A 57,671-nucleotide genomic window follows, 5' to 3' on the forward strand; every position below is an offset into this window, starting at 1 on the left:
GCTCGCCAGCCAGCGCGCCGCGATCGAGGCCGAAACGGCATGATCGACGATCTGGAAGGCGAAGCCGAATCGAGCGCCACGATCTGGGCCGCCTTCGGCGACCTGATGTCGGTGTTGCTCGGCGCGTTCGTGCTGATCCTGGTCGGCGTGATCGGCATGCAGCTGCAGCTGTCGAGCCGGCTGGACGAAGAGGTCAAGCAGCGGCAGGCCGAAGCACAGCGTCGCCAGACGCTGGAACAGGCCCTGGCCGGACCGCTCGCCGCCGGACGCGTGACCCTGGTCGATGGCCGCATCGGCATCCGCGGCAGCGTGTTGTTTGCGCTGAACTCCGACCAGTTGCAGCCGGAAGGCCGCGAACTGCTGAAGAGCCTCGCCGGCCCGCTGTCCGGTTATTTGAAGTCGCGCGACGAGATCCTGATGGTCAGCGGCTTCACCGACGACCGCCAGGTGCGCGATGGCAACCGGCAGTTCGCCGACAACTGGGAACTGTCGGCCGAGCGCGCGCTCACCGTCACGCGCGCCTTGATTGCCGAAGGCGTGCCCGCGTCATCGGTGTTCGCCGCCGCCTTTGGCGCGGAACAACCGGTGAGCACCAACGCGAACGACGAAGGCCGCGCCAAGAATCGCCGCGTGGAAATGGCGCCGATGCCGCGGCCGTCGAACGCCAACGTGGCCACGCATGAGCCTTGATGTGACATCGGTCCGCGCCACGCTCGCCGCGTGGCGCGAACAAGGCGCAGACCGGGTCGATCCCATGCGCTTTCATCGGATGGAAGCGCTGGCGACGCGTGCGGCCCATCATGAGGGCGAGGCGAGGCGCATCCTGGATGCTCGCCTGGCTCAGTTGATCCAGACGTATGCGCGTGACCTGGACAACGCGGCCTCCAACGCAAATATCGCCCAGGCGGGCACGCCAAGCTCACTGGGTGATCTGCTCATCCACATCGAAGCCGGCGTGGCAGCGCGCATGCAGCACGCGCCCACGCGCGATGCGCTGCCCAGCGCCAGCTATCCCACGCTGGACCTGCTCGATCAGTTCAAGAAGCTCTGGTCCACGCTGCGCACCGGCAGCCAAATGCGGCAATCGCTGGAACAGGTCCCGGAGAATGCCGGCCCCTTGAATTCCGGCGCGCTCGTGCATCGCTCGATGGCGCTCATGCGCGAACTGTCGCCAGGCTATCTCGAACAATTCCTCGCGTACGCGGACAGCTTGTCGTGGATCGAACAGATCAACGCAAATGCGCCGACTTCGAGTGATGCCGCGCGTGCGCCAAGCACGCGCAAGCGCGCCAAGGCGAAGCCTCGCGCAAGCTGATCGTCAGTCACCAGCGCAAGCACAAGTGACGCATGGCTGTATCAGCAACGCTTATCGACAGATACGCGTAAGGCAGCGTTTTTCAGGGCACCAAACGACGATTTGCATCGCGCGCCATGCGCTTCGTGGTCGATGCGCGACGAAACTATTTTCGTCGTAGCTGACGACAAACCATCGAATGCAATCTCTTGCGACGATGTGTTTCGACGCATCTCAAAGCGCAGTTTCTTTCACGGCGTATTGCGTTTAGACGTCTGCTCGCTGGCGATGCCACAGCGTATAAATATTTCCCACAGGGGCCACACATCACACGCGACGCATGCGCTCGCCAGGGCTGGGGGTCCACTATGAGTGAAAGCAAAAAGCCGGTTATCGAGATGGATTGGGATGCGTTTGATCCATGGCGCATCCAACCACTGAAGCACAGTTTGACCGAGCATCCACTGCTGCAAACCGAGCAGCTGGTGGAACTGGGCAAGCGCTGCCGTGGCACCAAGCGCTGGTATGCGTTCAACAGCGATGTCACCGCCGGCACCGACTTCGACGACGCCGCCAGCCTGTTTCCCACCGCCAAGTCGGCGGTCGATTCGCTGCGCGATATCAGCGCGGCCAAGGCGTGGGTGCTGCTGCGCCATATCCAGGCGGACCCGCTCTATCGCGAGCTGGTCGATGCCGTGATCAATCCGATCCAGCCCCAGATCGAGCGCAAGGACCCGGGTCTTTACTACCGGGCAGGCTGGATCTTCTCCGCCTCGCCCAATACGGCCACGCCTTTCCACATCGATCGCAGCCACGTGCTGCTGTTGCAGGTGCGCGGCACCAAGACCGTCTACGTGTGGGACGCCGACGATACCGCCGTGTGCAGCGACCGGGCGCGCGATTGCTTCCATATGCGCCACGACCTGAGCCGCACGCTGTGGAGCGAGGAATTCCGCCAGCGTGCGCACGTGTTCCGCCTGGGACCCGGCACCGGCGTGTATATGCCGCTGACCAGTCCGCATATGGTGGAGACCAGCGACGAATCGTCCACCACCATCAGCTTCACCTACAACACCGACGCCACACGCCGGAACGCCAAGGTGCATGTGATGCGGGAGATGCTTTATCGCCTCGGCATGACGCCGCCGGACTACGGCAGGAACCATGTATTTGATCGGGCGGCCTACGCTGCCGCATCCGCCATCGTGGTGTGCCGCGGACCGGGAGGTCATCCACCGGCCTGCCCTTCCCTGCTGCACAAGAGCGAGTACGCCGTCGCGGATTGAGCGGGCCGCAACCTCCGCTATAGGCCAGAAAGCAGAGGTCAATTTCGGCGCAAAACCGCAAGTTCCTGCTGAACGAGGCGAGGCTGATATTCGCCGGGTCAGATGCGCCTGGAAAACAGCAGTTCTTCGGGCCGCAACTCCGTAATTTTACGCGGCCCGGACCACGGCCCACTGCGGGTCGTGGCCGCCAGTGCAAAAGGCCCGCTTAGTGTTTCAACGCTGCATCACCGGCGGCCGCCAGGCGGATACGAGGCAAGCGGCCAGACCCAGCAGGCTGAGCCAGACGAACCAGTCGCCCCACCGGCTGTAGAGCGTGTGTGTTTCACGCAGTGGCAGGTCGCCGACCAGTTCGGCATCGTGCTGTTCGCTGGACGCTTCGGCGACCACGCGGCCGCGGTCGTCGCTCAAGGTGAGGCGGCCGGAACGCGGAGCGCGTGCCACGGCGAAACCGCTTTCCACGCCGCGCATGATGGCCATGCGGCCGTGCAGCCAGCCATCGATGCTGAAATCCCACGCAGGCACCAGCAGCAATTGTGCGTTGCGCGCCGCATAGGCGCGGCCAATGTCGTGGAAGTCCATGTCCTTGCAGACCGCCAGGCCGATGCGCGGTGCGCCGGCAAGCATGGTGTAGTTGCCGCCCGGCGTGTACTGCCGCTCGAGGCCAGGTATCAGGTGATGCTTGCTGTACGTGGCGGGCGAGCTGGCTGCCGGTTGCAGCACGGTCAGCATGTTGCGTTCGACCTGCGCATCACCCTTGAAGTCGATGCCCGTCGCCACGGTGATGCCGCGCTGCGTCGCTACCTGCGCCAGCGCGGGAACGCTGGCGTCGGGCGTAGCGAAGGACGTTTCGGGTATCAGCACGAGGCGCGCGCCCTGGTCCGCCAGACGATTCAGGGCGTCGACATAGCGCGCCTGCAGCGCCTGACCATCGGCCTCCGCAAGGGCGGGGCGGATCGGCTTCTCCAGCGATACCAGGCCAATACGCATGGTGGACACGGCTGGCGCCTGCAACCGCCAGCCGCCATAGGCAAGCGACACGGCGAGCACGACTGCGGTCGGCACCGCCACAATCAAGCGGCCACGAGTCGCAGCCTGCGGCGTCAACAGCACCGCGATGGCGGTGGGCACCAGCAACACCAGGAAACTGATACCCCATAGACCCGCGACAGCCGCCACCTGGAGGATAGGCAAGGCATCCATCTGGGTGTAGCCGATGCTGCCGAACGTACCGTGCGGCGAAAGCAGGCTGCTGATGTATTCGATGGCGACCCAGGCCGTGGGCACCGCCAGCGCCGCCCACACGCTGCGGCCGCGCAGCAGCAGCCGGCGGAACAGCAGCACGTACACAGCCAAGGCAATGCCCGGCATGGCGATCGCATACGCAATGAACGGTATCGGCAGGCCGATGTAGTGGTGCAGGTAATCCCACTGGTTGAAACCACCGATCGCATACGCAGTGAAGGCAACGAGTGCCGCCATCGGCGCACGCACCCTGGGCGCGAGCCACAACACCGGCAGCGGCGCCAGCCAGGTGAACCACCACAACGTGTGCACACCCGTGCCGAACCACCAGCACACGGCAGCCAGCGCCGTCGCGCCCAGCCAGGTCAGCACAGCGGAAACATCAAGCCTTGAGTCCATGGATCAACCTCTCCATCGATTGCAGATAGAAAGCGCGAAACGCCGCCTCGTCGAAACTGAAACGACCGGCGCGATAAAGGGCGACCAGGCCATGCTGCTGCGCCCAGAGAGCCATGGCGACATCGTGCGGGTCGTCCTGCTTGAGCACGCCCTTGGCCATGCCCTCGATCACGGTGTCGACCACCACGTTGAAGGTGGGCGACAACCCGGCGCGAAAATCCTCGGGGTAACGCCGCGCGTCGTCCCGGCGCACCGAGAAGGCGTGATCGAACAGGTGTGGATGCGCCAGCGCGTAATCCAGGTAAGGCCCGGCCAGCGCGAACAGCCGCTTGAGCACGTCGCGGCGCTTGCCGCGCTGCTCCTCCCACTCATGCGCGACGGCCTTGAAGCTGTCGTCGGACAGCTGTTTGAGCAGCGCATCGCGGGTGGGGAAGTGCCGATAGATCGCCATCGGCGTGATACCCACCGCCTCGGCGACGCGGCGCATGGTGACCGCGTCGGCGCCTTCGCGATCGAATAGCCGATGCGCGGCCTTGAGGATTTTCTCGGCGGTGGTCAGGCGGCTCATGTATACACTGTATACATCGCGGCCGTGACGAAGCAATGGCCCAGACGTCACGGCCCGGGCACTGGGGACTTTCAGCGTTTTGGGGGCGGCGGCCCGCCCCCGGACTCAGGAACGCAGCTTGTAGCCGGTACGGAAGATACAGGCCACCGCCACGCCGCAGAGCAGCAGGAAGCCCAAGGTCATGCTTGCGCTCAACACCACGTTGACGTCGGAGTGGCCATAGAAACTCCAGCGGAAGCCGCTGATCAGATAGACCACGGGATTGAACAACGCGACCTTCTGCCAGAACGGCGGCAGCATGCCGATGGAATAGAACGCACCGCCCAGGAAGGTGAGCGGCGTCACCACCATCAGCGGGATCACCTGCAGTTTCTGGAAGTCATCTGCCCACAGGCCAATGATGAAACCGAACAGGCTGAAGGTTACCGCCGTCAGCAGCAGGAACACGATCATCCAACCCGGGTGCAGGATGCTGTACGGCACGAAGAAGCGCGCCGTCACCAGGATCAGCAAGCCAAGCATCACCGACTTGGAAGCCGCCGCGCCCACGTAACCCAGCACGGCCTCCAGCGCCGACACCGGTGCAGAGAGCAGCTCATAGATGGTGCCCGACCACTTGGGCAGATAGATGCCGAACGAGGCGTTGGAGATGCTCTCGTTGAGCAGCGACAACATGATCAGGCCGGGGATGATGAAGGCGCCGTAGCTGGTGCCGCCGATCTCGCCCATGCGCGAACCGATCGCGGTGCCGAACACGATGAAGTACAGCGACGTCGACAACACCGGCGACACGATGCTCTGGGTCAGGGTGCGGAAGGTGCGGGCCATCTCGAAGCGGTAGATGGCGCGGATCGCGGGGAAGTTCATGGCGCACCCCGCACAAGGCTGACGAAGATGTCTTCGAGCGACGTTTCCAATGTATGCAGATCCTTGAAATCCACGCCGCGCTCGGCCAGCTTGCGCAGCAGGTCGGCGATGCCGGTGTCCTCGCTCTGGGCGTCGAAGGTGTAGATCAGCGTGGCGCCGTCGTCGGCCAGTTCCAGCCCTGAAGCGTCCAGGCCTGCAGGCAGCGCCTGCATCGGCGTCTGCAGCGTGATGGAAAGCTGCTTCTTGCCCAGCTTGCGCATCAGTACGTCTTTTTCTTCCACCAGGATCAGCTCGCCGCGGGTGATCACGCCCACCCGGTCGGCCATTTCCTCGGCCTCTTCGATGTAGTGCGTGGTGAGGATCACGGTGACGCCGGTTTCGCGCAGCCCGCGCACCATCTGCCACATGTCGTGGCGCAGCTCCACGTCGACGCCGGCGGTGGGTTCGTCCAGGAACAGGATGCTGGGCTCATGCGCCAGCGCCTTGGCGATCAGCACGCGGCGCTTCATGCCCCCGGACAGGGTCATGATCTTGGCGTCCTTCTTTTCCCATAGCGACAGCGCGCGCAGCACTTTCTCGATATGCGCGTCGTTGCGCTCGCGCCCGAACAGGCCGCGGCTGAAGCGCACCGACGCCCACACCGTTTCGAAGGCGTCGGTGGACAGCTCCTGCGGCACCAGGCCGATCTTCGTGCGCGTCACGCGATAGTCGCGCAGCACATCGTGACCATCCACGGTCACGCTGCCGCCGCTGGGCGTGACGATGCCGCAGATGATGCTGATCAGGGTGGTCTTGCCCGCGCCATTGGGGCCCAGCAAGGCGAAGATCTCGCCGCGCCGTATGTCCAGATCGACCGCCTTCAGCGCCTGGAAGCCGCCCTTATAAGTCTTGCTGATCCCTCGTATGGAAACGGCTTGCTGGGTCAGGTGGGACGAGTCGTTCATGAGGTTCCTTGATTCGAACGCAGCTCAACCATGAGGACTCCAACCTCCACATTCAATGGCCACACGGCATGAAATGTCGGCCTCACCGGCAGGAGGCGCCACGCTTCATCGGCCTTCTGCCAGCCATTCATGCAAGCGGGCGCTGGCAAAGTCGACCAAGGGCACGCTGGGCATCAGCTGGCAGGCGGCCTGCCCGATGCGCGCGCGCCTGATCAGGCCGGCCGCCTCGGCAGCCTCGCCGAGACGCGGAAAGTAGCGGCCGTTGTCGTCGCCCACGTCGGGCACTTCCAGCCAGACACGCTCGTCTGCCATCACATAGGGAAAGCCACGCAGCTTGGTCCGATGATGCGGCACGAGCGACTCGGCGTAGTGCAGGAAGGAGTTGCGGTTATGGCCCACGCCCAGCAGCAGGATATAGGCGCCCAGCGCGTACATCCGCTCGAACGGCGAGCCCTTGCCCAGCGCATAGCGCAAGGATTGGTGGCCGGTGATGTCATCGGCATGCACACCGATCGCGGCCACCGACGCCTGCGGATGACTGCCGCGTCGGCGATCGGCATGCGCGAGCAGCGCGTTGGCCACGGCGCCCATCGGCGTCGGCAAGTCCGCGTGGTAGAGCGACACCTGCTGGCGAGCCTGCTCGATCAAGGTCGCATCGCGCGGGACCGACGGCGGCGTGGGATCGGCCACCTGTGGCGTGAACGTCGGCACCACCACGGTGCCCGTCTCACCCACGCATCGGCGCAGCGCATCGATCACCGCCGCCGCACCACCATCGACTGCGCCGAACGCCGATAGCGACGCATGCACCATCACCACAGCGCCCTTGGGCAAGCCAAGCGCGGCGAATTCGCGCTCCAGGGTAGAGGCATCGATCGTGTCGACGGAGGCTTGCGTCATGGGCGGCTCGGCTGGGCAAGTATCGTGGGGAATGATCGAACATCATGCTCGACGCGCTGCCACGTGGCTCTTATCAGGCCAGCTCGTCCAGCGCATTGCCCTCACCATACGCGGATGGGCGAGGTCTTCTCCAGTGCAGGCGTCGCCCCGCGCAATCAATGCAAGGCTTCGGCGTCCATCATGGCTTGCTGGAGTTGGGCATGGGCTTCGTCCGCTTTGCGCTGGCGGTCCGCCATCTTGTCGGCGCTCTTGCCTTGCTCCCTGGCCTCCGCCAGCTCTTGCTCCCGCGCGACTACCTTCTGCTGTGCCTTGGTGACCTTCTGCTCGGCATCGCTGTGCAGCGACGCATCGGTGCAATGCGCCTTCACTTGCGTAAGAGCGGTCTGCAGCCCTTGCACGCGCGAGTCGTCGCCGTGGGCCTGCGCATAGGCGATCTCCTGCTCGATCGATTGGCGCTTGGCATCGCAACCGCCCGACTGGGCAAGCAGCATAGTGGGACACAGGCAGGCAGCAAGCAGGGCCAGCGAGGTGACGGCTTTCATGGGCGACTCCTGGAGTGATCAAGGGGACGCCAACTCAGTGGCGCTCTCTCATGGTCCATTCATCGGGTGATCGCGACGTGTTCGCCGCGCCCTGCCCGGTCCACCAGCGCTCACCCGGCGTAGACATTGAAGGCAATGGCGATGGCGGCGCGTTTCCAGGCTTTGCTGCTCTTGATAGGAGAAGCGGAGATGGTCGTGCCGCCCGCGAGCGCGGACTTTCCAAATCCCGTTCGATCGACAGCGCAGCCGTTACCGGTCCTCGATCCGCAGCAGGCGCGCGCGGCTCACGTTGCCGCGCGCGGACGCATGAAACTTCCACGTCTGTCCTGGCGCGAGATTGTGCACCTCATCCGTTGCACGCCCGATCGCATGACCTTTGGCGTCGAACAGGCGGAAGCTCACCTTGGCCGTATGCACCGGCACGCGCCCCACATTGGTCAGCGTCCCCACGACTCGATTGCGACCCGGCGTCACGTCGCGTTCGACGCGATACGGCCCCAACCGCACATGCCTCACCGGCGCGCCGGCAGCGACAGCCGACGAACACACCACACAGCCAAGCAACACCCACAACACGATCGAGCGACGTTTCATTGCAACCAGCGACAGCACAGGGAACGGAGCGCGCAAGTCTAGATTGATTCGCGTCCGCTGCGCAGTCTCTTCGATCACCGCGTGCTGTCGGGATGGTCGAAGTGGGATGACCCGGACGAGTTGCCGTCGGTGTCACGGATGCTGATAGCCGAACCGCTCCCGCAATCGCGGCGTGGCGAAATCGATGAAGGCGCGCAATTTCAAGGGCATCAGACGCTGGCCTGGATAGACCAGGCTGAGCGGCATCGGGGCCGGCTCATGGGCCTGCAGCAGGCGCACCAGCGTCCCCGCCTTCAACAGAGGATCCACCTGATCGGCCAGGACACGCACGATGCCTCCGTCCTCGACGGCGGCGATCACGGCGGCCTCTGCCGAATTGACGCTCAGTCGCGAGGACACCTTGATCAGCTGCGCTGATGGACCCTCGCCAAATTCCCACATGTCCGCCGCCGAATAGCCCACGTAGGTGATGCAATCGTGCCCCGCGAGGTCCTCGGGCTTTTGCGGAACGCCCCGTGCCTGCAGATAGCCTGGACTGGCGCACAGCACGCGGTTGATCAGTGCAATGCGCGTGGCCACGAGGTTGCTGTCGGGCAAGGCGCCAAGCCGCACCGCCAGATCCACATGCTCCTCCAGCAAATGGCTGACCTGATCGCTCAACTGGATATGCGCGCGAATCTGCGGGGCGCTGCGCAGAAACGCGACCAGCACCGGGACCACATGATTGCGCCCGATCACCACCGGCGCGCTGATGATCAACTCGCCCTGCGGCGCGCGGTATTCGCCGGCGGCGGTGCGTTCGACTTGTTCGATGTCTTCCAGGATCTGCCGGCAGGAGGCGACGTAATCGCGCCCGGCATCGGTCAGCACCAGCTTGCGGCCGCCGCGCAGCACCAGGCGGACGTTCAGATGCGCTTCCAGTTCCGACACGCGCCGACTGACGGTGGCCAGCGGCATGTGCAACTGCCGGCTGGCGGCGGAAAGGCTGCCCGCGTCTACCGCCGTCAACAGCACGGTCATGGCTTCGAGTCGGTCCACGGCCTCTCACCAGATGAAAGGGTGCCTTCCGAATTTACCGTCTAGTGCCCTGATTTGAAAGGTTCTAGCCTTTGCACCCATGCGATGAACCCTTGAAACAAACGCTCCCCTCCAAGCGACCGGCCAACCGGGGGAGTGCTGGACCTTGTCACGAAACGCATCACGGCCGGCCCGCTTCAGGCGACACCCCACTTCCCCACTTCCCGGAGTTTCTTATGAACATCAAAGACGCCACGGTGCTTGTCACCGGTGCCAATCGCGGACTCGGTCTGGTTTTCACCCGCGAGCTGCTCGCCCGCGGCGCGCGCAAGGTGTACGCCGCCGCGCGCGACCCCGCCACCATCACCGAGCCCGGCGTCCATCCCTTGCGGCTGGACGTCACCAATCCGGACGAGGTGGCCGCGGCCGCCGCGCTGGCCTCGGATGTGACGCTGGTGATCAACAATGCCGGCATTGCCCAGGCCGGCGGCTTTCTTGCCGCAGACAGCGAAGCGGTCACGCGACGCATCTTCGAAACCAACTTCTACGGCATGCTGGGCATGAGCAAAGCCTTCGCGCCGGTGCTCAAGGCCAACGGCGGCGGCGCCTTGCTCAATGTGTTGTCGGTGGTCTCGTGGGTGAGCGGCGCAATGGCCGCCTATTCGGCGAGCAAGTCCGCTGCCTGGTCACTCACCAATGCCCTGCGCCTCGAACTGGCAGGACAGAATACGCAGGTGACGGCGCTGCACATGGGCTTTGTCGATACCGATCTGGCGCGCGACTTCAACGCCCCGAAATCCACCGCCGAGGACATCGTCAAGCGCGCGCTCGACGGTCTCGAAGCGGGCGAGGATGAAGTGCTGGCCGATGAGCGCAGCGTGCAGGTGAAGCAAGGTTTGACGGCGGCGCGGCCCATTTATCTGCCGCCTCTTTCCTGACGATGGTGGTTGGTCGATGCGCAGGCGCTGTGCCTGTCCCGCATCTGCCACACCGCGGGTGGCCGCACCTTGGCGACCACATTCAAGGCTTGTTTGACGCGGGTCAAGCCGTAGCGCCCGCCCGTCGATCGCACCGCACTGATCAGCGCCGCTGCCACCCGCGAAGGACAACGGAACATCCTGGTGTTCCGTGGGTTCAAAACCGCATCGAACGATGTGCGACAGCGTGGACAAAAAAGAGGTGGGCGGTTGCCCGCCCACCTCAATGTGCGATTCCTTCGCGTCAGTGCGTACCGTTTGAAGCAACCGTGGCGTTCAGCGTCTGCACCACCGGCTGCGTGACACCTTGCAGACGATTTTTCTGCACGACGTAGCCGGCAGGAATGTTGTAGGGAGCGCCGTCGCCGTCAGCGACGCGCTGCGAAACGAAACCCTTGCCGTTGCCCAGCCAGATGTACGCATCGCCGGCGGCATCCGTCCACAGCAGATCGGCCAGACCGTCACCGTCGAAGTCTTCAATCGACGCAATCGAGTAACCCGGCGTCACGTTTCGCGTTTGACGGTCGGTGACGGTGGTCCCGTTCATCACCCACCAGGCGACCTGGCTGGTCGAGGCGTTGGACCAGATCAGGTCGGTCTTGCCGCTGCCAGCGATTTCGCCCGCGCCTTCCAGGGTCCAGCCAGCCGGGAACGTGCCGCCATAGGTCTTGCTGAAGTTGCCCTGGCCGTCGTTGATCCAGTAGTAGATGTCGTTGCTCGGGCCGGTCCAGACGATGTCGAGGTAGCCATCGCCATTGAGATCAGCCAGGTGCGGCGTATAGCCTGCCGCAGCTGCGATGGTGTCGCCGATGACGCGATCGCAGCCCATGTTGAACAACTGGCCGAAGTGGATCGTACCGGTGCAGTTGATGGTCCAGTAGCCGAACTGGCCCGTGCTGTTGTTGCGCCAGATTTCCTTGGACACGCCCGAGCTGTCGATCACGCCCGAACCCACCAGCGTCCAGCCGGCCGGATACGGGAAGCGGAAGTTGACCCAGCCATAGCTGTAAATGGCGAGATTGGTGGTGTGGTCCACCGGATTGTCGCTCTCCATCACGGTCTGGCCGCTCAGTACGCCCGTATACAGATCGGTCGGTATGGCCTTCACCTGATCGTTCGGCTCGAACATCGAGTCCCAGGGATTAGTGTCAAGCACGGTGCCGCCGTTCATGTGCAGCATGATCGCGTTGCCGCTGGTCTGGCTGATCATCAACAGGCTGCTGTGGCCGTCGAGGATCGAGTTGAGGCCCACGCCCTGATTTCCGCTGCCGAGCATGCCAAACAGATCCCACGTGCGCTGGATGTTCTTGCCGCGCGACTCCTGATTGGCGATGGCGTTGGCGAGGTTGGTCACGTTGACCGAGCCCAGACCCGTCGCATAGTCGTAACCCTTGCCTGCCGCCCATGCGGTGGCCAGCGACTTGGTGCCGCCGTCGCTGACGACGCCGAACGCGTTGCCGCTCGTCGCGTAGCAGTCGCCCGTGCCGGCAAAACAGGGGACGTCGATGTCGCCCGTCGCCACGTCATGGAAGACGCAGCTGGTGTCCGTCACGGCGCAGCCCACGCCCGGGGATGCGGTGGTGCCGTATTGCTTGCGCGCCAGGCCATACAGCGTCGGGCCGATGTTGCCGTGGCTGGCATTGGAGGCCTGGTTGACCAGTGCCTGGATGCCTGCCATCGCGGGTGCGGCGAACGACGTGCCACCCGCGCTGTTGTAGATCGCGTTGGTCGGATCGATGTAGTTGCACGGCGTGCCGCCTTCGGACGCATCGGACATGCAGAAGATCAGCGCATGGCCATAGATGCCGTTCGCGGCGAACAGTGAGACGTCAGGCGTGGCGCGGGTCAAGGCTTGCCCAAGGCCGGCGATGCCGACCTGCCACGACGGCTGCGACCACGCATAGCTGGGGCCACCGCCGGCGCCGCCGGTATCGAGGAAGTTCTCGCCCTTGTCACTGTTGCACGAGGTCACCGGATCGGCGTAACCCAGGATCGTGTAGAGCTGGCTGCTCGCACAGGAGCTGTTCCAGGTCTGTTCCGGGATGTAGCTGATCGCGCTGGCGGCGAGGCTGCCGTTGGCCGGTTGCCAATACTTGCTGGTCTGCTTGAAGTCGTTGAAGTCCGTGCCGCCCACCGAGATGTTGTACGGCGTGCTGCCAAGGCCATTGATGGCGATGCCGAAGCTCGCCGCCGACTCGTTCTGGTCGCAGGCCGCCGCACCGGCATCGCCGGATGACACGAACACTGTGGTGCCTTCGGCTGCCGCCTGCGACCACAGGGAGGCGGCCAGTTCGAGATCGCCAACCGCAGCACTGACCAGTTCGCACTCGCCGTAGCTGAGGCTCAGGATGGGTGGTGGCGTGTCCTGCGCCAGCAGGTTCTGCGCGGCGAGGAACGGGCCGAAGTCCGCGCCGGTATCGGCACACGCGGCCAGCGTCACGTTCGCATCGGGAGCTGCCGCACCTGCCCATTCCGCGTCGAGCGCGGCTTCGCCTTCGTCGCCGTTGCTGCCCGGGTCGGCGCAGCTGGTGTCGCCGCTGAAGGCGGCCGGATGCACCTGCGAGAAGACGCCCGCGGCGTCGCTCGGCAGGAAGGTCTGGCGGAACGTGGCCACGTCCGCGTCCTGCACATCGGTGCGCTCCAGCACCACCACCGTCTGGCCCGCACCGCGGACCGGCGTCGCCTGGCTCCACAGCGGGTTGACGTTGTAGATGGTGTTGAAGTCGGCCGGCGCGACATCGTTGTAGATGTCATTGTTGAAAATGAAGTTGAAGTCAGACGAGCGGTTGCCGGCCGACACCCAGTGCCCCTTGCCGTCGCGCTTGACGGCCTGCACGTTCTTCACCAGCGGCTTGGGGAAGAAGTCGGTCAGCGACGCCACGCCGGCCACCACCGGCGTCAAGGCTGCGGGCAGCTTCTGCTCGGTGGCGTTGGCGAAGTGCGTCTTGCCTTCGGAGTTGTAGCGGCGCAACGAGGTGCCGAAGGCGCGCTGCACTGCACCGACCGAACCGGTGAAGCGGATGCGCATCCGGTCGGGCGATACGTTCTTCACGCCCAGGCCCTGCGAGTTGAGCCACTTGGTCACCGTGGCTACGTCGTCGGCGTTCGGGCCGTACATTTCGCCGACCTGCTTGGCAGTGAGCCACTTGTGGAAGTTCGGCGAGGCCGGATTGTTCAGCGAGGCCAGGAAGGCGTCGAACATCTTCTGCTGCGCGACGCTGCGCTTGAGCACCAGGGTCATCGACGGAATCGTTTCGGTCTGGCCCATGGCGCCGAGGTCCTGACTCTTGGCGACCTTCAACGGGACCGTGCCATGCAGGGTCGTCGTCTGGCGGGCGTCGATCCTGGACCCGTCGATGAGGGGCTTGCTGGCGGTCGAACCGGCGACATCGGCAGTGGCGCAGGCGTCGGTGGCTGCACCTCCCGCAAGCAGCAACAAGGCGCCGACAAGCCATGGCTTGTACGTATTGACTGACATACTCTCCCCTCGCACGCAGTGCATTGATTCAGATTGATTTTTTTGCCCCGCCTACGGCGGGGCCGACCCATGGACGCTGACTCCCCAGCCAAGACTCCCTGAGCGTTTTTGAGATTAGCTTTACATTCCCGTGGCAGTCACACACGCTCGGCTGGCCGATTTCTCACGGAATTCTCACCGTCAGCAGGGGCATCCGGCCGCTAGCGGCGCAGGTGCGCCTGGTGGTCAGCGATTCCCCGGACGCGGCGTTCAGTGCCCAGACGACGGTGCGGGGGAACCCATGATTTCGCGGATACGAAACTGGCTTGGCGACACGCCCATCGACGATCCCGTCGATCGTCGCAACGCGAGCTTCATGCAGCTGCTGCTGGCGTTCGAAGGCCTGCGCATTCCGGCGACGAAGATCTATCTCACCTCGCTGCACTGGACCTACCTGCAGGAGCATTTCTATGCCAAGGCGCGCGTCGGCGCGCCTGCGGCCATCGCCATCGACATGGCGACCGACCTGGCCATGACGCTGTCGGCGTGGCTGGGCTTCTACCTGATCAGGCGCGGCGGTTTCCGCCCGGCCGTGGCGCAGTACATCGCCACCATGCTCGGTTCCGGCGCGCTGGCCTATGCGGCGTTCGGTTACCACGCGACCGATGGCAACCTCACCCTCATCATGATCCTGGCGTTGAGCGGCATGATGCTCGGGCGCAAGGCGTTGTGGATCACCTATGCGGCGGAGGCGGCCATTCTCATCGTCAGCGTCGATCCGCTGAAGGTGCAGAACTCGCTGCACCTGCCGTCGCTTTTGCTGGGCATCTACAACGTGCTTCCGATGCGCGCGCTCACCAGCTACCTGCTGATCGCCGTCATCGTTGACCGAAGCATCAACGCGCTGCGCCAGAGCCTGGCCGAATCGGACAGCCGGCGCCAGCAGCTGTCGCAGGAAATCGCCGAGCGAGAGCGCACGCAAGAGCAACTGCTGCATTCGCAGAAGATGGATGCCATCGGCAAGCTCGCCAGCGGCGTCGCGCACGACGTCAACAATGTGTTCGACATCATCCTGGGCTTTTCCACCGAACGCGACCGCATCCAGCCTGACGAAGCGCCCATCGACGAGAACCTCCAGGCCGTCGCGGATGCGATGGAAGGCATCGAACTTGCCGCGCGTCGCGGCACCGCCGTCTGCCGCAAGCTGCTCAACTTCAGCCGCAGCGACATTACCTACATGGAGGTGTTCGATGTCGTCGCCGCACTGGGCGACCTGCGCCCGCTGGTCCAGCAATCGCTGTCCTCCAGTTGCCAACTGCACATGCAGCTTCCGCAAGGCGCACAGCACATCCGGTTTGACCGCAGCCAGTTCGAACTGGCCATCATCAATCTGGTCACCAACGCGCGCGACGCCATGCCCGATGGTGGCCAATGCACGCTCTCCCTGGAGGTGCACGGCGACGAGCTCATGCTATCGGTCAGGGACACCGGACCTGGCATACCCGAGCACGTGAAGGCGCGCATGTTCGAGCCCTTCTTCACCACCAAGCCCGCCGGGCGGGGCACAGGGCTGGGACTGAGCGTGGTGCATGAACTGGTGGTACGCGCCGGCGGTCGCACAACGGTCGACAGCGAGCCTGGCCGGGGAACCGCCATACGCATGGTGTTGCCGGTGGTCGCACCGGCCGTCAAGACGTCCATCGCGTTCGCACCGGCCTGACGCACATGACGACGGGCGATGGCTCAGGTTTCGAGCACGTAGCCCGTTCCGTGCACTGCGTTCAGCGGCAAAGGCTCGCCTGCCGCGGCCAGAACCTTGCGACGCAGCCGATGGATCAGCGAATCCAGCCGGTGCGGATCGAATGCAAGGACGTCATCGGTGAGCACGGCGATCAGCTCTTCTCGCGACATCACTTCGCCGGCGCGCTGCATGATCGCCTCGAGCAGCCGTCGTTCGGTCTTGCTCAGCATCACCCGTGCACCCGAGGGCGACACCAGGAACCATTCGTCAGGGCTCAAACCCCATTTCCCGCGTGGCACCTGCGGCGCCGAGCGCAGACGGCGGGCGACGCTGTAGAGCGTCGCCACCAGCACGTCGATCTCCACCGGCTTGGACAGGTAGGCATCGGCCCCCTCAAACAGGCCACGCACGCGGTCAACGTTGTCCGCGCGCCCGGTCAGGATGACGATGCCCGCATCGGGCAGTTCCGCGCGCAGCGATCGTGCCACCTGAAAACCGTCGCTGTCCGGCAGGCCGATGTCGAGCATGAAGATGTCCGGTGCCTCGGCCTTGATCGCCTCGCGCAGGTCCGATACCCGTCCGACGGCGGTCACCTCGAAACCGAACTGCGAAAGCTTCGGAACCAGCACCCGGTCGCGCAACAAGTCGTCATCTTCCAGAAGAACCAGGCGCAAGGGCAGTACCGGCCTGGCCGGCTCCGGGCTCAACGTCATCACAAGAGGGCCTCGATTCCATACCGGGCCACAACGCGAGCCCTCCATGCCGAGCTTGCCTTCGGACACCGCCGAAAGCCAGCACAATCGCATGCGGCGGCGCACTGGCCGGGTTGCGCTCGGTGGCATGATTCACCAGGAATCTCCTGCGGCTAAGCATTGAAGGGATCGGCAGGCACCCGCCGCGGGTGTCAATGAACGCCACTGATGACCGGCAAGCCAAGCGCGTTTGCTCTCGATGCCGGGAGCACGCCCCTTCGATCACAGGGCCTGGAGCGATGGCATGGCAACACACACCACCCCGAAGATCGATGCATTTCTTGAACAACTCTTCGCCGCGCCAACGGCTGGCATGCCGCGCGTGTTCGATCCCTGGAACGCCGTCTCCACTGACGACGTGGCTCCTGCCGCGGTGCAAGGCCGTCGCGAGCGTCTTAGGCTGCATCTGTGTGCACCCGCACCCCGCTTGCTGCTTATCGGCGAGGCACCCGGCTATCAAGGGACACGCGTTACCGGTTGCCCGTTCACCTCCGAAGCCCTGCTGCTGGAACAAGGCGTGCCACGCATCGGCAAAGTGAGCGACCGACTGACGTCGCGGCGGCTTCCCTGGCGCGAGCCGTCGTCCACCATCGTGTGGCGTGCACTGCGCGAAGAAGGACTGGCCGACTGCACGATCCTGTGGGGCGCTTTTCCCTGGCACCCTTACGGCCCTACGTCCTTGTCCAACCGCGCACCGAACGAAACCGAGAAGGCCATCGGCATGGTCTTGCTGCGCACGCTTGTTTGCGCGTTGCCGACGGTCACTGTGGTTGCAGTTGGCAATGTAGCCGCCGATTCGCTCCAAAAGCTGGGCATGAAGGCAGACAAGATCCGTCATCCATCCAATGGTGGCGCGAGGGCCTTTCGGGCCGGACTTGCCTTGCTGGCAAAGCAATGCTGATCACAGCGCAGAGACCTTGCCTGCCGCGGAGATCTCCAACAAGGACGTCAACAAGCCGGCCCTGGCCAATCCGGATCTACGCCTTCATCGCCTCGATCAGCGCTCTCAGCCCAGCCGACTGATGTTTGCGGCTTGGAAAATAGAGGAAGAGATGCTCCTGCGTCGTGCACCAGTCCTCCAGGCAATAGCGAAGGCGGCCATCGGCAATATAGGGGACGGCGCGATCCTCCCATACATAGGCGAGCCCCACGCCTTGTGCCGCCGCCTCGACCATCAGCTCCTGGCTGTCCAGGGTGAGCGACCCATCGACGTCCACCTGGATGGCTTCGCCATCTTTGGCCAATTCCCAGCCAAAGATGGCGCCGCTGGGAAAGGCGTACCGAATGCAGTCGTGCACTTTGAGATCTTGCGGAGTGCGCGGCGCTGGCTTTCTCGCCAAGTAGCTAGGCGCTCCCACCACGGTAAAGCGGAAGCTCGGCTTGATGCGAACCGCGATCATGTCCTGCGACAAACGTTCGCCCGGACGAATACCGGCGTCGAAGCCGCCCTCAACGATATCCACCAGCGAATCCGTGGCGACGACTTCGAGCTTCAGCCCGGGATTGCTGGCGAGCAAAGCCGGCACCACCTCCCGAAGTAGGTAGGGCGCGAGTGAGTTGGGTACGTTCAAGCGGATCGTGCCGAACGGCGTGGCGCGAAACGAATTCAACGCGTCGACGGCCGCGCGCATATCCGTCAAGGCCGGCTCGAGCCGGGAGAACAGCATCTCCCCCGCATCAGTCAGCGAGACGCTGCGTGTCGTGCGATGAAACAGGCGTATCCCCACGCGCGTCTCGAGATTGCGTATCGAGTGGCTGATGGCGGAAGCCGAGGTGCCGCGCTCGGTGGCGGCCTGGCGAAAACTCCGATGCCTGGCCACGGCCGCAAAGACGGCGAGTTCGCTAAGTTCGGTGGTTTCCATTAGTGAACCTCATTCATCACCGTAGGAAATATTGCTTACTTTAACGCAGCAGTTCAAGTCACCAGAATGGCGACCAAGGACAGCAGTCCAGCTCCGTCCTTCAACCCCAAACCTTTGATTCTGGAGATGAACATGAACGCACATGTCGCAGTCAAAACGCTCGCGGGCAAGGTCGCCATGGTGACCGGCGCCAGCTCCGGCATCGGCCGCGCCGCCGCCCTCGAACTGGCACGCCGCGGGGCCAAGGTGGTGGTCAGCGCCCGCAGGAAGCCGGAAATCGACGCCCTCGCCGACGAGATCAAGCGCGAAGGGAACGAAGCCACCGCGGTGGTCGCCGATATCAATGTGGAGCAGGACGTGATCGACCTGGTGGCCGCGACCATCCGCACCTACGGCCGCGTCGACATCGCCTTCAACAACGCCGGCACCGAAGGCGAGTTCAGTCCCTTCGTCGAGCAGTCCAACGCGGCCTACGACACCATCTTCAACGCCAACGTGCGCGGTGTGTTCTGGTCGATGAAGCACGAAGCGCAGGCCATGCTCGCGCAGGGCGGTGGCGTGATCATCAACAATGCATCGATGGGCGGCGTCATCGGTTTCGCCAACGCCGCGCTCTATATCGCCAGCAAGCATGCCGTGCTCGGCCTGACCAAGACCGCCTCGATCGAGCTGTTCAAGCAAGGCATCCGCGTCAATGCGGTGAACCCCGGCATCATCGACACGGCGTTTCAGGATCGCATCTGGCCGAGCGCCGAAGCGAAAGACGCCTTTGCCGCCTCGACCGTTCCCGGCCGTGCGGGCTCAGCGGCGGAAGTGGCGAACGTCGTCGCGTTCCTGGCATCCGATGATGCGTCGTTTGTGTCAGGGCACGGCCTGCTGGTCGATGGTGGTTACTCCATCGCTTGAACGCCACGACCACGGCATCGCGAGCAGCACCAATGGGTGCTGCTCGGCGCCCGCCGGAAGATCGTTCCTACCTCGCGTGAACGACTATCCGCTACGGTTCAGAGCCGCTCCATGCGCAGCCACGACGGATCGCCCTGCCAGGCGCGTTGAAACGCATCGCGCGCCGCAGCCGCTTCGCTTTTGTGTCCCAATGCTTCTTCGCTTTGGGCCAGCCCGTAGAGCGCCCAGCCGTTCTGCGGCGTCTGCTTCAGCGCTGCCTGGAATGCCCGGCTGGCTTCGTCATAGCGTCCGGCTCCAAACAATGCCGCGCCGAGCGACTGACTGACCGGGTAGTACCAGTACGCCGGCTCCTGATAGGGAATCTTGCGCTCAAGCGCGATCGCTTCCCGATAGTGATCGGCCGCTTCATCGAAGCGCCCTTGCGCGTGCGCAAACCGCCCTCGCGCGACGGCTTCGGCGAGTGACAGCAGGTCGGGCGCGGGCACCCCCTGTTCGATCATCGGCGCGAACGCATCGGACGTGCGCAGCGCGGAGAGCGCCGTCAGCTCGCGATCGAAGCCGGCGCGATCCTGTCGCTCGGCATGCGCCACCGCGCGCGCATAGAGACGCATGGCCTGCGCATACGGCAGACGCGCATCCGCCGGCAACATGGCGAGGATCGCCTCGGGCGGCGCGAACTGCGCCATCGCCAGATAAGGCGCGGCATCAATCGCCTGCACCCAGGCAATCCGCGCCGAAGTATCCGGATCGAGCACCGTGCGGAGGCGACGGGCCTCGCGGATCGCGGTATCCATGTCGCCCGTCATCTGGGCCGAGGTGACGATGAAATGGATGTTGTGCGGGTAATAGCCATAACGCACAAGGCTGTGATCGTCCGTTCGGCGAATCAGCGCTTCGTCGGATCGGGCCGCCGCGACGTTGACGCGGATGGCGTCGGCGTAGCGTCCGGTCAATGCATAGATATGCGCCGGCATGTGGACCAGGTGCCCAGCGCTTGGCGCAAGCGGTTGCGCCAGGCGATCCGCCGCGGCCTCGGCGCGGCGTGGGTCGGCGCTGTTCTCCATGAGATGGATGTAGAGATGAGCCGCCTGAAGGTTGTCCGGATGGCGGGCAAGCACCTTCTCGACCAAGGCGACGGCCTCGCCGCTGCGTCCTATCGGCGTGCGCTTGTCGACCTCCCAATAGTTCCAGGGACTGGTGTCCATCGCCGCTTCGGCAGCGAGCACGGCGACATCATCGTCGTTGGGAAATCGACGCGCGACTTCCAGCATCGCATCGGCATAGGCTGCGTCGAGTGCGCCGCGGTCGGCCTTTGCATCGCGCGAGTAGCGATGCGCAATCGCATCGATCAGCGCCCGCTCAAGCGGCGATGCTTGCCCACGCAACGCGAGCGCCCGATCCATCGCGGCCAGCGCCGTGTCGCGATCGCGATCGTCCATCGGCGCATTGATATTCGGACCCAACGCGAGCGCCTCACCCCACCAGCACACCGCGCAGCCCGGATCGAGACGCTGCGCCTCCCGAAACGAGCGCACCGCCCCCGCGTGATTGAAGCCGTAGGTGAGCAGCAAGCCTTGATTGAAATAGCGCCTGGCCTGCTCGCTCTGCGTCGTGATCGGCAGATGCGCTGCCGTGAGATCGGCAAACAGCGGCATCGGCGCCGAAGCCACGCCCACCGGCCCGGCAACCGCCGCGGCAAAGGCCAGATGACGCGTCAGGGACCACGTGGCCGCCCCGCTTCCACACATCGCTGTAACCAGAAGAGCGGGATCAAACGCCCGCGCCTCGGATGAGAATGACGTGACAGGCGTCGAACTGGTGAATGCGACACCAGCCCCGGCGAGTACCGCGAACTTCCACAGGTTGCGCATGGCCAAGGCTCCGCAGGGGAACATCGCCAGGCGAGGTTACTCTGTCTCGCGGTCGCGTAAATAGCCAGAAAGAGAGATCCGGTTACGCGCTAAAGAAACGGGGGACGTCGGATCAAGGTCGATTGCAGATGTCTCGGGCATCTGGCCGAGCACCGAGGCAGAGCATCCCACCTCTGTTTCTCGTTTCACCCTATTGATAGCTCATGGTGAACACCACCGCACTCTGCACATTGCCAGGCGTCGCTGTCCCAGTCCGGTAGTAGCGCCCATAGAACCGGAATGGCGAACGTACATTGGCCGAGAGGGATCCGAGCGCCGTGAACGTGTTCAAGGGTTGCGGGCTTGAGCCACTATTGACTAGTTGAACGCCCACGCCCGATGCCATGCCCGCCCCGCTCTGAATGCCGATCACGCCATTGTTTGTGTCGACCACGGCGATACCCGACGGAGCAGTAAACGAGATGGACGCACCGGCTGGCTGATCGCAAGTGACACCAATAGTAAAAGGCGTATCACCGGCCGTTACTGTCGTTTGCATGGATGCCACTGACACGGTGGGGAGATTTACCGTCTGCGGATAATCCACATTGCACGCAATGTTTTGAAACGTGATGTTGCCGGTGGGGTAGATCGAGCTGTTCCCCGTATTGATACTGCCCGCGTCGTTGTTCAGCACGATGTTCGTGTTGTAAACGCCGAAGGCGAACGCGCCGGTACCGGTAGGACCACCACTGATCTGCCCATTGTTGGGTATGGTTCCGCTTAGGCGGACCAACTCCAAGCTACCCGAGAATGAGTAGTAACCTCCGGGTTGAACCTTTGCGATTGACGACTGACAAGTCTGCCCTCCGGCGTTAGTGAGCAAGTTTCCCGAGCCATCGCGGACGCGGATGCCGATACCCGTCACGGCTGTCGTGTAAATACCGGGCTGAACCTCGGTCGAGCCGCCATCAAGCGAGCACATGACGATGGTGGATCCCACTTGAATGGTCAGGGGCGTTCCTTTGCCCAGGACGCATTGTCCCGAAATGGAAAACGTCTTGTAGGTGTTGGGAATGGTGTCACCCGGCTGAAGATTCGACGCTACTTTGATCGTAGGGGTGTAGAGAATCGGACCCGGCAGCCCGGAAGTCGCCGCACAATTGCTGAGTGCATGGGCCTGGCCGTGGAAGCCAAAGCCTAGGATCAGTAGCAGTATCAACTTGCTGATATGGAGATAGAGGGCTTTCATGGATGGTTACCTGATGGAAGGCAGATCGGATAGGAGCGCTTGCTCAAAGACAGGCAGCGTCTACGTTGGCAACAACCGCAGCGCTCTCACCCTTGCCACGCGCTTTCAGCTGATAGCTGAGGTGACACTGCTGGTTGGCCTGATCGCCCCAGCGCACAAGCAGCGTGCCGCCTTCTTCCGCGCCACGAATGAACATCTGGCCACCCTGCCCGACCGTGCCCACGTTCTGGCCTGTTGCGTCCAGCACGTCCGCACCGAACGGCAGCGCTTCGCCATCGGGCTGGGTCGCGCGAATCAGCACGGCGCGGCCAGATACAGTGCTGAACTTCAGCGGGATCACGGCGCCGGCGCGCGGCGCCGTCTGCAGACGCGTCGTTTCCAGTTCCACATCCGTGGAGGTACCTGACGGATCGAGCGTCACATCGTTCATTCGATAGGGACGCAGGCCTCCGATGACCGCATAGCCGCGACCGTCAACTTTGGTAGCACCGCTGGTGGCGCCCTGGGCGTCGAGGGCCTCGATGATGGCCATGGCACTGTTGCCATCCATATACGGTGCCAGTGTCACGCCGCCGGCGTGCACGACCATGCCGCCAGAGGCACTGAGCGAACCCTGCTGGTAGTGATCGCCATGCGAGTAACTGCCGCCGAGGTTGCCATCACTGCCCTGCCAGCCCAGGCTGCCGCTGACCGTAGTCTGCGCATTATCCTGGTCACTGTAGGTGGCGCTGGCGTTGTAGTTGTACTGGTGACGATCTCCGAAACCGCCATTGACACTGGCGCGATCGGTGGCGCCTGCGTAGTCGTCCTGCGTAGTGCTGAACGACAGGGTGGGACGATTGACGCGCGGCCCACCCAGCGGGATGGAGAGATTGAGGCCGTACTGGTTGTCGAAGTGGTTGCCGTTATAGATCGGTGACGACGAGTACGTTCGGCTGGCCGTGATGCCAAAGCTCACGTCACGCCAATGGTTGCTGTAGCCCACCTGGTAGGTGGTGGCGGCGGGCGCTCCGTCCCAGTAGGTCATGCGCGATCCGTTGAGGTATAGCGAACCCCTGTTACCACCAAAATCCTGATTGATGTTGGCCTGCAAGCGCTGCTTGGAGCGGTAGGGAGCGCCCACATCGATGTCGTGGGAGCGGTAGCTCGTCAGGCGATCCTGCGCCTGGACGGCCTCGTCCAACGAGAGGAAGTTGGTGTTGGAGTAGCGGTAGGTAGCCACCGCGAAGGTGGTGCCATACGTCGGCAACGTCTTGGCGTAGCTCAGGCGCGCGCTATACCCGGACAGCGACTGCCCCGCACCCTGGAACGCAGTGTGCGAATTGGTGATGTCGAAACCGAATGCACCCACTTCCGTGGTGACGGCGGCGCCGCCAAGATAGGCTTTGTAGAGGGATCGATACGTCGACTGCACGCCGCCGTACAAGGTCAGCCAGTTGGTGATGCCGCGCTGGTAGGTGCCTTCCACGAAGTACGGCTTGCCATTGACCAGCGACTCATCGCGAATCTGACCATCCGTGACGACCCAACGGCTGAGCCCCGGTCGCAGCGACATGGGCACGGCAGCATAGGGCACCGCGAATGTATGCGTGCCGCCATCAGCCTCGTAGACGGTGACCACCAGGTCACCGCCATAACCGGTGGCATACAGATCGTCGATCTTGAACGGCCCCGGCGCCACGGTGGTTTCGTACAGCAGGCTGCCGTTCTGGCGAATCTCAACGCGTGCCTGCGTGTTGGCCACGCCGCGAATGATCGGTGCATAGCCCTGCAGGGAGTCCGGCAACATGCGGTCGTCGCTATAGATGGTAACGCCACGAAACGCTGTGCTGTCGAACACGACACCCTGGGTGAAGGTATCACCCACGGTGAGCTGCGCCTTCCACGGCGTGATGTCGTGCGACGCAGTCGTGTTGATGTTGTGCCAATAGGTGCGACCGGTGTTCTGATCCCACTGCACAGTCTCCTGCGATCGCAGGCGCCAGCCGGCTACATTGAGACCCAGATTCAGGCCAAGGTAGGCGTTGGTATCGCCCGAATGCGTACCGTTGTTCCAGGCCGTGTAGCTGTTGTACTTGACCGGCGCAAAGCTGCCGTTGGTGGCCAACATGTACGTGCCGTTGGGACTGGGCGAATAGGTGCCATCCTGGTTTTGCTTGTAGTAGTTGCCGTTTTCAACGTTGACCGAGCCACCATCGGCGGCGATGGCTTGCCCGGAACCCAGGCCGTGCTCACCGTCGTAATGGGTGCTGGTTGAGTACGCATTGAAGCTGTAACCAAGCAGGAGCGCGGTTTCGCCACTGTCCCACAGCTGCGGATCCACGTAGCCACGCGCATGACTTAGCAACGCCACCTGCGGAATGGACACATTCAAATGCAGCGAACCCATGTCCATCTTGGCAAACGCATCCGGGCTGATATCGGACGCCTGGATGCATGCATTGGTCTTGTTGAACACCACCGGGTCGAGCTTGGCGGTATCCACACTCATGTGCAGAATGTCGTCGTAGCTAAAACACGGCTGGGCCATGTCGCTGCCTTCGACGGCGCGAAATGTCACATCCTGCGTGGCGAGGCGGACCTCGTTGACGTAAAGATCGACACGGTAGCGGCCAGGCATGACCGGGTTGCCCTTTTCGAAGCGTGACAGGTCCACGCTCTGGCTGTTGCCGGTAAACGCACCATTGAACTCGACCGAGCCGCCACTGGGTTCAATCGATGCGACCGGATCAACCGCCGCTGAAGCGCTCCATGCAAACGTGGGAAGAATGCCGAGCGCTGCCGCCACCAGCACCGCCAGATGCTTCTTCTTCAATCCACTGGCATTGGGGAAACGGGGAGACGGCATGTCGCAGCTACGTGTAGGCATGAATGATTTCCGACTGTGCTCGGTGGAGACATTGCCCACCGCATCAAAAAGCGCCGAAATTGGCCGCAAGCTCCCGCTACCCATGTGGCAAGGCATGGGCGATCTGAATGGGAACGTTCGTGGTGTTACGTGCCGCGCAAGAACAAGGTGGCAAAGCGCATCGCGCCAGGCCAGCGCGCCCGTCAGCGGGTGAAGGACACTTCGTGGGTATCGAATCCGCCGTAATCGTTGATGACTTCAACGGTCAACTTGCCGGCCGCCGCGGCGGCGTCTCCCTTGAGCGGGAACTTTTCGCTGGCCATCGGCGGGCACATGCCGCCCTTCGGCTCGAGATTCTTCTCCGGCGCCACGCCCTTGAAGTTCAGGGAGCCAAACGAGACGAAGTAAGGGGTTGGGTTGTTGCACTCGGCGACATAACCGTTGCCGTCTTTTTCCACACGCCAGTTGATCTTCTCGACGGCATCGAATGCGTTGCCCGAAAGGCCATTGGGACGGTAGAAGATCTTCATGCGTGAGCGAATGGCGAACTGGAGGTAGTTGCTCGTATCGCTCTCTTTAGCTTTCGGCTTGGTGGGTATTTCAAGCACGTTGAGCCAGAACACCGACTCGCGATCCTGCGGCAGGTTGGCTCCTGTGAACATGATGCGAAGCGTCTGCCCCTTGCCCGGATCAACACGCACCAAAGGCGGCGTGAGAATGAAGGGCGCCTTCGAGTTTTCAGGGCTGTCTTTGGGATTGCCTTCATCGACCCAGGACTGCAGCAGGACAGGCGCGCTGCTGTTGTTTTCCATGCTGATCGTGACTTCGCGTTGGCCGGCCGGATAGATGACACGCGTGCCATTGATCTGGATGCTTGCATTGGCGCTACCGGCACCTCCAACAACGAGGGCGAGCGCACAGGCCATACGAGCGAAAGTCTTCATGAAATTTCTCAAAGCAAGTACATGTGATGGAGCGTTGGGTTGGTGGGGCCGACCGAAGCCGGCCCCACCGGAGCACGATCTGTCAGCGATCGATCAGTTGTAGATCACCGAGTACATCACCGCGCTGGCAACGTTACCGGCGGTGGAAGCGCCACCGGTGGCAACGTAGCGCGCCACGTAGTTGATCGTGGCGGTGCCGCTGGCGATGGTGGCCTGCGGCGAACCGTTGCTGGTGTACATGTTGATCTGCGAACCGGCGGCGGTGGTCAGGCCCACTTCCACGTTGGTGGCTGCGCCCGTCGCGGTCGTGTTCTTCAGGTTGCCCGTGGCCGAGTCAACCATGGTGCTGGCATAGCCGGTCGGCGCCGCGGCGGAGTCGAAGTGCAGCGTGACCTTGGTGCCGTCGGTGCAACCGGTGCTGCCCGAACCACCAAAGGTCAGCGAGAACGGATGGTCACCGGCGGTCGCGCCTGCCGTCGACAGCGCGTCCGTGCTGACCGTGTCCAGGGGAACAGTGATGTTCTTGGCGGCGCCGTCCGTACCCGTACCGCCGCTGACGCTGCAGTTGGTGGCCGTGATCATGCCAGTGAAATTGATCTGGCCATCCGAGGCCGACGCCTGCATAGCAACGAGGCCAAAGGCGGCGGCCAGAACGGCGGAGAAAACAGTCTTCTTCATGGTTTTCCTTGGTTGAATGTCGTCTTTCCAGGGATCGGCTGGAATATTGGTACTGGCCTCGCGATCCGATGCCCCATTTGCAGGGTGAGGCGTACTGTCGGCGGGAACGGGGTTCCATTGGCCAACCCAGCCATCATCGCGACCTGTCATAGGCGTAAATATCGGAGGAATCCGACCGCCGCATCTTTTTGCTCTGCGCCCGGCTGTTCGCGCCTTCTCCACCGACTCGCATAGATTAGAAAAAGCGGGAGGGCGGCTCTGCCGCCAACAGGCGTGGAGGCCCTGGTTCGGGCGCAGCCTTGTCACCTGACAAGTGAATCCATTGCGACGCGGCCTTTCGCGTCGCTCATGGAGCGCTTCACGATGCAACGTTCACAAGATCAATCGCCGGCTTCGCGTTGAGTCGTTGGCCATGATTGCGCCTGAAGTTGGCGGCTCAGCCGGAGATGTCCGATGTCATCGCGCGCCATCAGCAAGCAGCATGGCGGCCTATGCTGTCGTCCGCGGAAAACCAACCATGAAAGGAAAATTCGACTATCTCATCGTGAGGTGCCATGAGCTTGGATGGGAGATCAAACAGCAAGGCAAGCGGATCGTCTCAGCCAGCAATGTTGTCGAGGCCATCGACATCGCTAATAGGCTCGCCGAGTACGAATCGGCAGTCCATCAAAGAATGTCTCGCGTGCTCATCGTGGATGAGCGCATCACACCGAAGACCGCCGACGGGTGACTATGTCACGCTCTTGGTCGGCGATAGTGGGCTGACTCGCGTCAATGGGGCGAAATACGCACGCATGACGCGCCGGCAGCCCGGCCCAAGCATGGCGTCGCGTCGCGCTAGACCAAGCCTGTGCTGCGGGCGTATTCGTAGAGGTCCTTATCGTTGGCAATGCCGAGCTTGCGCATGGCGTCGCGCTTCTGCTGGCTGATGGTCCGCACGGACTTGCCCGTGCGTTGAGCAATTTCAGTCACGCTGATTCCCTGGACAAACAGGCGCACGACCTCCGCCTCGCGGGCCGAAAGCGCCCGCGATCCCTCCGCACTGTGTTCGAGCAGTTGCTTTTTGGTGAACTCGCTCAGGTACATGCGGCCGGCCACGACGGCATTGATGGCGATCATCAGCTCCTTGGTGAGCGACGTCTTGTCCACCACGGCGCGCACACCACACGCGAGCATGCCCTGCACAAGGGCAGGATTGTTGAGCATGCTGAGGACAATGACCGGTAGCGAAGGATAGGACTCGTGGAGCGCGGACAGCATGTCCAAGCCGTCCTCCCCTTCCGCCTCGCCGACCATCGAGAAGTCAGTGATGAGAAGATCGCACGGCCCGGAGGCGAGGATGCTGAAGAGTTCCTTGCCGCTCCTGGCTTCGCCTACGATCTCAAACCGCGCGCTTTGCCCTGTAAGACCCAGGCGCAGACCCATCAAGATAACGGGATGATCATCGGCGATGACAATACGCATAAGCTGCCCCAGTATGACGCCGGCCGTCGCTGTGGAGATGCGCGCCGTGGCGTGAAAGATTCGTGATCGTCCGTGACCACGGGATTGTTGTTCAATGGCTCGGTCGGCCAGCAGAAGATCGCGAAGGCCGCCGACTTGGGTCGACGTTATCCTCGCGCGTTCGCAGAGCAACGCTTCGCCCGCCGCGCCTAGGGATCACCGATGAGTCGCTGAAGCACCGGCCGCTCCAGCGATCCTGACGACTGCGGGAATTCCCGACGATAGATTCGTCGCGCCGTCGCGGCGTCGCCGGCCACGTATTGGAGATAGCTGCCGGCAAACAAGGCCGCCTGCGTTCGCGCATCGCGGCGCTGGGGTGACCCGGCGAGGGTGGCCGCCTCTGCGGCGGAGAACACCGCTTCGACGCTACCTTGCCCCGCATAAAGATTGAGCACGGACTGCTGGAAGCTGTCGGCGGCGCGGAGCCCAACCGTGGCGCGCGCCAACTGTTCGCGGAGGCCATGGGCATCGCCTCGATAACTCCGCATAGTGATCCACAGCTGCCAAAGTTGTGCGTATCCGGCAATGCGGGGGTCCGTACTACCGCTCAGCGCCGCGAATGCTCGTCGAGCCTCGTCGAGGCGATCGAGTGATACAAGATTGATCGCGGAAAGTATCGCTGCCCCGGCTTCCCAAGGCGCTCCTGCCAGGAGCTCATGGCGGTTCCGGGCTTCCGCGGGCTGATCGGCGGCATCATCCACGAGTGCCTGCTCCTGCGACAGGCGCAACTCCTGCGTGGTGATGCCATATGCGCGATCCACATCAGCGCAACCGGAGACGATGCCGCTGGCCGGATGGACGGCAACCTCATGGCACGCAGAATCGCGGCGCGCTGTAACGTCGAGGCTCGCCCCATGTATTTCCATGTGCGAACCGATCAGTTCGCCGGCCATGGCCTGGTGTCTACCGTCGAGGCAGCCCGTGAACGCCACGACGGCGAGGGCTACCGCCATCGCGCTATGCGATAGGCTTCTGGTCGCTGGACGGCCTATGTGGCGAGAGGCCGAGATGGCTACATGGAGCAGCTGGACATGCATGGTCATTGCACAAGAGCGGACTGAGCGGTCGAACAGGAAGGGGCCGCCACGGCGAACGCCTGACTGGGCTGTGCCTGCCCAACCGCCATATCCTGGTTCGGCAGGCCCACTTGCCCTATCTCGAGGCCACGCCTTTTTTCATCGCTCTTGCAATAGGAATCGCCCGCCTTATTGAACGGGCGTTCGAAGACTGATGCGTTGCGGATGAATGAAGCAACCGCCTTCACTGCATGTGCTTAGTTTTTCCCATGCCGCTACCCGAAAGAATCGGATGAATCCTAGGCGGGCCCGTCGGGATGGCGGCGGATCGGACGAATCCTAAACCCTGTATCGCCCGCCAACCGCGAATGGATAATCTTTCGCGATTCGAGCGATCGGGGCCGGCAGAGCGCACAGGGTCGGATACAGACTTTCGTCCCACCGTAGGTGCCTTTCGCAATGGGCGAGGCGATGCCCCGCAGATTCGCTTCAACACCCCTTATTCACAAGACTGGCCGCTCAATGAACCTGATGGCAGAGGTGGGCTTTGGCCTTATCTCGAGGACACACGCATGAGCCATGCATACACGTCTGCATTGCGTGGCCAGACTCGGCGCGCAAATGCCAGTCGCTCCTGCCAAAGCGTGGCGCGGCTGCTGCAGAGACTGCTCTTTCTAGCCCTGGCGATGCTTGTAGGGACATCGGCACTGCTGAGCCCGGCGGCAGTGGCAGCATCGACTGCGCCATTCAGTGCCCAAGAACAGGCATGGATTCGCGCACACAACGTGGTGCAGGTTGGCATTTACGCTGGCGACCACATGCCCATCGAGGGATGGATTGGCGGCGAGCCCCAAGGCATCGGCGTTGACTACGCCAGGCTGCTGGCTAGCTACGCCGGACTGCGGCTCGAGTTTCACCCGTTTACCGACTGGTCCACGGCACTGGGCGATGGCACGCCAACTTCGACGTTCGATCTTTATGTCGGCCAAGGGCTTTGGGATGAGCTGGCGCCGCGCTTCTACTTTTTGAAGCCCCATATCACGGACACCGGCATTCTGGTTGTTCGGCAAGGCGAGCAGACTCTGCGCAGGGATAGCGCGCTGGAGGGTCGACGCATCGCCGTCGAGCGCCCCCTGCGGTTCGCCAATGTCGCTATCCACAAGTCCTATCCGAAGGCGGCCCTGGTATTCGCCAACGACGGATCCGAGGCGCTGGACATGGTGGCTCGCGGCGACGCCGATGCCTACATAGGCACCGGCGATCTGCGCACCCGCGCCCTGCTGCAACGCAGGCCGCGTGACGATCTTCAGGTGCTCGGACAGGCCATCCTTCCCACGTCCGGCGTCGCCGTCGCCATTCCACGAGATCGGGAGGTGCTTGCCCAGGTCCTCAGGAAGGCGGAAACGAACATCACGTCCGACGACCTGGCACAGCTGCATAAGCGCTGGGGCATGGACGCCACCGTCGACGTGCTTCCACCGCCCTTGAGTTCGTTGACGAAGGAACAGAACCAATGGCTACGCCAGCTGCCCGAGCTTCGCGTCGTCTACGAGACAGATCGCTATCCGTACAGCTTTGTCGACGACAAGGGAACCTTCGCCGGCATATCGGCCGACTACTTGCGGCTGGTTGCCGATAGTCTTGGACTGAAGTTCAAGCTTGTGCCCGCCGACGACTGGACCACGGTCAAGGCATTGGTCGCCAATCATCAAGTGGACATCATTGCCGCCGGCAGCGCGAATGATTTTCCTCGCGACGCCATGCTGTTCAGCCAACCCTATGAGACCTTCCCCGGGGTGATCGTCACACGCGTTGGCGGCCTGCCGATTACCGGCCCAGCCGACCTCTCCCAACGCGTGGTGGCCATACGCGAAGAGCAAAGCATGCTCTCGAGGGCGAGGGTGATATTGGGCGGGAGCACGCTTGTTCCTGTGGGAAGCAACGAAGCAGGGCTCGCCCTGGTGGCGAGCGGAAAGGCGGATGCCTATATCGGCACCCTGCCGGCCATCGATTCGCTGATTCGAAACCGCTACCCCGCGGAACTTCGCGTCGTCGGACCGGCCGATATCAATCTTGACCTTGCGATCGGCATGCTCCCGTCCAACGCGGCGCTGCTTCCGTACGTCAACCGTGAGTTGGCCATCCTCAGCTCTGCCCAGCGCCAGGCCATCCGTTCCCGTTGGCTGACGACCGACTATTACTACGGCGTGCCGTGGGCATGGGTCATCGCGGGGCTTGGTTCGGCGTGCCTGCTGTTCGGCATTGGTGCTTTTGCCTATGTGCGACTGCGTCGTGCATCGCGAGCGCAAGCGCTGGCGGAGAAGAAGTTAGGCGATGAGCTGAGCTTCCAGCAGGCCTTGCTTGAGACATTGCCCTATCCGGTCTTCGTCAAGGACGCTGAAGGCAGGTATCTGGCGGTCAATGCCGCCTACGAGAAGCTGCTGGGGGTCTTACGCGAGGACATTCTCGGCAAGACGCTGGCGCAAACAAAGCACCTCACGCAGCCCAATCCGCTGGACCTCCATGATGCCGATCTGCGGGTCATGGCGATGGGCAAGAGTGAGCGCAGCGAAATCCTTCTTCCGCCTCTGGCGCCGGATGAATCCATTCGCAGCACCATCTCGTGGCGCCGTCCGTTTGTCAGCGAGACGTCGCACGAGAGCCGCATGCTCGGCACCATCGTCGATGTCAGCGACATACGTAGTGCAGAAGCGCGCGCCAGGGCATCGGAACAGCGGTTGTCCGATATCACACAAGCGATGCCTGCCGTCGTCTTCCAGATTCAGGTCACCTCGCCCACCAGCCGTCACTTCACCTATATCGGCGGCGATTCGAAGTCTCTGCTCGATATGGCACCCGAGGAGATCATCGGCAACGAGCCCGAACTTGCCAGCCGGCTGCATCCGCACGATCTCCCGATGCTGTTCGATCGTGTCAACGCAGCGGCCATCGCGCTCGAACCCATGCCGCCGGTGGACTTTCGCATCCTGGTCCGGGGCGAGTGGAAGTGGTTGCGCACCGAGGGCGGGCATTCAAGGCGGCTGCCCGACGGCACCGCGGAATGGAGCGGCTATTGGATCGACACAACCGCCGCGCATCGACAGGCCGATGAGTTGATCCACGCGAAGGCTCAGGCCGAGAGCGCGGTGCTGGCGAAAGGCGCCTTTCTCGCATCCATGAGCCACGAAATCCGCACGCCGATGGCTGGCGTGCTCGGCCTGATAGAACTGATGGCCCGCACGAAACTCGATGCCGAGCAGGCCAACATGTTGGGCATGGCCCAGGATTCCGCCAGGCTGCTGCTGCAGATTCTTGACGACATCCTCGATTACTCTCGCATCGAAGCCGATCGCATCGAACTGGAGTCAGCGCCATTTGACATGCACCAGCTGATCGACAGCCTTGTTGGCGTGTGCTCGGCAGGAGCCGGGAAGAAGCACCTTCGGCTATACGCCGTCCACGATGCGCGCCTGGGCAGACTGTACAAAGGCGACGCGCTGCGCATGCGCCAGATCATCGCCAATCTATTAAGCAACGCACTCAAGTTTACCGAAGAGGGCAGCATTGTCTTTCGCGCGCAATGCCTGGTCGATTCGGATGGCCGGCATCGGCTGAAGTTCACCATCTCCGATACGGGCATCGGCATACCCGCCGCCAGTCTTGCGCGACTGTTCCAGCCCTTTATCCAGGCGGAGCAGTCGACGACTCGTCGGTTTGGCGGCACCGGCCTGGGCTTGTCGATCAGCCGGCGTCTAGCGGAGATGATGGGTGGCAAGCTTTGCCTGCACAGCATTGTGGGTCGTGGGACAGAAGCTGTCTTCGAAGTAGCCATGGACGTCGTTGAAGATTGGGAGCCGCCCTTGGGCCTGGCGGGGCGTACCGCGGCGCTGATCACGTCCGACCCCATGCTCCAGGAAGAGCTTGGCAACGCACTGTCGGCGTTTGGTTTCCACTGGAGCGTTCGGGAACCGTCCGCGAAATTTGACGACGATGAAGACGGTCCCGAACTCGTGTTCATGGACGCGCCGCTGGCTGCGAGCACGAACATTCCAGCCTCGTCGCGCATCGTGATGCTTGGGCGTCCTCATGACATGCAGGGTACGGAGGCTTCCATACTGAAGCTCGACCCCATCCTGTGGGCGCCGTTGCGTGACCTATGCCTTCAAGAGCTGGGTTTGATCGAGACGGCTGCCGAGCCCATCGCATCCGCTGCTGCAGGACATCCGGATATACACGTGCTGGTGGCGGAGGACCATTCGATCAACCAGGCGCTCATCAGTCGGCAGCTTGAGGCATTGGGCTATCGACACACCGTGGTCGGCGATGGCGCGGAGGCGCTGGCCGTGCTGGAAAGCGCGCACTATGACCTGCTGCTGGCCGATTGCCACATGCCGAGGATCGACGGTTTTGAAATGACGCGCCGCATTCGCCAGTCGGAACGCGCCGGCCAACATCTGCCCATCGTCGCACTTTCGGCGAGCGCTCTTCCGGAGCAGATTCAGGCCTGCCTGGATGCCGGCATGGACGATTTTCTGGCCAAGCCAGTCACGCTCCGCGATCTGGATGCAAAGATATCTTCGCTTACCCGATCGGGCGGCGATCAACCAGCGTCGACGATCATGGATGAAGTCGATGCGCAGGCAGCGCACCTGATCAGCTTTTACAAAGACCCCGTGCAACTCAAGGCGGTGCTGGATGAGCTGCTTTCCGTTTGCCGCAAGGACTCCGCCGAACTGAAGCACTTGATGTCTGGCGATGACGATGCGGCAAAGCGGCGCCTTCTTCACCATATCGAGGGCTCCTTGGGCGTTATTGGACTTGAGGACATGGCTTCGCAGCCGGCGTCCGATGCCAGCTTGCAGGAACGCGAGGCCTTCATCGCCAAACGCATCGAGCAGCTCGAGTTACTCATCCACAGGCTGAAAGCCGATCTGTCATCGGTAGCCCCGTAGCCACCCTCGGAATGATCCGATGTCTAAGCGTGGTTTGAATTTCTAGCATCTCCTGGCGATCAACCGCATGGAGAGCTCAATGAAGACGATGTTCGTACTCGCTGCCAGCATGGCGTTTGCAACGGCCAGTTGGGCACAGGCCAATCCGAAGGATGGCGATCATTCGCAGGCACTGGCCGGACCGTGCAGCGGCGCCGCCGAGCACTCGCAACGCCAGAACGACGATGCGCAGCGTGACGGCGCGGCAGTCATCCCTTGCAGTGCCGATGCCGGGGAAACCAGCACCGGCTCGCTGACCGCCGTCAGGGTCGGTGCGGGAGTGGCGGCCGCCGCGGTCGTCGCCGCAGCCATCAGCGGTGGCGACGATAGCCACGGAAAGCAAGACACGCCGCCGGGTACGGGCGGAACGACCGGCACCACGGGAACGACTGGAACGTCTGGCGCTGCCCACTGATTTAGCTTGTCACGCTCGAACGCCTGCAAGACATTGCGCCTCCCATAGCCGCTGACCTCAAGGTTCGACGCCGCCTTAACTTCCCTTACCGTAGGCTCTTGCGCCGGGGTGTTCGCGGGGGCGCTGCACGCATTGGGTCCCGCTGGGGTACGCAGCCGACAACGGCTGTCGCGAAGTGGATTCGTTTGGAGTGACCGGTTTTGTCTTGCTGACTTGGGCGGCAGGGTTTCCTGTTGCGCAAATCTGGGTCTGCCGGGATGCCGGTCCATGCCATCTGGCGCGGGAGATTGGGCAGGGAACACTGGGGAAGCCATCGACGAACGGTTTGGCAGACATGACCTGATGCGCGTCCCGCGGGGCGTGCGTGCGGGATGTTTGCGGTGCGCTCCGATGCCTGAGAGATCTGCCGTTCCGATGTGAGTCTTTCACGACGGAGGGACGGTCATGCCCAGCAAGACGCGACGCGGCGCCACCATCCAGCGCGACCTGGCCGAATTGGCCAACGATCCGCGATTTGTCGCAGGCTTTGATCGCGCGCAGCTGACGCGCATCGAACCCGTTGTGGGCGGTATCGCCGCCGTGGTGGATCTCGGCCAATCGGTGATCCGCTCCGATGATTTCCTGTCGATCAATTTCTCGTTGATCAACCTGGATGTGGTTGCGCCCGATGGACACGGTCCGGCCACGCTCAAGGCGAAACAGGGCAAGACTGGCTATATCGTGCTGCGCTTCGCGCCGCAGTCGATCTCCGAAGAGGTGTATTACCAGGCGCCCACCACCGGCATCAAGGACAAGGACCCGCAGTGCCCACCGACCTCGCCTCCGGCGAACACGGCCGGCGAGCCGCCGCGTTACCCGCCCATTCCTTCGCGCATCGCGAACGGCAGCCGCGCGGTGTTTCGTTACGACGCCAAACTGCTGGCCGATGCCGGCATGCCATCGGTGCCTTACACCTTGCAAGGCATACTCGACGCTTGCCTGCATCTACCCCTGAGCATCACCGCGAATGCGGCCCGTGCTCCCGTGCGGCGCATCGTGGTCGGTCCACTCACCGGCGTGCTGCAGAAACGACAACGTGCCGCCTTCGCCGCGCTCACACCGGGTCAACGCGCGCGCACGCTCGTCACGACGCTGCGTAATCTGCGCGTTGCGCAAAACAGCGGCGCGGAAGGCCTGCATCTGCTGCTGCGCCGCGCCGAACTGCGGGCCGATCAGCTCGCCATGCCCGCAGAACAAGCGGGCCCGGAAGTACTCGAACCAGGCAGGCCGGTGCCCGGCACCATTCGTCCCGCCACACATCAATCACTGCACAGCGCGTCGGCCATGGCGCTGTATGGCGTGGTCGGATCGGCGGGCCTGGAAATCACCAAAGTGCCGCCGTCCTGGTATTTGCGTCCGCCCATCCCCACCCTGCCCAGCGCCACGCAAACATCGCTGGAGCTGCCGTACCGGTTGATACTTTCACCCAACGAAACTGGTCGCTTCGTACATACGAGCGTCTCGCAGACCTTTACGCCGACAGGCTGCACGCCGCTCTGGCATACGCGGCTGGGCTACCTGGACAGCAAGACCGGTGTCGTCCAGGAAGGCCCGAACAGTGGCACGCAAGTGCGCGCTGTATGGGCACGCTTCGGGCCGCAATCGGTGCCGGCCACCTTTGATCCCGGTATTCCCAAGCTCGCCACCACGCCAGCACCGAATACCGTCCCGTTCCGCATGACGCTGGACGACCGCGATCGTTTCAACATCGTGCACGAGTCGAGCAACTTCCGTATTCCCGACGGCAACCAGGAACCCATCGAATGCAACCGGCTGATGTTGTCCGCACTCGGCGGCTGGCTGGATGCACGCGGCGCGTGGAAAGTGCCGGCCGGACTGTCGGTGGAAGAATGGGTGCATCAGGCCACGCAAGCGCGCGACCACTACGTGAAGGTGGTCTACAAGGGTTATCTGTGCCCCTTTGGCCATCAGGTCTCGCTGGTGAAGGTGAGCGAGCGCAAGTTCCATCACGACAGGCCCGGCAACCCGGCTTATCTGCGCCAGCGAACCTTCATCATTGTCCGCGAACCCGTGCACAGCTATCCCACGATGACGGTTCCATCGAGCGACGCCATCGCCGGCGACGCGGACTCCGGCTATACGCGCTACTTCCATCGCCAGTTTCCATTCAGCCAGATCCGCTGCCTCACGCACGTCACGCCCGATCTGCAGGATCCGACCGGCAAGCAGGTGGACGGCAAAGGCATGCAGATGTTCTGGCCTTGCGTCGATGCGGGCACGCCGTTCCCGTTTCGCTACGTGGGTACCGACCTGGATGGCAGGGACGTCGCGTTCGAGTTGCCAGGCATCTTCATCGACAACGCACTGGCCAATCCCTCGCCCTACGGCGATCGCAGCGACGCAGAAGCAAACTACGAAAAGGTCCAGAACGACTGGTACACCGACGCCAATAAGCCATGGCGCAAGGCGAGCACGCGCCGGCAACGTGTCTGCATGGCACCCAGCCAGAAGCCCGGCGACACAACCTGCGAACTGGACGAGATCGAGTTCGGCATGGAAGTGCGCCAGCTGCGCCACGATCCGGCGACGCGCAGCGGGCCGCTGACGTATCCCTCGATCCGGCAGGCCAGCGCCTTCATTCCATCGCTGACCTACCTCACCGGCGGCAAGACCGGCAGCGAGCTGAAGTGGAACAAACAGTACGCCGCACGTGCAAAGGATTTCGACAAGGGCGAAGTGTTTGCCGATATCGCCTCAGGCCCGGATTTGGACTTCACCAGCAAGGGCGATCGTTCCGGCGGTTTCGTGCAACCCAACCTGCGCCCGTCCGGCATTTCACGCCTGGCCGGTCCCATCACCGGCGATGTCGCCGGATTCAACAGCGGCGCCTTCGACGGCTCGCAAGCCTTCAGCGCGATCGTCAACCCCGTGCTGTTCGGCTGCATTCCGCTGGGCGAGTTGCTCAACCTGGTGAACATCGATACGGATGGCATCGACAGGCTGCCGAAGTTCGTCTCCGAAGCGGCTGACGCGCTGCAAGACTTCATCGGTGCCCTGGGCAACACCAACGACCTGCTCGGTCAACTTGAATCGATGGCCGCAAAGGCTGCGCAGTCGGCGCTGGAACAGGCGATCAATCTGGCCTTCGAGCAGATCAAGCCGCAGATCCAGGCGCTCGATGCCACCACCGCCGCGCTCGCCAGCAAGCTCGACCAGGCCGTGGACGTGGGCAAGGACCTGATCGATGCGATCAAGGCGGCCGATGCGTTCAAGCCACCAGCGAGCGGACTCACCACCGCGCTGAACAACATGCAGGGCGAGCTGGGCACTTTGCTGGCGGCCGTGAACCTGCGCATCACGCAACTGCCTGGCAGCGGACTTTCCACCGCCGTGCAGAACGTCGTGCAGCAACAGCTCGTGCCGATCCGCACGCGCATTGCGCAAATCCAGGCCTTCGTCGATGACATCAGGCGCATTCCGGCCATGGTGGCTCCGGCCGAAGCGCTGTTCAACGCGGTATCCGAGCTGCTGGTTCCGCCCGAGCAATTGGCGGACCTGCTCAAGAACGAAGCCGATGTGCAGGCCAAGATCCAGGCCGTGGGCAACGCGCTGACGGACTTCCAGGCGGCCTTCGACAAGATCAATCTGTTTGCCGGCGGCGTGCGCGGCACCGTGGACAAGATTGCCGCCACACTGCGCGCCATCACCGACAAGGCGGCGGACATCGCGAGCTTGCTGTCCTCGCTGCTCGGCGACGAGATCACCGTGCATTTTGACTGGCACCCCACCATCAAGCCCTGGCCCGATCCGTCCAACTCGCTGTACGGCGCGCTGGGCACGCTGTTCCAGCCGCACGATGTGGATGCCTTCATCGTCTCGGTCGAAGCCAAGGTGAAGAAGAGCACGGGCGAGGCCAGCGTGAAGGTGCTGTGCGGCTTGCGCGCTTTCGACCTGATCCTGCTGGGCGAGAAGCTGGGTTTCATGAAGCTCGCGTTCGAGAAGATCGAGTTTCGTGCCGACTCCTCGGCCAAGATGGACGTGGACGTGAAGTTCGACGGCATCCACTTCATCGGGCCATTGAAGTTCGTAGAAACACTGAAGGACCTGATCCCGCTGGATGGCTTTTCCGATCCACCTTCGCTGGATATCTCCGAGAAAGGCATCGACGCGAGCTTCTCGATGGCCTTGCCGAACCTGGCCGTCGGCGTGCTCAACCTGAGCAATCTGAGTCTCGGCGCGGGTTTCACCGTGCCTTTCATCGGCCAGCCGCTGTCGGTGCGCTTCAACTTCTGCACGCGCGATCAACCGTTCTGCCTGACCGTATCGATGTTCGGCGGCGGCGGTTTCTTCGGCATCACCATCGATCCGCACGGCGTGCAGTTGATGGAGGCGGCGTTTGAGTTTGGCGCCGCCATCGCGGTGGACTTCGGCGTGGCATCTGGCGGCGTGCACGTGATGGCCGGCATCTACTTCCGCATGGAAAAGGACGCCTGCCAGCTGACCGGCTACTTCCGCCTGGGCGGCAACGTGAGCGTGCTCGGCATCGTCTCGGTGTCGATCGAGCTTTACCTCGCACTGAGCTACGACAGCGGTACCGGCAAGGCCAAGGGCGAAGCCACGCTCACGATCTCGGTGAGCCTGTTCATGTTCTCGGTCAGCGCGTCGATCCACTGCGAGCGCAGCTTCGCCGGTTCCAACGGCGATCCCTCGTTTGCCGCACTGATGGGACCGGATGCCGGGCCCGTCACCGACGACACGCCATACCCCTGGCGCGACTACGTCAACGCTTTCGCCTGAGCGAAAGGAACCACGCTCGCAAGGAGACGATCATGGCGGAGAAACTGGTCTGGACCGTGTTGCCCTATGGCTTTGACAGCCATGGCCAACTGCGCGTCTCCATCGTGCTTTCACCCAGGCTCACGCCGGACCCGGACAGCGGCAATGCGCAGGCGCTGCTGTCGGGCTATCCGGATTTCCTCGACTGGCCAAAGACGCTGGCGCAGATCGCTTTCAAATTGAAGACGGATAGCACCACCTTCGATCTCAAACTCGACGAAGCCGCCAAGAGCGTCATCTGGAAGAAACTGTTCACGCCGGACATGAGCGTGGCGCCGTTCGTATACACGGACATGAGCCAGCACAACCTCAACTCCTTTCCGGTGCGCCATGTGGTGCGTTTCCTGAAGGATCACTATGGCGACCTCGCTGCGCAGCAGGGACTGGATCGCCCTGCCCTGTTTCCCATCGGCGGCAGTCCGTTCAAGCCGATGATCACGCAGGCGGCCGGCGGCGAACGTTGGGGCCGGCGCAAGTACGACAACCGCCGACCCAACGGCATCGGCGATCTGCTGGTGAACAGCGATATCGATCGACGCGTGCGCGGAGAGTACTTCGGCAAGCAAAGCAAATATGTGCCCGAACAAATCGTCGGCATCGACGGCCGCCCCACCGCCAACAAAAAGCACACACCGACCCGCGCGCTGCCGGCTGATCTGCCCCCAGGCCTCAAGAACCTGTTCGGCAAGAGCACGCCGGCTTACGCGCTCTACCAGGCGAACCGGTTCTATTCACGGGTAGACACGCCGCCGTCCTACGCGCCCTACCCCGATCCCACTGCAACAAAGCAACCCCTGCCGACGCCGAAGTACGACTTCCACAAGGTGGTGGGCTCGTTCGGCGATGCACCGGCGATGATGCGCACGCTCGGCCTGGTGATCGATGCCTCCGTGGTCGGCGCAGAACAACTCATCGAACAGGGGCGGGCCAACGCCGCCGGCATCACTGGCACCATGCAACTCGAGGTCAAGCACCGCGGACACAGCACCGCCGAAGACTCCACACCGCGCACGGCCTGGCACCTCACCGGCAGGCGCTTCATCGTGCGCAGCCGCACGGCCACCGATGTCACCGATGGCTTTCTGGCGCTGGCCGGCGCGATGGAAGTGGCGCGCTCGGATGATGCCAAAGCCGCTGACGACAAGTCGCCCTTCAGCCTGGTCCAGGTCGACGCCGACGGTTCAGCGATCAAGACGGTCAACTTCGTCAACAGCACGCTCACCCACCTGCAGAACACACCCGACGCGGACGACGACGACGCGCTCGGCAAACCGGCCGGTATCGCCTACACCACCAACAACAACCAGGAAGCCACGCCCGCGCTGCGCTCGGCCGGCATCACCGTGACGCGCCACAACCGCGCCACCGACCTGGCCGCGGATCTCGCCGCGCATTCGCTCAAGAACGATGCACTGGACGACGCCAGCCAGTCCTCGAACGTGCTGCTCTACGCCGAAGATGTGCTGCGCGGCTTCCGCGTGGACGTGCGCGAAAAGCGCACCAACCAGTGGCGCTCGCTATGCGCCCGCATCGCCAACTATCGCGCCACCGATGACCAATCGCCGCTGATCGATGACGTGCACGACGAAGGCTGCGTGCAGGGTCCATCGACCACCACCCAAGCCGCGCCCGATGACGTCGACAACAACAAGGACACCCAGGATCACTACCTGCACGAGGCGCTGTTCAAATGGGCCGGCTGGAGTCTGGTGGCCGAACGCCCCGGCAAGCGCATCGTGCCGGTCAACGAACACGGTCTGATCCAGGAAGAAACCGTGCAGGCGCAAAGCGATGCCGATGCCGCCGACGGGGCGTCGCCCATGTTGACGCGAACCCATTGGCAACCTGGCACGCTGCCGCGCCTTCGCTTTGGCGAAACCTATCGGCTGCGCGCACGCACGGTCGACCTCGCCGGCAACAGCCTGAAGCTCACCGACAAGTCGATCGCCGACCTGGAGCAGGCCAGCGACGAAATCACCTATCGCCGCCTGGAACCGGTGGACCCACCCGTACTCTCGCTGCACGGTCGCGTATCGGAAGGCGAGTCACTGGAGCGCGCTGTGATCCGCTCCGATGTGGTGGCGACGGATGCCGGCTTCCAGAGCCTGTCCACCAGCGAATACATCGCGCAAGGTCCCTATGCGCTCAACGATCCGCTGGTCAGCGGCTTCGCCTATGTCGACGTGAATCTGCGCCACGTGGTACCGCCCAAAACCTCGCAGACGCTGGCCGAGCAGCACGGTTGCTTCGACGACGCCTTCGATGCGCCGGTCGGCCCCGGCAAGAACGCCGCCATCCACCAGGCCTTCGAGCTGATCGCCAAGCGCGAAGCCGGCACCCTGTATGACGGCGGCGCGGCGGTGAAAATCATCACGCCCGCCATCGATGGGGCATCCAAAGAACAGGCACTGACGCAGTCGCCTCCGGAAGGTTTCCGACTGCAGCCGGGCGAGTATCTGGTGCACACGGAGGACCGCCTCGCAACACCTTACCTGCCCGACCCCGCGGCAGCGGCCGTGGTGTTGCGCGGCGTGCCGGGCATCGTCGCGCCGGTGGTGATCGACGCCGCCGACAACGTCCACGCCGATTACATTCCACTCACCCAGGAACTGGTGCTCTACGTACCCTTGAAAGGCACGTGGCCGGAAGTCGATGGATTTCGCATGGCCATTGTCGAACTGGCGGAACAGATCGACGCGGTGCCATGCACGGACACGGTCGATGTGGCGCACGCCGTTCCCACCTGGGACAGCGCCAAACGCACGCTGACGATCTTCCTGCGCAAGGGCGAGATTGCGCCGGTGCGCTATTCAACAGGCATCCGCGTCGACCATATCCTCAAGATGGGTTTGCCCGCCTGGACCAGCACGCCGCTGGGCGGTGTGTGGGCGGCCATCCTCGGCATCTGCGGCGCCAACTGGACGATGACGCCCGACCGCACGCTCACCCTCGTGCACGCCACCCAGCATCCCGTGTGTGAGCCGACCTTCCTCACCATCAACGGCCATCGCGACAACGGCGCCACCTGGATCGACTTCCAGCGCGAAACGTTTGTGCGCTATCACGCGCGCAGCACCGGTCAGCTCGAAGTGATGGCCGACTGGATGGAATGGATCGACGACGTGGCCTCCGGCAAGCCGCCCTACCGCAAGCATGTCACTGCGCGGCTCAAGCCCGTGCGCATCGAACAACCAGGCATCGCGGCCAGCGAGCCTACCAAGTCGGACTATGGCTTCCTCGGCCCCGTGCCCGACAGCGACACGGTCCGCCCGCATGTGCGCCACGATTTCGGCGACCAGAAGTTCCGCTTCGTACGCTACAGCCTGCTGGCGACCACGCGCTTTCGGGAATACCTGCCGCCATCGATCACGGCGGACCCGGCCCAGGTGACGCGACAAGGCCAACCCTGGTTGCAACATGCACTCGCGTTGCCGGCGAACTACTACGACGACGCCGTCGAAGCCACCGACATCGCATGCGGCGCACCGCTGCTCCAATCGAACGTTGCACCGCAGGGCTATATCGTTCCCGCCTCGGGCCGCCCGCAACCGCCGCACCTGGTCTACATCATGCCCACGCAACACTGGTCCGACTCGGAGGTCGGCGGCGTGCATCGCGTGGTACGCGACGGCGGCACCTTGCGCATCTACCTGGAGCGCCCCTGGTTCACCTCCGGCGACGGCGAGCTGCTGGGCGTTGTGGTGATCTCCGGCAGTGATCCCAGGACACTGGCCAAACTGACCGACCCGGGCGACGCCTTCGTCAGCCAATGGGGACAGGATCCGTTGTTCGACTCCACGCTGCCGCGCGGCACGCTCACCGCCTCCGCATTCCCCAACGCCGTCTACACGCAAACCGAGTTCCTGCCCGAAGCCAATCAGGACATGCTGATCGCGGGCCATCGTGTCTACTTCGATGCGGATCGCAACGAGTGGTTTGCCGATGTGCGCATCGACGCCGGCGACAGCTACATGCCCTTCGTTCGACTGTGCCTCGTGCGCTATCAGCCGTATGCCAGCTACGACACGCGCCTGTCGACCGTCGTGGTCGCGCCCTATGCGCAACTCCTGCCGCGCCGTCGCATCGACCTATCGAAAGCGCGCGATGCGTATACGTTCAAGGTCTATGGCCCGGAGCCCACGCAAGGCGCGGGCTCCACCGCCGCCATGTATCCAGGCGTGTCGTCCATCCTGACCGAGTACTTCGGCCCCGGACCCGGCCACAACCGCATCGAAGTCGTGCTGCAATGGCAGAACACGACCTTCGACACCGACCTCGATTGGTACGACGTCCCCAACCAGACCCACCCCAGCGGCGACGCCACCCCGCAACAAGCCGTACTCGGCCTGCTCGACCAGATCGGCGCCACCATGCTGACGGGCTTCGCTCAAGTGGAACCAGTTTCAACGACCGCACCCGCGCTGACCCGGGAGGCGGCGACCGCCAACGTTTCGCAAGCCGCAAAGATCACCCACCTCACCCCAGACCTGATCGCACAACTGGTCTCGCTGGACACCTGTGTCTGGGTAGGTCGTATCAGCATCCCCGCCAACCTGCAGGGCAAGCGCCTGCGCCTGATGCTGCGCGAATACGAACGGCATCTATCGGACCAGGAAGTTGTTGTGCAGCCGTTTTCGCATCATCAGCCTAAGGTGGTTGAGCGGCTGGTCTTTGCGAGGGAGTTTCCGTTGGGGCCTGCCATCACGTGACCTCACGTTGCATCGCGGGGTGGCGAGAAGGCAGTAAAAGGCAGGCCAATGCCGGGGTCAGAGTGGACTTTCCACGAAAGCTGGAAGGAAAGTGCACTCTGACCCAAGTTTTCCGACCGCAGTTTTCCTAACTTCTAGCCAAAGATCGGCGCGACCGATTGAATTCGGATGACTCCAATCTCGCTGCAGGTTTGTTCACTGCACGCATCGGAGAAAGTGTCAGAGACAATAGCGGAGAAAATCCCTGGCTGCGCCCGTGGACTATTCCGGTGGATAATTTTCCTGCACTGGAATGGCTGATTTCCTTACCGGCGGCTGCCGATAACCAGTTCGTACTCGTCACTGCTCTTCTGCTCAACGTGCTGTCCTGAGACAGGAACCGAGTAGACGGCCTGATCGACTCCGCTGGCCCTTGAGTACCCGTTTGCTCGGAGCCACTGCAATACTTCAGTCGCGAACTGCATCGACTCGGAATCTCCGAGTACGGAAGTAACGGACACTTTCGCGCTGGTAGGTATGTGCAGCCGGATCTCTTGCCCCACCTGATCCGTCATGTGCCTGATAGAAGGTTCAATCGTTACGTTCTGAGCAGTGATTCCACCAGACTGGTTGTAGCTCACAACTGAGCTCTGCACTCCAGCCGGCGCGGGAGCATCTGTCTTGAGGAGTGAAAGCGTTCCGGTCAAGGCGCTCACAACTCCAGCAACTCCTACGACCCACCAAAAGACTGACTTCGCGCCGATCGTTCTTCCACTGCTTTTCGTCTGCATATCTGCCTGGCCTCATGAATTGAATTTCCATGCAGGGGGCCTTGCTTGTTTGCAGGGCGCGACGTCGCGGCTAAAACAGCCGACCCGAGGAATGCGTGGAGAATCTGCGCCTGTATCGGCCGTCCATTCGAAATCTTTGCACGACTCTGGAGGCCTTATTCGAGGTACCCAAAACGGCAACGCATACATCTGACCATAGCCTGAGACGGTCGCGTGCGCTCGCCTCCATCATCAGAAATTGCTCTGCAGAAACACGAGGCGCCCGATATGCGACGGGCCCCACAAAAGCATGCTTTGTCTTATTTGTGGCATCGCAAAAACATACGCGTATATCGCAAGATGCCGTGGGCTCACTCCCCTACCCCAGCCCATCAATACAAGTAGAGCCACATACCGGCCGATAGCGCCGACGGGCTTCTATTCCTCTGAATATTTCAATATGGGCGTTAGGTCACTAATGAAGACCCGTTCCCACCGAGAGCAGGACACCGAGGCCATGGACAGGCTGCTCCTTAAGCGCATCGCCGATGGCGATCGAGACGCGCTGGCGACGCTCTATTACAACTATCACGAGAGACTTTGTGAGTTTCTCTATCGCCTGACCCGACATGCAGAAATCATCGATGAGGTGATCAATGAATGCTTCTGGGTCGTCTGGCAAAAGGCATCGGAGTTTCGACAGGCGTCCCCTGTCTCCATCTCGATCTTGGGCATCGCCTATCGCGCAGGGCTGAAGGCGCTACACCGACGTGGCGCTGAACTTATCGATGGCGATTGCTTCACTCAAGATCTGACGCCCGCGCCCAACGCCGGGAAGCATTGCCAGTTGAGGGATCGGATCACTCATGGCCTGGCCCGCCTCACCGCCGACCAGCGTCTGGTATTTGAGCTGGTGTACGGCGCAGGTCATAGCTTGGACGACATAGCCACGATCACTGGCATACCTTTGTGCACCGTAAAGGCGCGCTTGCTCCAAGCCAAAGCCAGCTTGCGCCACGTGCTGCCCTTCCTGGCCGGTGACTGAAACAATGGAAACGGGGGTCAGAGTGGACTTTCCACTGATGCACGGGCCGGAGGCAGTTAAATCGCGATAACTACCACGTTCCGTAGGATGACGCAGCACTGACGCAGGGTCCTCATAGCCCCAACGGCAAGCGTGGCAAATCCCTACCTGCAACCGATGCCGAGCGGCATTAGGGAGCGACGCTCCAGCGCCGATACCTAAGACGAGGAAGCCTTTCATTCAAGGATGCCCCGCCTAGCGACGGGTTCGTCAAGGACACCTGGAGAGACCCATGCACATCCCGCCGATCAGGACGCCATCGCCCCGTTCCAACGGAGCCAAGTTGCAACGCCGGTATTCCAACGACAACGGCTACGTCGACAATCCCATCGAGAACAGCTCCACTCAAGCTGCCCTGGCGACTGCCTCCGACAAGGTCAAGCATGCGCTCAAGGGCGTCGACCTTACCCATATCCGTCCCACCCAACTCGCCAAACTCGCGTCAACGCTGTTTGCCGAAGGGCAGATCTCCTGCATTTCGCTCGGGACGATGATGGTGCAGCAGGTGGACGGCGATGCGCCCATCAACGTACTGCAGGTGTTTCAGCGGCAGCGTGCCGCGCTGCAATCGATGAAGGGCCTGTCGTTCTTCAAGGAAAGCAACGCCGGCTATGCCGAGGTGGAAGCCACCACCAGTAAGCTGGCCGATTTCATCCGAGCCCTCACATCGTCGGCAGGCGTCGATGTGAGGGCCTGAGCACTACTTCAGCTCCCCAAACCGATACGTCGCCTGCAAGTAATACGCCCTCCCATAAACGCTGTAATTACTCGAGTTATACGGCGCCCCCGACGTACCGGGATAACTGCCATCACGTGGAGGCATTACGTTGAACAGGTTGTTCACCTGCATCGAGAGCAGCAGGCTGGGCATCGGTTGATACGACACGCTTGCGTTGTAGCGGATCCATGGGGCCAGCGTGCCTGCACCGGGATACGCATAGCCATTGTTGGCAGCGAGGTAGTTGGGGGTCTTGCCGTAGCGATTGGCATAGAGGGTCGCTGACCATTTTCCGCGATGCCAGTTGGCCGAGGCGTTGGTGCGTGTCTTGAAATCGGTGCTCCACGTGGGGTCGCGCAGACGGTCGACCATCGGATCGCCGGCGTACGGCTGATAGTCGTGTTTGAGCATGTCGGTGTAGGTCGCGGTGAAGCTCATGTCGCCATAACGCCCTATACCGAAGCCATAGCGGAAATCCGCGACCAGTGCATTGATGACACGGCGTGAGACATTGACCTTGGTGCGATAGATCGAGGTGATATCACCGATGGTGCCGTCGTTGGCAACGCCGGTACTGCGGGTGATCTGCGCCAAGGCGGTACGGCAGGACGGCGTATTGATGTCCCGTTCGCCAAGCCGGCACAGCATCTCGTCGTTGAGCAGCGAGTCCACGCTCTGATTCTGCACTTCGCCTCGCACGTTCCAGTGCAGGTAGTCGACGCTGGCCGCCATGCGAGGCACGGGCGACCACACCACGCCGTAGCTCCAGGCGTTCGCTTCGATCGGCTTGAGCGCCGGGTTGCCCGACTGCTGACCGAAGTACTGCACGTTGCCGTAGCGGGCCGGGCACTGGTCGATCTTGGGGCCCCGATAACCGAGCGCGGCGCAATTGTAGTAATCCGTTGCGCTGCTGTAGTAGCCGCTCAAGCCCTGGAACTGATCGGACAGCGTCGGCGCCTTGAAGGCGGTGCCGACCTTGCCTCGCAACAGCAGCGTTTCGATCGGCCGATATTCCAGGCCGAGGTTCCAGGTGGCACTGGCCACCTGTTTGCCGGCCACCTTGTAGTTGTCATAGCGCGCCGACGCATCGACGGTCAGCTGACGCCACACCGGCGCGCGCAACTCCAGCGTGCCGGCGTAACGCGAGCGGTGGCCCGCACCCTGCACGGCCGTGGTGCCCCACACACCGCCATTCATCAGGCGCGCATCCGGTGTGTAATCCCACCCCTGGTTGCCGGCCTCCACCACCGCGGCGATACCCGCGTCGCCACCCGGCAAGGTGAACAGCGAGGCGTTGGTGAGCTGGCCGCGCGCCAGGTTGTCCCAGGTCTTGCTGCGGCTGCTGGTGTAGCCGGTGAAACTGCGGAAGTTGGCGACCGACATGGGCGTGTAGAACGCAGCGTAGTCGGGTGCGAAGCTTCGATAGCCACGGCCGCGCGGGTCGGGCCCCAGGTCGGGGCCCAGCACGTGCTTGGCGAAGTAGTCGTTGATCGGATCGGCCCAGCGCGCAAAGCCGCGCTGATTGAGCTGGTCGTCCGAATGTGTGAAGCCAAGGTCGTAATCCCACGCGCTGGAGCCCAGGCGCCCTTGTGCACCCAGCGTCAGCATGTACGCGTTCTCCACGGACTTGTTCATGATGGAGTCGTAGCCGCCCACGTCCTCCGGCGAAAACGCGCGCTGCATCTGCACGTAGTCGCGCAACTTCGTGTCGTAGAAGTAGCGGTACTTTGAGCTGCTACCCCACCACGTGTAATTGGACCCCGTCGCTGTGCTGGTCTCGTTGTAGTTGTAGAGCAGGTCGCCATACAACCGCACGTGTTCGCCCGCATCGTAGGTGGCGTGCGTATACAGCTGCGCGTTTTCGGTGGCGTTGGCGAGCGTGCGATAACCCGGTGAATAGAACGAGCCGCAGTAGCTGCCATTGGGCGAGCGCACGCGATAGCCGGTGGTGCCGGCAAACTGTTCGGTCACGCGACTGCAGGCGCTGGCGTCGACCTTTTCCACGTTGATGTAGCGCCCGGTGGTGCCGCTCACCAGCAGGTAATCGCCGCTGGCGATCGATGGGCCGGTGCCGTCGGTATTGCGGCGGCGGGTAAGCTCGCGCTGATAGCCCCAGATCGGATCGACGTTCTCGTATTGCACGCCGCCCATCAGGTTGAAGCGGCCACGCTGAAACCCGTCGCTGAAGCTCAGCCGCCGGCTGACGCCGCCACCCTCCTGATAGAAGCCGTAGCGCGCATCCAGCGCCGCGCCATCGACATGCTTCTTCAGCACCACGTTGATCACGCCGGCGATCGCATCCGATCCGTACAACGACGACTGCGCGCCCGGCAGGATCTCGATGCGATCGACCAGCTGCATCGGGATGCCGGACAAGTTGTTGAACACATCCCGCCCGTTGTACAGCGCGGGGAAATTGCCCATCGGCCGGCCGTCGATCAGGTATTTGGTGAAACCCGGCGGCATACCGAACAGGCTGAGTGTCTCCGCGCCCTGGGTGAACGAGGCGGAGCTCTGCGCACCCTGCACGCTGCCGGTGGCCACCGAGGATTGCTTCAACGCCTCGGCCACCGTGCCGAATCCGCGGGCCTGCAGCGACTCGCCGGAGATGATGATCAACGGCGCGGCGGTTTCGATCTCGACCTGGGGAATCAGCGAACCCGTCACCGTGATCGCTTCCAGCTTCTTGGTGGCGGGCTTCTGATCAGCGCCGGCCTGCTTGGTTTCCGTTTCCGCAGGGCGTCCGGATGCCTGCGGATCGGCAATGACGTCCGGCGACACGCTCGCTGCACACAGACCCAGCAAGGCGATGGCCAACGTGGAGCGGCGGCGATGACGCAGCGCGCCGCAACCCATCATGGGCGAAATTTCTACTTCGTGAGCCGACACACTTCGCACCGAGTGCGTAGCGGGCGGGCGCCATGCGAGCGACGGACACGTGCGTACCTGCTGACCTGGCCTAGCCATGATCGATTCCTTTTGTCGTGAGAGGGTGGTTGGCGGATCGCGTGAGCGGCCATCAAGGGCGGCTAACGGAAATCGGGAGGCGCCTCGGCGCCGGCCGTTGAGCGGCCGGCGGTGGTGATGCCTCGCGCCTCGCGCGCCAGGTCGTAGCGCGCCTGCAACACAAGCCAATAGAGCGCCGATGTATCCAGCGCGATGGCAAGCCGTATCGCGTGTCTTGCCGTGACGGATCGTTCGCCGGCAACGATCTCCTTGATCTGCGAGGCCGGGATGCCGATGCGGCGTGCGAGTTGCGAGGGGTTGAGCCCCTCCGTACGCATGTAGTCGTGCAGCAGCACGTCCCCGGGAGAGCGCAGGCGCGACGACGCATCCACGCCCAGGCGGGGCGTCAGATTGATCAGTTCCATGGACTTCCTTCCCCTGTCGGACACGCCCTTAGAACGGGCGCGCACTTACGGTCATTCGCGTCAGCGAATGCCTGGTAGGTACATCAGCGATCCCCAGGTGGCGACGCACCGCCATGCAGGCCGATGCGCCGCCGGGGGAGATCAATGCCCGGGTGGATAGCTCACGCGAGGCACGTGGCCGAACAGCCTGGCGTACTGCTGCAGGCATTGGATCGCGGTGCCGAGGCGAGTGGCTTCCGCCTCGGAAAGCGGCCATACCAACGATCTGGCGAGGAATCCGCGAGCCTGCGCCTTGCGCCATTGCTCACTGTCGTGATGCAGGCGAGTCAGCGTGAGCAACGCCAGGGCGATGTCCGCGCGAGTGCTCGGAGGGGAGGCTTCGGGCCACGCGACGCGTGCGGGAGGGAGGTCGTCGGGTGAGCCTGGGAGGGTGTCGTCAGCGGGAACTGACGGGCGAGCGCGTGACGTATGATCGCGGATAGCCATGATCAACTCTGAGGTAGTTGGAGATGGTTAGCGGGTCGTGGGTGTTGGCGCACTCACGGCTCGCGCTTCATGACTTGGGGTCATGGTCATTCGCGATGCGTTACAAGAAAATTCTGCTGCGCGGATGGCTAAACGAAACTAGCAATCGGCGATTGGGGCGTCTGTCGGGATTCGATGGGGTGGGTGTGCGCCTTGCGGGGTGTGGTGGGTACGCAAGCACTGGCCAGGCCATGTGTCAGCATCGTCCGGCAGGTTTAGCGGGTACTCGGCCTTGAATTGACACCACCACATCTGGTGGCTTGGCGATCGGATAAGAAATTTCTATCTACAGTCAATCCCAGGACGTCTTCTTTGAAATCCTCGCTAGTAGACGACCAATCAAATGTCTCACATTGGTCAATGACTAACTTTTCGACTAGGCGCTAACATGTAGTGCGCGTTCAACTGGACGCACGGGGGCGTTCAATGACTGACTACTTTTTGCAAAAATCTGTGTCTCTTGGCGACGAGTTGGCCGACCTACTGGGCAATAGCTGGCACTCTCCTCGGCAACTGGGGTGGCCGCCAGATGTCTTCGCCGTATGCGCCTATCTACTTGAGGTGAGTGGCGCATACATCAACATCATGAAAGCTTGGCCACCCAACGGAGACCCTGGAGCTTGGGAAGAGTTCATTGAAAAGAACGCCTCTGCTTGGCGCAGAAGCGCAAATGCGACGCTCGCCGCATACACAGATGAGACGCCATCGCCGCCTCAAGTTACGCCTGCGGCACAATCCAACATTCCGAGAGAAGTAAAAAAGCTTTGGCGCATTGTCTGGAGTTCGAGAAACGTCCCTGTCGAGCAAATATCTCTCGCCGAAAACTCCAAGTTGTGCGGAGCTCTCCTCACTCTCATAGCTCTGGCTGATGCCGCTTGCGTCGGATTCGGGCTCCCGCTAGATCGCGATGATCCCGAACTAGATTTCAGCTTCGAAGTGCAGAAGTTGCTCATTACGCACGGCACCTTTACTCCAAGGCTCCCCAGGACCCGGCTGTGTACATTGCCCAAGCAACACACACCGAGGCTCGGTATCACCATGCGGTCCCTTACGCATCATCTGGCCCTTTTTACTGGAGGTGAGGTTGCGCCCACATGGTCCGTTCAAGGTCTCGAACGGGAACCGCGGTTTAATTTGCTCGTCGTGCCTTGGCCGCCGGAAATTTTCCCCACGCAGTTTTCAGAAGCACCGGTGAATTATGTTCATTTTGGAGACCCCTTTAAGTGCTTCAACTACGAAGTGAAGGCGGCCGATGATCTGCTTAGCCGTACCTCCGACCATCAAGGATTTGAGGGCTACTTGCAGCAGATCTTCCTCGAAGCAAAGATGATCTGTGGAGATATCCAGGGAATAGTGTTCCCGGAGGCGGCGCTAACCCCGGGCGATTTTCAGACCGTAGAACGAGTATCAAGAAATCATGGCTGTTCTTGTGTGGTCGCAGGGGTTTCAGGCAGAGATGGTCAAGAGCCATTTAATCAAGTGTGGATGGCTTTCGGTTTGGATGAGGATCGAAGCGATCGAGTTGTCAAACAAGGGAAGCATCACCGCTGGCAACTGAATCGTTCCCAGATCGAGATGTATGGCCTCGGAGGTTCGCTCGATCCCAAATTCAAATGGTGGGAACACACCGGGATCGAAGGTCGATCAGTCAACTTTGTTGCAATTCACGACGAACTAACGATCTGCTGCCTGATCTGTGAAGATCTCGCACGGCAGGACCCAGTGGCGCAGTTGGTTCGGTCAGTAGGCCCCAATTTGGTCATCGCCCTTCTATCCGACGGCCCCCAAATCGCCCAACGTTGGCCTGCTCGCTACGCTACTGTGCTTGCGGATGATCCGGGCAGCTCTGTGTTGACCGTTACTAGTTTGGGAATGACACAGCTGGCCACCCCTCCCCCGGGCTCTAGTAGGTCTCGGGTTGTGGCGCTTTGGAAGGACGCAGAAAATGGGCTTAAGGAGATCACCTTGAATCCCAATGCGGTAGCGGTGGTGCTCAATTTATGGAACTACAGTGAGACGGAATACACGGCGGACGGCCGGAGCGATGGAGGGGTAAGCACTTATCCCTCCCTCGGCGGGTGCCATCAAATATTTCTTTAACACCCGCCTTGCGAAGAGGCTGGACGACCCCTATATTCAGGCTCGAGAGGTGAGTTATGACTATTGATAACAGAGCCCAACTGGAGTCCACACTTCTTGCGATCATTGCCCAAGCTCAGGCTCGAGGGCGGACACGTCAAGAAGTAGAGCGCTATGTTCGGCAGCTTCAGATGGAAAGCTCAAAAAGGCTAGTCGAGCAGCTCTTTGGAGGCCACGCGAATGCCAATGGCCTAAGGAAGTGGGCAAAGTCTTTGTAAGCCTCACTTCAATGGGACGCTATGCATTCATCTCACTGAAAGAGCGGCCTGATGGCCGCTTTTTTGTGTCCTGCGAACTAGCCCGAAGCCTCGGTCAGAGTGGAGTCAAACTGGGTAACCCGGGGTAGTCCAGAGTGCACTTTCCCTTGATCCTCAATTTGCGCACTATTGAAATCTGCACTCAGCCCCAGTTTTGCTGGTTTCGGCTGCTTCTAGTGCATTTCTCAGCGCATCACCGCAGGAAGACATTGCTCCGGTGATAGGCGAGATAGGTCGCCTGCTTCGGATGGAAGACTCCGCATCCGTTCGCACACGCTTCACTCAACCCAAGCCGATCCAAATCGGTGTGATCGAGCTTGCGCGATAGGAGCACGTCACCATCGTCTTCAAAGCTAATAAACCCTCGATCGAACAGCCGGTCGACATGCGGCGTGAGCAAGAGGCCGTTTGCGCCATCGAGTCGCTCGACCGAGTTCTCGCAGAGGCGCCACGGCTTGATATGACTCGCAATCAGCAGCCGTGGATTGCTCACTTTGGTGAGCCTGCACGAGGACTCGAAGTTGAAGATGCTCTGACGAAAAAGACCTTGCCCGTAGCGCGACTTGACCACCTGCTCTTTAGTCGTCGCATCCAAGCTCGGGTCATCCCGAATGATGGCCTGAATGGCATCGTCAATACGCGCGAGTGGCGCATCAATCTGGGATGCCTCCACCTCATAACCCGAGTCAGGCATACCCAGGGGCCCTATGAGGAACTCATAGACCTCGCGACCCACCTCGGCTAGGTAAGCCCCTTGGTTACCGTTGCCCGTGTTAGGTTGGATGGGCGAATACTTGTCTGGCAAGAGAGGACCAAGTTCTTTGATATGGTCCTTCGGCCGAACGGGCGCAGCTAGCGGCTCCCACAACACAGGCAGCAGCCAACCTTCGTCATCCCAGTAATGCCCCGTAGTACCAAAGCTATCCGGCTTCGGGGCCGGACTCGCATAGTCCTCTACATACCCGACGTACCGAATCAGGCCACCCGCAAACGACAACACCACATCGCCAGGCGCTGCGCCTCGCATGTTGTCGTAGAACAGATTCCGCGCCCCATGCGCCGCCCGATACGGCGACCACAGATACCCACCCTCAATCTCCTGCCGCGCCGTCTGCTTGTGGTTAACCCACCAGTACCGCATCGCCGCCCCTCCCGCGTATCCGGCTCACTAGGCGGTAAGGATAGCCCTACATGACGATTTGGTTCGAGACGCGGCGATTTCATGGGGAAGGCTGACAGACGTAGCCAAGCGATGCGTCCTCCAAAACCAGGGTCATAGAGGACTTTCTATGGAGGCGGGCAGAAAGAGTGCACTCTGACCCCAGTTTTAATAGTTGCTCTTGTGATGATTGCCTTCTAGCAATCAACTATGCGCTGATTGATTTCCTCTACTTCTACCCGCGCCCGCACCCACGCCTCACAAGGTGAGCGCGCTCAATACGACATCAACTGGCTTCATGGGTTTCCCCTTGATACCTGAGCCCTTTAAAAGTTGGGGTGCACGCTTACGTGCGTACGCAAGGGCGCTATAGCGGACATGACGAGATACCTCCCGGATGTCATTGAGCCCCGCGATGCGCCCAGGGCCCTTTACCAGTTCGCAGTCAAAACATCATTGCCTTGCAGATCTGTTCGAGTGGCTGAATTGGTGACTCGAAAGCCCCTAACGGCAGTGTGCTCAGTATGCGTGACAGTCCCAATGATATTTCCCGACGCGTCCAAGACGGAGTAGCAAGTTACATCGGTCTCACCCACGAAGCCCTTAGTGCGTGTGCTATTCATGCGGAGCGTCTCGCCCGGTCCGAGCGCCAACTTTTCGCTAATCGACATGGGAGACATTCCTCGGTCTTGTTGGGTCGAAGTCACTATTGGCTTCGCTCGTCAAATTGCAGTCGGGTCTGGGTTGTACTTCCAACGATCGAGTTGCCTCTCGACGACGTACTCCCCGACTCCTCACCCACCAAAGAAATACCTGCTTTCGATCGGGGCATACTTCGCGGGCACAAGCCACGTACCAATTGTCGCATCTCACGACGGCAATTCAAGCAGCGGGCCATCCCATTGGGTTAGCGGATGACCCCTTTTCTCACCGCAAAGCTCTCTTATCCGCCCTACAAACGGGGTCGCTCTAAAGACGTGCCCAGTCACTTGCCGCCTTGGACTGCTATGGGCATCTAGTCAAAAGCCAATCAAAACCGGGAGCAAAGCGGATATCCCATGAACGTTGAAACAAAAGGCGTATTCTTGTCCTGACGCTTTTTTGCATTATGTAGTGCAAAAAAACATCTGCATCGCGACGTACCACCGCCTAGATGTATCGACAAATGAGCCCATCAAGTCTTCCAATAGCTCCCTTTCGCACTAACCTAGATTCGCCCATATGGATGCGACGAAGAAATGATCATAGATTTAAAGAAGACGCCCTTGTGGGTCCACGCTCAACCTAGCACGATACTCATCCTTGATAGGAAATATTGATTCATACAGACGATGGTATGCATGGCCGATTGCACCATTAAATAGCCTTAATTTTGGCTGCATCACCTCCTCGCCCGATCGCAATACATGGGTCGAAGAGATGCCGGGATAGGGGTCTATATAGATGACCTCCTTTATGCCAAGCTGAAATGCTTTTTTCGAACACAACTCGCACGGGCTGGCAGTTGTATATAGTACGCCACCTTGAATACCGCTATTGCCATACTTTGCGAGCTGAAGAAAAGCGTTTTCCTCGGCATGCAGCGAACGAGTATGCACCTGGTTATTGTCATCATCATTGATCGCGTTATAAGCATCTTTGAAACAATATGGACAGGGTAGACCTGTCGCAACTTTCAAGGACGATCTGCCCGCGAAGTCATTTTCTAGATTTCGGCGAAGCTTTGGATCTGTCCTCTCGTAGTAGCTGAAGGCAACCGTATCACCTCCAGAAAGCAGGTTGCTCACATCTCTTAGCAGGCAGGGGACTTGCCCCTTCGGCACGTCGTTCCACCCCACGGCCTTTATCGACCCACCCTCATCAGCGACCGTGGCCCCTACCTGCCTGGAGATGCATCCGCTGTTCACTTTGGCCACGAAGGCGAGCTGCATGCAGCGTTCGTCACGCGTGGGCGTAACTAGGCCTGGCCGTACCATAAGTGCCGTGTAGCGAATCACCTGAGCATTGATCCCTCTTATGTTTGTCGCAAACTCCTCGGGTCGACCTGAGTTCGCAAAGAACAAATCTGATTTTTGAATGCACTCCTGTATGTTCTGAGATACAAAGTTCTCGTAGCTCTTTAGAGATTTTTTTCCCGACGCCTCCTTCGAATCTATCTTCTGAATATCCTTCTTGTTAAGGGCAAGAGACTCCAGGCGCGCTATTCTGTCATCGTCGTCCGCCGTTATCGCTATCGCGTAGAACGCCGCAAACTGGTCTCGCATATACAAGAGCTCGAGCGGATTTCTAATAGCGTCAATTATTATCCTTGTGCTCTGACGAGGAAGGCTACTGTCATGCTTGAAAGCCGCTTTCACCAGTCTCTTGACGCGCCGAATTAAGGAAAATAGTTCGTCCTGATTTATTTTGTTGGACAAGGCAGAGCCGCTATATCGAATGTTGTCACCGAGCTCCTGAAATACAGGCCCATAGATAGCGCCCAGCATACTTTTGGTCTTTTGCGCCACTGGCGACAACATATTATTGTAAAATGTCCATGCGTCCGGACCGTGTTGTTTTTGATCGTGAACAACGCAGTCTACGAAGGCTGGGTAATTTTTATCTTTCCTCAGAATTTGAAATTCGCCAAGTAGCGAATCTATTGACGAATCCTCAACTTTATGTCGTTTGAAGAAGGCGCGAATATCTTCGTCGCCGTGCGCAAAAAGATAGCTGAGAATTACAGTCGATACCGTTATCGCCTTAAATGGTACCCAGGCTTTCTCAAGAAAAGATTTAGCTATAAGCAGCTTTCTGTCTTCGGGTTTCGGAAGATCGCCCTCAGAAACGACCAGCTCGGAGTATTCCTTGGTAAATACGCCAGCGGTGGTTGTGCAGCCGCTACCAGTTCTTCCTGTAAGCGCAACCACCAACAAATCCGTGCGTTCATAGTAGGCCTGTTCGATACCCGCGCTGATTTCCTTAGCCATACGTCCCCCTAGGATTTTGGTGGATTTACCACCTGCCTAACTTTTTGTCCAGGCATCAGACCCAAATACCGCCTCCGTATTTCTTGTCGAATTCGATGAAATATCGATATCGCGGCCAAAGCCGAAACGTGGGTCAGGGTGTATTCTTGCTAAACCCGGGTCAGTGTGGACTTTCCATTGAAGCTGGCAGGGGAAGTGCGCTCTGACCCCGGTCTTGGCGCTTTATCGGTAAGCCGCAGCGGGTTACATGCTTCGCGTGGCCGCGAACTAAGCAGCCAAGATGTAAAGGACCGAGCATTGCTCGCTCACG

Annotated in this window: 39 protein-coding genes (1 of these 39 running past the window's edge); 17 read left to right on the plus strand and 22 right to left on the minus strand. The window is 61.8% G+C overall.

All coding sequences use genetic code 11. The features are described 5' to 3' along the window. Positions 1-39 precede the first annotated feature (39 nt). From Y882_RS17345 to Y882_RS17355, 3 genes are all read left to right on the plus strand, one after another. The gene (locus Y882_RS17345) at positions 40-690 is read left to right on the plus strand and encodes an OmpA family protein (protein ID WP_046973213.1); all 651 of its coding nucleotides are present in this window, start codon (positions 40-42) and stop codon (positions 688-690) included. Further along, positions 680-1,315 carry a DUF2894 domain-containing protein gene (locus Y882_RS17350; protein ID WP_046973214.1) on the plus strand — a complete coding sequence of 212 codons (636 nt, stop codon included), beginning with the start codon at positions 680-682 and terminating at the stop codon, positions 1,313-1,315. The genes Y882_RS17345 and Y882_RS17350 overlap by 11 nt, the downstream gene beginning before the upstream one ends. A gap of 347 nt (positions 1,316-1,662) precedes the next feature. After that, complete coding sequence (locus Y882_RS17355; RefSeq protein WP_156171555.1) at positions 1,663-2,580, plus strand: JmjC domain-containing protein; 918 nt, start codon at positions 1,663-1,665, stop codon at positions 2,578-2,580. Between the two features lie 213 nt (positions 2,581-2,793). Here Y882_RS17355 and Y882_RS17360 read toward each other — a convergent pair whose 3' ends face one another. The 8 genes from Y882_RS17360 to Y882_RS17395 form a co-directional block, all read right to left on the minus strand. Beyond that, complete coding sequence (locus Y882_RS17360; protein WP_046973216.1) at positions 2,794-4,221, minus strand: apolipoprotein N-acyltransferase; 1,428 nt, start codon at positions 4,219-4,221, stop codon at positions 2,794-2,796. Further along, positions 4,205-4,789 carry a TetR/AcrR family transcriptional regulator gene (locus Y882_RS17365; RefSeq protein WP_046973217.1) on the minus strand — a complete coding sequence of 195 codons (585 nt, stop codon included), beginning with the start codon at positions 4,787-4,789 and terminating at the stop codon, positions 4,205-4,207. The genes Y882_RS17360 and Y882_RS17365 overlap by 17 nt, the downstream gene beginning before the upstream one ends. 105 nt (positions 4,790-4,894) lie before the next feature. Then, positions 4,895-5,656 (minus strand): ABC transporter permease, encoded by a 762-nt coding sequence (locus Y882_RS17370; RefSeq protein WP_046973218.1) that lies wholly within the window; start codon positions 5,654-5,656, stop codon positions 4,895-4,897. Continuing rightward, positions 5,653-6,600: an ABC transporter ATP-binding protein gene (locus Y882_RS17375; protein WP_046973219.1), complete on the minus strand. Its 948-nt coding sequence runs from the start codon at positions 6,598-6,600 to the stop codon at positions 5,653-5,655. Before Y882_RS17375 ends, Y882_RS17370 begins: the two co-directional genes overlap by 4 nt. 105 nt (positions 6,601-6,705) lie before the next feature. Continuing rightward, the gene (locus tag Y882_RS17380; RefSeq protein WP_046973220.1) at positions 6,706-7,500 is read right to left on the minus strand and encodes an AAC(3) family N-acetyltransferase; all 795 of its coding nucleotides are present in this window, start codon (positions 7,498-7,500) and stop codon (positions 6,706-6,708) included. Positions 7,501-7,655: 155 nt separating this feature from the next. Continuing rightward, entirely contained in the window at positions 7,656-8,042 is a 387-nt protein-coding gene (locus tag Y882_RS17385) for a DUF1090 domain-containing protein (RefSeq protein WP_046973221.1), read from the minus strand. Between the two features lie 249 nt (positions 8,043-8,291). Further along, positions 8,292-8,636 (minus strand): FxLYD domain-containing protein, encoded by a 345-nt coding sequence (locus tag Y882_RS17390; RefSeq protein ID WP_046973222.1) that lies wholly within the window; start codon positions 8,634-8,636, stop codon positions 8,292-8,294. Between the two features lie 132 nt (positions 8,637-8,768). After that, positions 8,769-9,674, minus strand: a complete 906-nt coding sequence (locus tag Y882_RS17395) for a LysR family transcriptional regulator (protein ID WP_046973223.1) — start codon at positions 9,672-9,674, stop codon at positions 8,769-8,771. Between the two features lie 215 nt (positions 9,675-9,889). Here Y882_RS17395 and Y882_RS17400 point away from each other — a divergent pair, with 215 nt between their 5' ends. After that, the gene (locus tag Y882_RS17400) at positions 9,890-10,591 is read left to right on the plus strand and encodes an SDR family oxidoreductase (protein WP_046973224.1); all 702 of its coding nucleotides are present in this window, start codon (positions 9,890-9,892) and stop codon (positions 10,589-10,591) included. Between the two features lie 283 nt (positions 10,592-10,874). Here the strand turns inward: Y882_RS17400 and Y882_RS17405 are convergent, their stop codons facing one another. After that, positions 10,875-14,108 carry a protease pro-enzyme activation domain-containing protein gene (locus Y882_RS17405; protein ID WP_046973225.1) on the minus strand — a complete coding sequence of 1,078 codons (3,234 nt, stop codon included), beginning with the start codon at positions 14,106-14,108 and terminating at the stop codon, positions 10,875-10,877. A gap of 280 nt (positions 14,109-14,388) precedes the next feature. Between Y882_RS17405 and Y882_RS17410 the strand changes: the two genes are divergently transcribed. Continuing rightward, positions 14,389-15,807, plus strand: a complete 1,419-nt coding sequence (locus Y882_RS17410) for a sensor histidine kinase (RefSeq protein ID WP_046973226.1) — start codon at positions 14,389-14,391, stop codon at positions 15,805-15,807. Between the two features lie 23 nt (positions 15,808-15,830). Here the strand turns inward: Y882_RS17410 and Y882_RS17415 are convergent, their stop codons facing one another. Then, entirely contained in the window at positions 15,831-16,502 is a 672-nt protein-coding gene (locus Y882_RS17415; RefSeq protein WP_244466376.1) for a response regulator transcription factor, read from the minus strand. 322 nt (positions 16,503-16,824) lie between these two features. Between Y882_RS17415 and Y882_RS17420 the strand changes: the two genes are divergently transcribed. Next, complete coding sequence (locus Y882_RS17420; protein ID WP_052950124.1) at positions 16,825-17,481, plus strand: uracil-DNA glycosylase; 657 nt, start codon at positions 16,825-16,827, stop codon at positions 17,479-17,481. 76 nt (positions 17,482-17,557) lie between these two features. On the opposite strand, the gene Y882_RS17425 is transcribed toward Y882_RS17420, so the two are convergent. Beyond that, positions 17,558-18,442: a LysR family transcriptional regulator gene (locus tag Y882_RS17425; protein ID WP_046973228.1), complete on the minus strand. Its 885-nt coding sequence runs from the start codon at positions 18,440-18,442 to the stop codon at positions 17,558-17,560. Positions 18,443-18,574: 132 nt separating this feature from the next. Between Y882_RS17425 and Y882_RS17430 the strand changes: the two genes are divergently transcribed. Next, positions 18,575-19,348, plus strand: a complete 774-nt coding sequence (locus Y882_RS17430; RefSeq protein ID WP_046973250.1) for an SDR family NAD(P)-dependent oxidoreductase — start codon at positions 18,575-18,577, stop codon at positions 19,346-19,348. A 98-nt stretch (positions 19,349-19,446) separates the two neighbouring features. Here the strand turns inward: Y882_RS17430 and Y882_RS17435 are convergent, their stop codons facing one another. The 5 genes from Y882_RS17435 to Y882_RS17455 all read right to left on the minus strand — a co-directional run bounded on the left by Y882_RS17435 (position 19,447) and on the right by Y882_RS17455 (position 26,920). Next, complete coding sequence (locus Y882_RS17435; RefSeq protein WP_211259209.1) at positions 19,447-21,096, minus strand: tetratricopeptide repeat protein; 1,650 nt, start codon at positions 21,094-21,096, stop codon at positions 19,447-19,449. A 313-nt stretch (positions 21,097-21,409) separates the two neighbouring features. After that, positions 21,410-22,450, minus strand: a complete 1,041-nt coding sequence (locus Y882_RS17440) for a fimbrial protein (RefSeq protein ID WP_046973230.1) — start codon at positions 22,448-22,450, stop codon at positions 21,410-21,412. Positions 22,451-22,493: 43 nt separating this feature from the next. Next, positions 22,494-25,298: a fimbria/pilus outer membrane usher protein gene (locus tag Y882_RS17445; RefSeq protein WP_046973231.1), complete on the minus strand. Its 2,805-nt coding sequence runs from the start codon at positions 25,296-25,298 to the stop codon at positions 22,494-22,496. A gap of 203 nt (positions 25,299-25,501) precedes the next feature. Beyond that, a complete protein-coding gene (locus Y882_RS17450; protein ID WP_046973232.1) occupies positions 25,502-26,242 on the minus strand; it encodes a fimbrial biogenesis chaperone in 741 nt (246 codons plus the stop codon). A 93-nt stretch (positions 26,243-26,335) separates the two neighbouring features. Next, a complete protein-coding gene (locus Y882_RS17455) occupies positions 26,336-26,920 on the minus strand; it encodes a fimbrial protein (protein WP_046973233.1) in 585 nt (194 codons plus the stop codon). Positions 26,921-27,332: 412 nt separating this feature from the next. Here Y882_RS17455 and Y882_RS17460 point away from each other — a divergent pair, with 412 nt between their 5' ends. Further along, a complete protein-coding gene (locus tag Y882_RS17460; protein ID WP_156171560.1) occupies positions 27,333-27,650 on the plus strand; it encodes a hypothetical protein in 318 nt (105 codons plus the stop codon). 107 nt (positions 27,651-27,757) lie between these two features. Here Y882_RS17460 and Y882_RS17465 read toward each other — a convergent pair whose 3' ends face one another. Then, a complete protein-coding gene (locus Y882_RS17465; RefSeq protein WP_046973235.1) occupies positions 27,758-28,384 on the minus strand; it encodes a response regulator in 627 nt (208 codons plus the stop codon). 188 nt (positions 28,385-28,572) lie between these two features. Then, the gene (locus Y882_RS17470; protein WP_156171562.1) at positions 28,573-29,316 is read right to left on the minus strand and encodes a hypothetical protein; all 744 of its coding nucleotides are present in this window, start codon (positions 29,314-29,316) and stop codon (positions 28,573-28,575) included. Between the two features lie 695 nt (positions 29,317-30,011). Between Y882_RS17470 and Y882_RS17475 the strand changes: the two genes are divergently transcribed. The 7 genes from Y882_RS17475 to Y882_RS17505 all read left to right on the plus strand — a co-directional run bounded on the left by Y882_RS17475 (position 30,012) and on the right by Y882_RS17505 (position 46,920). Then, on the plus strand, positions 30,012-34,391 hold the full coding sequence (locus tag Y882_RS17475) for a transporter substrate-binding domain-containing protein (protein WP_162207429.1): 4,380 nt from the start codon (positions 30,012-30,014) through the stop codon (positions 34,389-34,391). A 79-nt stretch (positions 34,392-34,470) separates the two neighbouring features. Further along, on the plus strand, positions 34,471-34,845 hold the full coding sequence (locus Y882_RS19005; protein WP_052950128.1) for a hypothetical protein: 375 nt from the start codon (positions 34,471-34,473) through the stop codon (positions 34,843-34,845). Positions 34,846-35,289: 444 nt separating this feature from the next. After that, entirely contained in the window at positions 35,290-39,642 is a 4,353-nt protein-coding gene (locus tag Y882_RS17485) for a hypothetical protein (RefSeq protein ID WP_052950131.1), read from the plus strand. 32 nt (positions 39,643-39,674) lie between these two features. Continuing rightward, positions 39,675-44,390, plus strand: a complete 4,716-nt coding sequence (locus tag Y882_RS17490; protein ID WP_046973238.1) for a hypothetical protein — start codon at positions 39,675-39,677, stop codon at positions 44,388-44,390. Positions 44,391-44,548: 158 nt separating this feature from the next. Further along, positions 44,549-44,761, plus strand: coding sequence for a hypothetical protein (locus Y882_RS20130; protein ID WP_156171563.1), 213 nt, complete (start codon positions 44,549-44,551; stop codon positions 44,759-44,761). Positions 44,762-45,617: 856 nt separating this feature from the next. Next, a complete protein-coding gene (locus Y882_RS17500; RefSeq protein WP_046973240.1) occupies positions 45,618-46,184 on the plus strand; it encodes an RNA polymerase sigma factor in 567 nt (188 codons plus the stop codon). A 322-nt stretch (positions 46,185-46,506) separates the two neighbouring features. Beyond that, positions 46,507-46,920 (plus strand): hypothetical protein, encoded by a 414-nt coding sequence (locus Y882_RS17505; RefSeq protein WP_156171565.1) that lies wholly within the window; start codon positions 46,507-46,509, stop codon positions 46,918-46,920. 3 nt (positions 46,921-46,923) lie between these two features. Here the strand turns inward: Y882_RS17505 and Y882_RS17510 are convergent, their stop codons facing one another. Both Y882_RS17510 and Y882_RS17515 read right to left on the minus strand, forming a co-directional pair. Next, positions 46,924-49,830 (minus strand): TonB-dependent receptor domain-containing protein, encoded by a 2,907-nt coding sequence (locus Y882_RS17510; RefSeq protein ID WP_162207430.1) that lies wholly within the window; start codon positions 49,828-49,830, stop codon positions 46,924-46,926. Positions 49,831-49,970: 140 nt separating this feature from the next. Continuing rightward, positions 49,971-50,312, minus strand: coding sequence for a HigA family addiction module antitoxin (locus tag Y882_RS17515; RefSeq protein ID WP_046973242.1), 342 nt, complete (start codon positions 50,310-50,312; stop codon positions 49,971-49,973). A gap of 951 nt (positions 50,313-51,263) precedes the next feature. On the opposite strand from Y882_RS17515, the gene Y882_RS20135 reads away from it, so the two are divergent. Further along, entirely contained in the window at positions 51,264-52,937 is a 1,674-nt protein-coding gene (locus tag Y882_RS20135) for a hypothetical protein (protein ID WP_156171568.1), read from the plus strand. A gap of 489 nt (positions 52,938-53,426) precedes the next feature. On the opposite strand, the gene Y882_RS17525 is transcribed toward Y882_RS20135, so the two are convergent. Together Y882_RS17525 and Y882_RS17535 are read right to left on the minus strand one after the other, a co-directional pair. Further along, positions 53,427-54,374, minus strand: coding sequence for an HNH endonuclease (locus Y882_RS17525; protein ID WP_046973244.1), 948 nt, complete (start codon positions 54,372-54,374; stop codon positions 53,427-53,429). 1,268 nt (positions 54,375-55,642) lie between these two features. Further along, positions 55,643-57,361, minus strand: a complete 1,719-nt coding sequence (locus Y882_RS17535; protein WP_046973246.1) for a hypothetical protein — start codon at positions 57,359-57,361, stop codon at positions 55,643-55,645. Between the two features lie 195 nt (positions 57,362-57,556). Between Y882_RS17535 and Y882_RS21020 the strand changes: the two genes are divergently transcribed. Further along, positions 57,557-57,671, plus strand: partial view of an IS3 family transposase gene (locus Y882_RS21020; RefSeq protein ID WP_425479485.1) — the 5' portion only. Its footprint extends 287 nt past the window's final position; only the first 115 of its 402 coding nucleotides appear in the window; it begins with the start codon at positions 57,557-57,559; the stop codon falls past the right edge of the window.

It is taken from the genome of Dyella japonica DSM 16301, from assembly GCF_001010355.1.
Classification (GTDB): domain Bacteria; phylum Pseudomonadota; class Gammaproteobacteria; order Xanthomonadales; family Rhodanobacteraceae; genus Dyella; species Dyella japonica.

Bases quoted from the DNA above. Each gene is read 5' to 3' on its own strand.
- Y882_RS19005 (WP_052950128.1), top strand. From the start codon at position 34,471: ATGAAGACGATGTTCGTACTCGCTGCCAGCATGGCGTTTGCAACGGCC.
- Y882_RS17410 (WP_046973226.1), top strand. From the start codon at position 14,389: ATGATTTCGCGGATACGAAACTGGCTTGGCGACACGCCCATCGACGAT.
- Y882_RS17490 (WP_046973238.1), top strand. From the start codon at position 39,675: ATGGCGGAGAAACTGGTCTGGACCGTGTTGCCCTATGGCTTTGACAGC.
- Y882_RS17445 (WP_046973231.1), bottom strand. From the start codon at position 25,298: ATGCCGTCTCCCCGTTTCCCCAATGCCAGTGGATTGAAGAAGAAGCAT.
- Y882_RS17355 (WP_156171555.1), top strand. From the start codon at position 1,663: ATGAGTGAAAGCAAAAAGCCGGTTATCGAGATGGATTGGGATGCGTTT.
- Y882_RS17460 (WP_156171560.1), top strand. From the start codon at position 27,333: ATGATTGCGCCTGAAGTTGGCGGCTCAGCCGGAGATGTCCGATGTCAT.
- Y882_RS17470 (WP_156171562.1), bottom strand. From the start codon at position 29,316: ATGGCCGGCGAACTGATCGGTTCGCACATGGAAATACATGGGGCGAGC.
- Y882_RS17430 (WP_046973250.1), top strand. From the start codon at position 18,575: ATGAACGCACATGTCGCAGTCAAAACGCTCGCGGGCAAGGTCGCCATG.
- Y882_RS17440 (WP_046973230.1), bottom strand. From the start codon at position 22,450: ATGAAAGCCCTCTATCTCCATATCAGCAAGTTGATACTGCTACTGATC.
- Y882_RS17385 (WP_046973221.1), bottom strand. From the start codon at position 8,042: ATGAAAGCCGTCACCTCGCTGGCCCTGCTTGCTGCCTGCCTGTGTCCC.
- Y882_RS17390 (WP_046973222.1), bottom strand. From the start codon at position 8,636: ATGAAACGTCGCTCGATCGTGTTGTGGGTGTTGCTTGGCTGTGTGGTG.
- Y882_RS17525 (WP_046973244.1), bottom strand. From the start codon at position 54,374: ATGCGGTACTGGTGGGTTAACCACAAGCAGACGGCGCGGCAGGAGATT.
- Y882_RS17405 (WP_046973225.1), bottom strand. From the start codon at position 14,108: ATGTCAGTCAATACGTACAAGCCATGGCTTGTCGGCGCCTTGTTGCTG.
- Y882_RS17425 (WP_046973228.1), bottom strand. From the start codon at position 18,442: ATGGAAACCACCGAACTTAGCGAACTCGCCGTCTTTGCGGCCGTGGCC.
- Y882_RS17535 (WP_046973246.1), bottom strand. From the start codon at position 57,361: ATGGCTAAGGAAATCAGCGCGGGTATCGAACAGGCCTACTATGAACGC.
- Y882_RS17380 (WP_046973220.1), bottom strand. From the start codon at position 7,500: ATGACGCAAGCCTCCGTCGACACGATCGATGCCTCTACCCTGGAGCGC.
- Y882_RS17485 (WP_052950131.1), top strand. From the start codon at position 35,290: ATGCCCAGCAAGACGCGACGCGGCGCCACCATCCAGCGCGACCTGGCC.
- Y882_RS17360 (WP_046973216.1), bottom strand. From the start codon at position 4,221: ATGGACTCAAGGCTTGATGTTTCCGCTGTGCTGACCTGGCTGGGCGCG.
- Y882_RS17365 (WP_046973217.1), bottom strand. From the start codon at position 4,789: ATGAGCCGCCTGACCACCGCCGAGAAAATCCTCAAGGCCGCGCATCGG.
- Y882_RS17420 (WP_052950124.1), top strand. From the start codon at position 16,825: ATGGCAACACACACCACCCCGAAGATCGATGCATTTCTTGAACAACTC.
- Y882_RS17515 (WP_046973242.1), bottom strand. From the start codon at position 50,312: ATGGAACTGATCAATCTGACGCCCCGCCTGGGCGTGGATGCGTCGTCG.
- Y882_RS17350 (WP_046973214.1), top strand. From the start codon at position 680: ATGAGCCTTGATGTGACATCGGTCCGCGCCACGCTCGCCGCGTGGCGC.
- Y882_RS17465 (WP_046973235.1), bottom strand. From the start codon at position 28,384: ATGCGTATTGTCATCGCCGATGATCATCCCGTTATCTTGATGGGTCTG.
- Y882_RS17435 (WP_211259209.1), bottom strand. From the start codon at position 21,096: ATGTGTGGAAGCGGGGCGGCCACGTGGTCCCTGACGCGTCATCTGGCC.
- Y882_RS17375 (WP_046973219.1), bottom strand. From the start codon at position 6,600: ATGAACGACTCGTCCCACCTGACCCAGCAAGCCGTTTCCATACGAGGG.
- Y882_RS17345 (WP_046973213.1), top strand. From the start codon at position 40: ATGATCGACGATCTGGAAGGCGAAGCCGAATCGAGCGCCACGATCTGG.
- Y882_RS17455 (WP_046973233.1), bottom strand. From the start codon at position 26,920: ATGAAGAAGACTGTTTTCTCCGCCGTTCTGGCCGCCGCCTTTGGCCTC.
- Y882_RS17500 (WP_046973240.1), top strand. From the start codon at position 45,618: ATGAAGACCCGTTCCCACCGAGAGCAGGACACCGAGGCCATGGACAGG.
- Y882_RS17450 (WP_046973232.1), bottom strand. From the start codon at position 26,242: ATGAAGACTTTCGCTCGTATGGCCTGTGCGCTCGCCCTCGTTGTTGGA.
- Y882_RS17475 (WP_162207429.1), top strand. From the start codon at position 30,012: ATGAGCCATGCATACACGTCTGCATTGCGTGGCCAGACTCGGCGCGCA.
- Y882_RS17370 (WP_046973218.1), bottom strand. From the start codon at position 5,656: ATGAACTTCCCCGCGATCCGCGCCATCTACCGCTTCGAGATGGCCCGC.
- Y882_RS17400 (WP_046973224.1), top strand. From the start codon at position 9,890: ATGAACATCAAAGACGCCACGGTGCTTGTCACCGGTGCCAATCGCGGA.
- Y882_RS20135 (WP_156171568.1), top strand. From the start codon at position 51,264: ATGACTGACTACTTTTTGCAAAAATCTGTGTCTCTTGGCGACGAGTTG.